This window comes from Paenibacillus sp. FSL H7-0716, assembly GCF_038002705.1.
GTDB lineage: Bacteria > Bacillota > Bacilli > Paenibacillales > Paenibacillaceae > Paenibacillus_AQ > Paenibacillus_AQ odorifer.
This window is the reverse complement of sequence record NZ_JBBODA010000004.1, coordinates 288,357-346,027: the sequence shown is the minus strand read 5'-3', so window position 1 is coordinate 346,027 and position 57,671 is coordinate 288,357. Positions and strand designations below refer to the sequence as shown.

Below are 57,671 nucleotides of genomic sequence, written 5' to 3'. Positions count from 1 at the left end.
CCGCAAATTTTTTGGTGAAGATGATGTCTTCTTCTTTGGAGCTTCTGATGATACGCTCTACAGTAAGACAGCCGACAAACTAAAAGAAATGGACCAACAGGAGCAGCCTTTTTACGCTCAAGTCATTTCAATGTCAGCGCATCACCCTTTTACTATTCCAGAAGAAAAATACCGCATGAAGCTGCCGGAGCGTTATGAAGGTACTTTTGTTGGTGACTATATCCGTTCCCAGAACTATGCGGATGATGCTTTTGGACATTTTGTAGAAGAGCTTAAAGCAAATGGTGTCTGGGACAATAGTGTAATCATGATTTATGGGGATCATATGGGATTGCCGATTTATTCCCTCGATCATGATGATAAAGAATTGATGACTGAAATCTATGGTCATGAATACAGTTATGCGGATATGATGAACATCCCTCTGCTTATTCATGCAGGTGCTGGCGTAGCCTCGCAGACCATTGACGAAGTAGGCGGGGAAGTGGATATCATGCCAACCGCAGCCAGTCTGCTTGGGATTTCATTAGAGAATAACGTATATTTTGGTCAAGATCTACTCAGTCAGACTTATAATTTGCTGCCAGAACGATATTATTTACCTTCTGGTTCATTCATTGCCAGCTCAGGATTGCTTATTCCTGGTAACAGCTTTGAAGACAACACTCAGTACTCTATTTATAACAATGGAACAACGCCGAGTGCCACTGAAGACGAATATAACCGTGCCTTGAGGCTTTTACAGCTTTCCCACAGCTATATCACTCAGTTGCCTGACAAACAACCTAAACAATAAATTACAGGGCGTAGGCAGCCAACGAACAAAAACAGCAGAGCAGCGATTCTCCAATAATGGAGAACCGCTGCTCTGCTGTTTTTATAAAGATATCCATTCCGAAGCTTAGCTGACTAACGCTCCTGGTCCTCGATCATACGGTAATACTCTGCAAAGTTGCGTAGTTCTTCGGGCTTCAGTATGGATAAATGCTCCGCCAGCAGTTCTTTGGACCGGAAATGTCCTTCTTCGAGCACCTGTTGACCTTTTTCGGTGATCGTCACTACAACCGCTCTCCGATCCTTCCCATCCGGCTCACGTTTGATATAACCCAGCACCTCCAAACGGTCCAGCATCACCGTCACCGCACTGGATTTGACCTCCATACATTCTGCCAGCTGTACCACCCGCGACTTCTTTTCTTTCGCTATCATATTTAACAGACCCATCTGTGGCACCGTAAGTCCGAGTTCTTTGTGCAAAGACATTTGAGACATAATCTTACGCTGTACTCTCCACATGGATAGTCCAAGACGATCTATTAACGGATCTATTTGATGTGGCATATTTGTTCAACCCCAATCCGTTTTTAATAACTCAAGCGTACCATTAGAACTGGTCATGATTCAATGGTTTTGTCTGCTAAACCATTGAGAGCATGAGGGAAAGCGTAAACTCCCATGATTCTCCAATTTCCGACACAGAAATACTATATTCCATGTAAGGTTATAAGCATATCAATACGATATAATCGTAGAGGTGAGAGCTATTATCACTGAGAACATAATTTGTCAAGGTTGGTGCGAAGAATGAAATTAGCAACTAAATTAACTTGGATGATGTTCGTCGTCTTACTTCTTGTAGGATCATCCATCGGGTTTTTCGGATACCGTACAGCTTATAAGCAAGTAGACGAAGCTGCAGGTATCGAATTGGTAGGATGCGCTAATATTACAACCGGCCTGATTGACCCCGCAGACATTTCCGCATTGTTGGCAGGCGATCAAAGTAAACTGGAGGCTGTAGAGGATCGAATCGGTTGGATTGTGGCACATAAGGCTATTTTTAAAGAGGCATTCATCTTATCCTTAGACGGAAAAGTACTTGCCGCAGATTCAAGCTTCCAAGCTAGAGGTTATAAAGCAGGCGATACTTTTTATTTTTCAGATGAAGATAAGCAAATGATTACTGAGCATAAGCATTCCTCCTACTCCAAGGTTTATACATACGACGGTACTTCCCTTAAGACAGGTTACGGCCCTATCTATCAGGATCATGATCCATCTAAACCTATAGTTGCGCTGATGGCTATTAATTTCGATGGCTCCATAATTCAAGAACGAACTCAAGATATCATTGTTCAGCCTTTTATTATCGGTGCTTCCATTCTGGTTATAGCTATTGTGGCAGCTTATCTGTTAATCCGCCGAATGATTAGTCCATTAACGAAGCTGTCCAAAGGGGTCAATCTTGTTGCACAGGGCGACCTTACTCATAATCCTATTTTATTCAACAGCAAGGATGAGATTGGTACATTAGCCCGTAATTTCAATGACATGACCCAAAGCTTGCGCTTGCTCATTACCGAGGTCAATGAGACCTCCATGCAGGTAGCCTCGTCGTCCGAAGAGCTCTCCGCCAGTGCGCAGGAAACCAACCGGGCAGGTGAATATAGCGTCAATGTTACGATCGAGCTTGCCGATAGCGCGAATTCACAGCTGCAGAATATGGAGGGTGAATATAAGTCTGTACAAGACCTGTCTCGCTTCATCACAGAGATTGCAGGCAATGCAGATAACGCGATGAATAATGCGGTCAGCAACGCTAATAAAGCTCGTACAGGCCGTGAGGCAATGGATTCTACCACACAGCAGATGAGAGTCGTAAGTGACAGTATTACCGACCTAGCACTCATTATTGAAACCTTGGGTGGTTATTCCAAAGAAATTGAAAATATCGTGAGTACTATTGCCAGCATCGCAGAAGAAACCAATCTCCTGTCCCTGAATGCAGCGATTGAAGCCGCAAGAGCTGGAGAAGAGGGAAGAGGGTTTGCGGTCGTTGCCCATTCCGTACGTAAGCTTGCTGAGCGCTCAGCCCATTCCGCTGCGCAAATTGGCCAACTGGTCAACATCATCGTGAACCAGATGGATCAGGCAGGAGAAACTATGAAACGCTCTACAGAAGAGATGGAGCACGGCAGAGAAATGATTGCCACGGCAGGCCAGTCCTTCTCGGAGATTGAAATGTCTGTCTCGGGAATGGCCTCACAAAGCCAGCAGATCTCAGGAACGGTTCGACAGCTTTCGCTGATCTCCGACCGTCTCGTTACAACCCTTCAGAATATCGTAAATGTCGCTAATCAGACGGCCAGCAGTGCAGAGACATTATCCGCTTCCTCAGAAGAACAGCTTGCCGCAATGGAGGAAGTTGAGTCTGCAGCAGCTTTCCTGTCCTCACTAGCTGAGAAGCTGCAAATTCTGATTGAACGCTTTAAGGTTTCTTAATAGCAAAGGGGCTAGCATCCAAGCAGAGATCTTCTGCTTAGACGCTAGCCCCTTATTCTATGTATTGAGATCATCTGCTACGATACTGCTGTATTCGCTATAAACCACTGGCCCAGCTCATGCACCGGCATTGGCCGACCATAATAATAACCCTGCATCACTCTGCAGCCTAAGGATTGCAGCAGCTCAATCTGCTCTGGTGTCTCCACACCTTCCGCCACGACCTCCATATTAAGATTGGTGGCAATCGCAATGATATTACTGATAATGGCTTTCTTGGAATGCATCTTGCTCTTGCGAATAAACACTTGATCAATCTTGAGTGTGTTGACTGGAATCTCATCTAAATTACCAAGGGATGAAAAGCCTGTCCCAAAGTCATCCAGTGATACCCTTACCCCAAGTGCCCGAAGTCTGGAGAGCTGCGCAACCGTCTCTTCCATGTTATTCATCGCAATGGACTCTGTAATCTCCAATTCAAGGAAATGCGGCTCTAGACCTGAACGTGTGAGTGCTTCTTCTACAACATCGTATAAGCCCCCGCCCTCAAACATCCGTGCTGACATATTAATAGAGACTGCGACATTTGCTATCTCTTCCTTATGCCAAAGCATGTTCTGGCTGCATACATCATGCAGCATCCAATAGGTAATCGGGACAATCAGTCCCGTTTCCTCTGCAATGGGAATGAATTCCGCGGGGGAAATTATCCCATGTTCAGGGTGCCGCCAACGCAGCAGTGCTTCAAGACCCACGGTAACGTTCATATACGAATCCCACTTCGGCTGGTACACAACCATAAACTCGGAGCGTGCCAGCGCTTTACGAAGATCCTTCTCCAGCGACATCCGTCGCAGCTGATGGCGGTTCATCTCCTGATCGAACACACTGAATTTATTCTTACCCGAATCCTTAGAGGTATAAAGAGCTGTATCGGCTGCCTTCATTAAGGCTGAGCGGTCAGTTCCATGCATAGGGGTCATACTGATCCCCACACTTGCAGTAACATATAGCTCATTACCTTGAATGCTGTAGTATTTCTTAAGCTCATATAAAATGTGCTCTGCTTCCTCTTGCGCATCCTCCACAGTACAATCTGGAAGAGCGATCAGGAATTCATCTCCGCCCAAACGAAAGACCTTGCCTTTACTTCCTACAGATCGTCTTAATCTTATAGCGACCTCTCGCAGTAACAAGTCCCCTATATCATGTCCAAGCGTATCATTAATCGACTTAAACCGATCCAGATCCACAAAAAATACGGCACCAGATCTACTCCCGAAAAATTCATCTTTAAAATAGCGCACCAGGCCATGCCTGTTCGGAAGATCAGTTAGTGGATCATAATAAGCCATCCGTTCCAGCACATGCCGGTCCAGAAATACAGCACCACCAGAAATCGCAAGCATAAATAGCGTTACCAAGGATACTCCCATTAAGAGAATAACATCAGTCTCCATAAAAAAAGTTGTATTGCCTAACAGACCGTTATATTCAAAATGAGTCGCCCTTACACTCGTATAATGCAATCCAGTTACCGAAAATCCGATAAAGAGAGCAGAGTATAACTTCCAGCGGTTAAAACCCACATAGTCTTTAAACTTGTGAAATAGAAATAATCCGATAAAAGACGAGAGCATAACGAGGATTACAGCACATGTCTGAGTCCATATCTCATAATGAATCTCCGCTGCGATCTTCATGGAGGACATCCCGATATAATGCATAGCAGAGATCCCGCTGCCCAGTAGAACACCACTAACTATTAAACAACTTTTTCTTAAACGTGGCACAAACGTAATCCGGAATGCCGAATAGCAGCACAATACACCAACCAATAACGATAATACAGCCCTGCCTGGATAATAATTCACGCTAAAAGGAAAACGGCTCGCCATAATCCCTACATAATGTATCGACCATATGCCACTGCCGAGTACACATGCCCCCGATATTAACCATAAGCGACGAACTTTCCCAAACGAGCGAGGGACTTGCGAGATCAGATTCAGCGCGGAATAAGCTGCAGTCGCCGCTAGCGCAAATGATAGTAAAACAATCCAAACGTTATAGTGGATTCCCATTTTATCCATTAGTTAACCTCTTCACCGGTTTTGAATACCGTAATCGCTGCAGCGTATTTCTCAAGTAAAAAATCAGTACACGAATATCAGATAAATGGAAGAGTGCGTAAAGATTATAGGTTATCCCTGAAAAGCAACTTTAGATGTATTCTACCTTGTATTCAGCCGATTGTCTAAGAAAATACTGGAATTTATACCCTTTTTTTATGTCGGCAAAAAATGTCCATATTTGACGCATTCACTCACCCCGGAAAGTTGGATATGTGACCTGTGGTTGATGGGGTTTTGGGGAAGGTTTTTCGCCATAACCATTGATTCAAAACTACCAGAACTAACAGATAGATGTAAATTCCTCCGGTAAATAAAGTGAAGACATAATGAATACCCGCCATCCCCATCAGCAAAAACATAAGCATGAAGGCGACCCCAGTGTAATCCTTTTGTTTCGCTGCCTCATAACGCTCTGAAAAGGGTAAGCTTCGCGGATAAACACGAAAGCAGATGACTGAAAAAATCAGCATGGCGAATAATACCACTACTAAATCAGGTACAATGTGCACACCGAACAACAGAATGAACAATACCGCATCTACAGCAAATAAAGGCAAGACTAGCCGCAGCAGCGCCGCCTTAAGCATCCCACGGTAAATAGGTGTGCTATCGGGTAAAGGAATCAGCCTATAAATCCAAGCTCCTTTATAACTTGTAGAGTATCGTAGCATCTGTATTACAGTCTGCATTAACATCGTGCAGAAATAGATTAACAAGTACACTTTTGAACCTTTAAGGGAACCATCATAACTATTCTGCAATATACCAAATATAAAAATAAAAGGGAATGCGATAGAAAAGCCAAGTGCAGGATAGACCTTCAGCTTAAAATCGCGCTCATTCTTCATCATGGACCAAGTAAACCGAAAGAAAATTCCCTCTGCCGGTTCCTTGCATACTCTGCGAGAGAGCCACTCTGCGATCTGGCCCTTGTCTTTTCCACCGGTGCCTTGCTCCGCCAGCTTTTGCAAATTCCGCTCAAACTGTGGCATCAGCTTAATATAGGCTGCGATCAGTACAAGTGGGGTTATCAAAGCCAGCAATGAAAGAATGAAGTAATAGGGTTCTCTCGCTCCACCAAGCAACAGTTCAAACGGAGCCGCGAACCAAACCGGAAAAATAAAGTACTGCCACCAAGCAGGATGATAAGCAGCGCCAAGCTCAGTGAGGTTGAACAACCGGGAGATGAATTGATAGCCCACCATTATTCCGATCGTCAGAAGGATTTGCGTATAATTTATAATATCCTTGAGCTTCTCCCCATCAAAAAACCGCATGATCATCAGGTAGAGCAGTGCAGTTATTACGAGGATAAAACAGTCTAACAAGACAATTGTCACCGCATACATCAGAAAAAAAGCGATCCCCTGCTTAAATAGGCTAAATACCAAAGATGGACCAGTGATCGACAATGTAACTGTCCCTAAGTAGAGAAGAACGTGGATGCTTTTGGCCATATTTAAGGTGGTACGGTTGACGGGTTTGGAAAAAAGAATATTTTTATCGCGTAAATCAAGCATTACTGAAGAAAAGTCAGAGATCAGGGTTGTGGAGACAAAAAACATAATGATCCCAAAGGTTAAGCTCATTTGCAGCATATAGTGATCGTTGGATAGCGTTAGCGGAATTAATATTAAACCAAACAGTAAATAAATCCACTGTAATCGCAAAGGTGAACCTTCTTTAACGTTCTCCTTTTTCTGCATACCTGCAAGTGCTGTAGGCGTTCTTCTTCCGTCCATGGTCAGTTTGATCTGTAGAATACTCCGCATGGTGTCATAATCGACTCCAAATCTTATAAATGCACCCCGCAGCTTATCCAACAGCCTCAGCACGAAGAAATCAGTCATAAGAGGATACCTCTTGCTCCTGCATGACCGCAACAAATTCACCAGCGATATCACGGTATTTATCAAATCCGGTTAATTGATTGAAAATATCTTCAAGCGTCCCTTCGCGGCCTTTCTCCTTCAGCTCCGCAAAACTTCCGTCCGCCACAATATCTCCGCCATCTATTAAAATGATCCGGCTGCTGATTTTCTCAACCACATCCATGATATGTGAGGAGTAAAAAATGGTCTTCCCCCGTGCCGCCAGCGATGCAAAAATCTCCTTCACTATCATCACGCTATTAGCATCCAAACCACTTAGCGGTTCATCCAGGAATAAAATATCAGGGTCATGCAGCATGCTGGAGATAAGCAGCACCTTTTGCTTCATCCCTTTTGAGAACGAAGAAATCCGCATATCATATGACTTCTCCAAACCTAGCAGTGTAGTTAATTTTTTGGCCTTGTAGTCTGCCTCCGCACGACCTAGCCCATACAGCTCGCCAACAAAGGTTAGATACTCTCTTGCAGTGAGACTATCATATAATTCGGCTACCTCCGGCACATAACCTATACGTTTCTTGTAAGAAACATCCCCATCGGCAATATCCTTACCGAAAATCTCCACTTTACCGTTATATCCTTCTACCAGACCGAGCATAATCTTCACCGTTGTACTCTTGCCTGCCCCGTTAGGGCCGATATAACCAATAATTTGTCCTCTATATACCTTAAGATCAATTCCCTTTAGCACCATTCGGTCTGTATAGTTCATCCATAAACCTGAAATCGCTATGACCGGATCGTCAGCTAAACCCATATCTCAGTCCCCTTTCTAGTAACTAATCAATAATGTGAAATATTACTACTTTATGTAATTACAATAATTGTATCATTTAGTAGAATCCTCTTCCATGATTTAGTCTGCTAATCTTTTGTCTAGTTAAAAAAAGAGTGGCCATTAGGCCACCCACTAGAGATTTATAGCGAAAGGCAGCGCCACCGATGCCACGAAATGGCTGTTGGCACCCCTTTATTTGAGCAAACCGGACTAAGATCAGCGTACGTTTGGTCGGGTAGCATTTTTACGTAAGAGCGCGAGCATGCTATCGGACACAGCTGACCTTATACGCGGCTTTTTCCCATTTTTGGAGTGCTAAAGGACCCCATAGTCGCTATCAGCATGAAAAACACCATAAACGCACCTTTTTCTAAGCGATAGCGTCGCTGGAGTCCGAAACTATGCCCCAAAGGCTGGAAAGTGGAAAATAACGTCATCTGGGTCCGAAAGCCGCGCCGATAATGAATGAGCTGCTGAATCAAGAGGGCAAGCGGGCAAGCGGACAGGGCAAGGGCAACCAGCAAGCTAACAAACAAAAAAACAGAGCAGCGATACTCCAATAAAAGAGGAATCGCTGCTCTGCTGTCTTAGCCAAACCGAGTCGCCGCATTCATAGTTGAACGCTACTTATGTGACGTCCGCTATGTCTTAGTGGCTGATTATTTGGATAGCAAATTGTAAATAACCTGTGCTGCTTCTGCTCTTGTAGTGACTTCTTTTGGATTGAGTTTACCGTTCGCTCCGGTCACTACCCCTCTCTCTACCAGCGCTTGAAGGGCTTCTTGTGCATAACCAGCGATCTGTCCAGCATCACTAAAGCCGGCAAGCGTGGCCGCTGTCTTCTCAGATGGCAGTTCACCTAGCGCTACAAGCGAGCGGTACAAGAGTGTAAATAGCTCCTGCCTAGTGATCTGAATCTCTGGCTGGAATTGATTATCTCCCGAACCCGTTGCTACCCCAAGACGCTTAGCTGTAGCAAGATAATTCGTATAATACGTATTGCCTGCATCTGCAAAATTATCAGCAGCAATGGCATCCGGTGTGATGTCATAAGCCTTGAGCAACAAGACGATGAACTGCCCTCTAGTGATTGCAGCATTAGGACTGTAATGTTCAGCATCCGTACCAGATGTGATACTGCGTGCTGCTAAGAAACCTACTGCATGGCTATACCATGATGCCTCTGGAACATCTGCAAAGCTCACCTGATTATATCCAATAATATATTGGGAGAAATGTGTGGTTACAAAATCTACAGTTCCCTTGGCGGAATTGTAATTTCCACGTACATTGTCCAAACTTCCAGTGCTGTTAATGTGATACACAATAACCGCATCTGACCGTTCTCCCGCTTGCAGCACGTACGGTACGCTGACACGAACACTGCCCCCACCGAAGGTGGAAATCGTACTTTCACCCGCTATAACCGACAAGTCATAAACCGGTCTGTCTCCGAGGACAGCCTTGCCTTCTGCCGTTAATGACACCTTCGCGATTCTAATAATGATGTCTCCGGCATCTGAAGCTGCACTAATGCTCGCCAATGATTTGGCATCAAACGTAATCGTACCCACATTCTCATAATCAATGGTAATCTCCGCCTTCGTTCCGGCGGCTAACTCATTAATTATGCTTCTTGGAAGAGTAAGATCAGCTGTTTGAGTATCCGAAGTAGCTGCAACTTTAATTTCAAGAACAGCCTTCTTCCCATCAACTTCTGCCTTCTTAACGAGACTCACAAATTCAGCAGCCGTTTCTTTTGTGATCGTACCAGTAGTAACTCCTGTGGTTTTATCCGTTTTAGTTGCTGCTGTTGCTGACAGGTTTACGGTATTCCCTGCTGTTTCCGTAGCAACCAGTTGCGGGCTTGCTGATGGTGTTGGTGTAGTCGTGCTCGGTGTAGAATTGCCACCTGTTCCACCTGTTCCAGGATCTGAAATAGGCACATAGGCCGGAACAACAATGTCAGTCACTGGACTTGCCTTATAACCTTCTTTGGCTGCGTATCTCACTTGATACGTGCCCGGTATTAATCCTGTGATTTCTTTATCTGGTGCATACACATAATTAGTTACACTCGATAGCTTATATTCTAAGGCTGTCGTGGTTCCCGTAATTCTTCCATCGTTGTTCGCTGCTGAGGTAGGAGCAACTCCCTGCAACCCAGTTGGAGCTGCTTGTTCCGCAGTGAATGCTGGAACGATTACATCTGCTGCTCTACCCGCGTTAAATCCCTCTTTAGCTGCGTATCTTACCTGATAGATACCCGGCACAAGTCCAACGATCTCTACATCTGATGCGTAGACATAATCGGTAACGGTAGACAGCTTATATTCCAGCGCTTTCGTAGTTCCTATAATTTTACCGTCGTCATTAGCTGCACTGGTTGGTGCTACACCTACTAATCCTGTAGGTGCCGCTTGCTCACCATATGCCGGGACTTCAACTGTAGCATCTTTACCAACGCTGTACCCCTCTTTTGCCGCGTATCGCACATTATAGAAGCCCGGAGTAAGACCAGTGATAGCCGCACCTGTTACAGGCTTATAATCAGTTTCTCCAACGCCTTTATACTCCTGTCCTTCCGCTGAACCCGTAATTTGCCCATCATCATTAGCTTCAGAAGTAGGTGCTACGCCTACCAGTCCTGCCGGGGCTGCTTGTTGATGGGTGTAAGCAGGAACTTCCACACTTACGTCTTCGCCAGCATTATAAGGAATGATTGTGGGTCCAGCTGCGGAGGTTGGCCCTTGATAGCCCGATGTTGCGGCATATCTTACCTTATAAACACCAGGTGCAAGCCCTGTGATGGCTGATCCTGAAACTGGGGTGTAAGCCTCGTCTCCAGCAAGCTTAAATTCCAATGCTGTACTGGTTCCTACAATTTGCCCATCCTTATTGTCGGCCGCAGTTGGTGCTACACCCGTAAGTCCTGCCGGCACAGCTTCGAGTCTGGAGAATATTTTATCCAGCGCTGTTGTAGTGTTATTGTATCTGGCTCCGATTGGGTAATTAGCCTGCACGTAATCCGGTTGGATATTCGTCCAGCTGTACATAAGTTCAACATGCCCTAGAATCGGTGTATTTTTGCCTTCTGCATCCTTGTTGTCCTTGTTATAAGTGAACAGATATGGAACCTGAAGTCTGTCTCCGCTCACGGTGTTTCCAAGTCCATCTACATAACTAATTACAGTTGGTTTAGCAGCTGTATTGTTTTCGGTCTTGATATTGGTCAGATAAGTACGAACCAGATCAACATAAAGCTGCACATACGGATGATTGGTGGTTCTAATCTGAAGCTCATTATTATTATGCGGATTCGCACTGCCCTTAGTGCCGCTGTTGTTATTAGGCTCAGCAACGGTCACACCAGCATCCAGCTTAGTGTCGAAGAAGTAGATCTTATTGATATTATGTTTTTTGGCATATTCGTTGATATATTTAATCACCGCTTGCGTGTTAGGGCACCACGAGCCGCCTAACAAAATCGCATAGTTTCCCTCACTCGCTAAAATTTGCTTCAGCTGATGATAGGTCACATGTTCATAAACAAGCGTGCCATCCGCTTCATTGAAGATCGTAGGTTTGCCCTCATTTTCCCCTTCATAGTTCTTATTAAATGCTGCCTTGATATAAGCCGACTCGTCTATAGTGTCATATCGGGAAGCGGCACCCAGCACCTCACTTACTGATGTTTTATACGCATTAACCTTCGCCGCATCAAGTGTTCCGTTCGTCAGGAACTCATCCCACGAATAGCTCTTATCCAGGTAGGATACGACAGGAGCACTATTTCCCTGTGCATCCTTGTGATCCTTGTTGTATACCAATAAGAATGGAGACTCAAGCTTGTTAGCAGTCACAACTTCCCCGTTTTTATTGGTATAGCTGACATTGTGTTCTGGATCATCTTTGGAAGACAGATTTAAATTCTTCAAATACTTGTTGACCAGATCAACATATTTATAAGCAAATTTATTATTGCTGTCTGCAATCTGAAGGGTGTCCCCATCCAGCTTAGTATCAAAGTTATAAATCGTAGAGATGCCGTATTCCTTGGCTGCCTCGTTGATAAAGCCGATATCGGCCTGTGTATTCTCGCTCCAAGCGCCGCCAACCAGAACAGCGTATGTGCCTTCACTCTCAAAAAGATGAACGATATCTTCATACGTCGCTGTTTTAAATACATGGTTAGCATCATTTAGACGGTCATAGACATGACTGAAATAGTCAAACTGGTTAACGCCGCCTTGGGAAGAGGTTATCGCCTCTGCGGTATCCGGATTAGCATAAGCTCTTCCTGCCTGAGTAGGCAGGATTAGCAGGGAGGCTGCCAGCAGCAGCGTTACAATTTTTTTGAAGGTTAATGGTCGTATCATTATGTGCACCTCGCCTTAAATAGGTTTATAGGATAAATGGGCTGAAAGGAATCCTGAATGAGCCTGCTGCTCATCAAGGACAAACCTCTTCCTCAGCGGCTGGTGCCGGTGCGGGTGCCTGAACCGTTTCCGCTGGAGCAGCTGCTGGTGCACTGACCGTGGATGCAGGTGCAGAAGACGATGTTTTCGGTTGAGAAGACTCAACTACCGGAGCCGGGGTCGCTTTAACTACCTCTGTTGTAGAGAAGGTTATAGCTTTTTTGGAAGGTGTCTCCGTTGCTTTTACTACGGGAGCCGCGGTTTCCTTAGGCTGTTCAGATACAACAGGAGCGGCGGTTGGCTGAACGGCTTTAGCGGTTACGTTTGCTTTTGGAGCAGTCGTAGGCGCAGCAGTTGGCACAGGCGTTGCCGCGCTGGTTTGCGGTTTAACAGATGCAGATACCGTTGTTGCAGCTGTTGCCGTCTTAGCGGTGTCCGCGGCAGGGGATGCAGCTGCTTTAGGCTGAGCTGCACCCGCTTCTGGAGCTGCTGAAGCCACAACCTTCGCCGCAGAATCAACAGCGGCGGCTGGAGCCGCAGTAGCTTCTGCCGTGACTGTCTCTGCTGCTGGAGCCGAAGCTTCCGGCTGGACAGCTTCTGTTACAGGAGCTGCAGTTGATTCTGCCTGAACAACAACTGCGGCCGCAGAAGTAGCTACTGGTAAAGCTGCTGCGGTTACTGCTGTATTACTACTCTCTTGAATGGGTGCTGCCTCTGCTGTTTTTTTGTTAGCGGATACCGCGGCATACGTCAATGCGGAGAAGACGATAGCGGCGGCAACCAAAGAGATCGAAAGCTTTTTCATATGTGTACCATCCTTTTCAAATAAAATAAGAAACCCCTTCACTACATTCTTGTACTTTAAATCCGTAACTCTCCCTTCTCTAAAGTAAAAAAAAAAGAGACTCAACGGGACGCAATTTACGCGTCTTTCGTTGAATCTCCGGCTGTCCAGTCGATTCCAATTGGCTTGTGATTAAGTTCCATATTATTCATGCCATAGTGCCTTGTCAATCAATTTTTATTTTTCACATGGTTTTTATCGGAATTAATTATTTTTAACATATAATTACATTGACTTTACTATAAATTCTATATAGATTGATCTCAATAGGATTAATCACATTAAAAAACTAGGTTTAAGGGGGTATTGATAGTGAACATAGATAACAACTTATTATCCGCCATCGAAACGAACTGGTATGGATTTGTTGCTTCCATATTTGTGTTTGCAATTTTGTTTCTACTGGCACGTAAACGAATTGGATTTGGCACCCGGGTACTCATCGGACTTGGCATCGGACTTATTGCCGGTATATTCTTTCAGTACTTCGATTTAGAGACCAAAGCTATTAGCACATTCGGCAGCATTTATGTCAGCTTGATCCGTATGCTCGTCATTCCTTTAGTATTCGTACTCGTATTAAACAGTATTTCTTCCTTAACCAATCTGGAGTATCTACGCAAAATCGGGATCAAAACCTTCGCCTGGTTCCTCGGAACAACTGGCATCGCTTCTATTATCGGCCTATCCGTTGCGCTGCTGTTCAATCCCGGCCAAGGTATACAACAAGATGTACCCGCAGATTTTGCAGCCCGGGAAATCCCGACCTTCTCCCAGGTTATCCTCGATCTTGTTCCATCTAACCCTGTTAATGAAGCAGCTACGGGTAAGGTTGTGCCTCTACTCATTTTCGCCATCTTCCTAGCAGTAGCTATAATCAAGATTGGCTCCAAGAAACCGGAAGCCGTCAAGCCTGTACGTGATCTTATTGAATCCCTGACACTGATACTGCATCAGGTTGTGAAATTCATTATTCGCCTGACCCCTTATGGCGTATTCGCACTGATTGCCGGAATCACCGCACGTTATGGCTGGGAGACGTTGCAGGAGCTAGGCAGTGTAATAATAACCTCGTACGTAGCAATGATTATACATTTTGTACTTATCTTTGGCGGATTGGTTCTATTAGTAGCGAAGGTGAATCCAATTCGTTTCTTCCGCAAAGTGTATCCAACCATTACCGTTGCCTTCACAACCAGAAGCAGCTACGCAACCCTTCCGGTCAATCTCGAAGTGATTACGAAGCGGCTTCATGTCTCCCCGCGGATCGCGAGCTTTATCGCACCGTTAGGGGCATCTGTGAACTTTAATGCGTGCGGTGGGATTTGGCCAGCTATTGTGGCTGTATTTACCGCCCAAGTATTCGGTATTGATCTGAACTGGACCGACTATATTACACTGGTATTAGTAAGTATTATTTCTTCCATTGGTGTAGCTGGCGTGCCTGGACCTGCCGTAATCTCCACCACGGTAGTCTTAACTGCTCTCGGCCTGCCGCTTGAAGGAATCGCTATCGTTGCAGGTGTTGAGGCGCTCATCGATATGGGCCGTACCGCTGTAAACGCAACTGGAACAGCTGTAACAGCTCTGTTAGTAGCTAATTCCGAAGGTGAATTTGACCGCGAAGCGTTTAATAGCAATGATGACGATGATATTCTCTTGAGCACCGTTTAAAAGCTGAAACTGTAAAAACCTCCGGAAGCTGCGTAAAGCAGAGCGCCCGGAGGTTTTTTTGCATAGATCCTATTGGATTCATCTTCTTATAGCATACTAATTCTTTCCCGCTTTTTAGCAGAAGCTAGACAAGTCTCGATCAATTGCATGCCCAGCACTGCATCCTCGGGTGCAAATAATTTTTTTCCTGTAAATACTGCTGAGGCAAAATCGTCGACCTCCCGTGTATAGGGATTCGCCCCGGTGGCATCAACCCGTCTTACCCCTTCTCCCGTATGCACAAAAAATTCGGCATCCTCATCTCTAGCATTAAAAGGCATAGGCACTTCAATCATTCCATCGGTCCCCAGAATCTCTAACAGCTGGCGGTTATATGCCCACATCCCGCAATCAAAAATCAGGCTTAGCCCCTTCGGAAACTCTACCAGCCCTGAAGCCATCATATCTACATTGTCATGCTCCGGAGAGAACATTGCCTGCACTGTCACGGCTTCCGGCTCAGCTCCGAACAGCAGTCGTGCTGCACTTAGCGGATAACAGCCGATATCATAAAGCGAGCCGCCGCCCCAAGCGGATTTAAAACGAATATTAGAGGTGTCTGTAGCGTCATTATAAGTAAAAGTGCCTCGGATGGAGCGTAATTCGCCAATTTCACCGCTAGCTATAATCTCCTGCAATTCCGCAATCCGAGGATGATGCCGATACATATAAGCTTCTGCCAAATGAACTCCAGCATCATTACAAGCTTTTACCATCTCAGCCGCTTCTTCACTGTTCAGCGCGATCGGTTTCTCACACAAGATATGTTTTCCAGCTTCCGCCGCACGGATTACCCATTCCCGATGGAGGTGATTTGGCAGTGGAATATACACCGCATCAATATCCTTATCCGCCAGTAATTCCTCATAGCTGCCGTAAGCTTTATCTATTCCGAACTCTGCGGCTACAGCGCTGCTTTTTTCTAAACCGCGACTGGCTACCGCTGTAATCATTCCCGTCTCCGAATCCATTATAGCCGGCATCACTGAACCTGTCGCAATCTGCGCGCAGCCCATGATTCCCCAGCGAAGTTTTTGCACCATCGTCGCTAACCTTCTTCCTTATAGATTACTTACTATACTTAAAGCCACCTTATCATAGAATGAAACGTTTCTCTAACAGAAAGAAACCTGCAAGTTGCAAAAAAACAGTGCCAAAAGGAGCTCCAACCCCGATAGACACTGCTTTTTTATAAAATATGAATGTTTATATTAGTGCATTTAACAGCACAGCCGCACCCAGCACAACTATACGCGCAAGGTTCATCAATACGAAGTTTTTGACGGCAAGAATAAAGGTACTCGCCTTCTCCTGTTTCTCTGTGAACAAGGCAATATTTCGGCGCAGCGGGATCAGCGTAAGTAGAATCAACAAAACCAGAATAGGGTTAATCCCTAAGATCAGCAGCACTACAAGATCCAAGTAAGAGACATAGTAGAGATATTTAAAAAGCACAAGCGCATTGCGGCGGCCAATGTACACCGGAAGCGTGTACCTGCGATTCTCCACATCCTCATCAATATCACAAATATTATTAGCGAGCATAATCCCTGCGATCCCCAGAATAGCGGGTACGGAAAACCAGAAAAGGTACAGCACTTCCACGATGTTGATATTCAAGCTGACCCAGCCGTTCTGAAGCAGCAGTGAAACCACATGCTCATCCGTATGGATATAGGCAGAGATAAAAATAATAACAAAGCCCATAAACAAACCCGAGAACAGCTCACCTAACGGCATACGCGAGATGGGAATCGGCCCGAACGAATAAAGTATACCGATCAAAAACGACAGTCCACCCAGCAAAAAGACCAGCAAACCCGTCTGAGTGACAAGCGCAATCCCGCCCCCTGCTGCCAGCGCCAGCAAAATAACAATCGTCGCCACGACGGTGCGCTCTTTTAGCTTAAAATGAACAATCGCATTATGCGTTTCGTAGCCGTAGCCGTGGGTTTTGGAGGCTTTTTTGAAATCGTAATAGTTGTTAATCGCCGTCGTCGCCATATCGAAGCTAAGCAAAGACACGAACATCAATCCAAAACGCAGCACGTAAAAATCCTCAAACCGGTACAGGGCATACAACGTTCCCATTAGAAACGGAATAATACTGGCTACCTTCGTCGGCAGCTCCACAAATCTTAGAAAGCTTTTAATATTCACACCATACACCCTTATCTGTCAAATGAGCCTGCAAGGCATTACTGTTCAGTTGTTGTGATCGTCACTGGCGACCATTCTGCAATAACTGTTTGTCCATGTACAGACACACTGCCTTCAGGACTCAGATCCTTCTCTGTCATAATTCCGAGCGCTACAGTGAAGTTATTGAATTTAAGCGGTATATTTCTCTCGCGGCGTACTTCCTTGCCGTTCAAATAGAATACAGCCTCATCATTGCCACGGTGATAGGTAATACGGTACGTATTGAATTCCCGTGGTTTGAAATCCGTATCTTCTTTAAAGATACAGAAATATTTCGTTCCAGTGCTTTCTGGCACTTGTACACCAGGGAATGGCAAAATACCATATGCACTAGCGTATTTGTCATTTCCCGCGAAGAAATCGAGTGCAGCGCCTGTCGTGAAATCCAGCAGGTTCAACGATACATATCCATCATACAGATCTCCAGGTGCAGTTCCTTGTGTACGGCAACGAATTTGCAGCTCAATGCTAATCTCTCCAGCTTCCGGAATCTCCACTGGCTTAGCTGAATAATACATGTGCTTGGCATTGTCCAGAATTTGCACTTGATGGTTCTCACGAGATAACTTCGCACGTACATACAAGGTATCATTACGAACGATAACTACAGCCTCCGGCTCACGGTAGGCCCAAAATGATCCGTCAGGCAGTGTAAATCCACCCGTCTTCCAGACCTTTCCTTCTTCTAAAATGGAGTGGAAATCCCCAAGAACCATGCGATTGCCTTTAACTTGTTGTTCTTCTGCTATCAATTCCTTGTCCTTCTTTTCCATGAAAGCTCACTCCTTCTGTAGTCCATCTATTAGTATCAGATCAAGCCTTGAATTAATAAAGTTATTGCCATTACTACTCCGCAGCGTACGGAGGCTTTTTGTGAAGCACCCATCAGCGGGATATAAGCTGGCGAAGCATTATGTTGCTTGAGACTACTGTAAATGCGCAGCGGCCAGAAAGCTGTTACCAGCGCCAGCAGTGCGTAAACAGGAAGTACACCCAACAGCACACAGACTATCACCGAAGCGTAGCCAGTGAAAAGGAGTACACGTGAGAATACAAGTGCCTTTTGTTCTCCCCATACTACAACAAGCGTAAGCTTACCCGCCTGCTCATCCGCTTTCCAATGTAGGAAATGGTGATTAAACAACAATAATGTAGTTAAAAATCCGACAGGCAGCGAGAGAATTACAGGCTTCATGCTAAACTGACCGGTTTGTACGAAATAGGAGCCTAATACAGGCATAATCCCAAAAGCAATAAAAATGGCCATCTCACTATAGCCTTTGCCGCGATAGCCATAACGCAGTGGCGGAGCCACATAGAAATAAGCGATTAAAGCACCAACAAGTACAAACCAGAGGATATTCCAACCGCTATATATACTAAGAATCCCACCACAGATAAGGGCAATCGCCAGCATACTCCAGGTCATCCTTGCATAAAAAGACTCCGAGAGGATCCCACCTGTCAGTAGCCCGGAGTTTGTGCTGATTTCACCAGCGGAATTCTTTGCTTCTGTATCGGTTCCGTTGCGGAAGTCCCACAGATCATTCACCATATTGGAGAACAAATGCGCCGAAATCGCCCCTATTAAGGTAAGAATAAATAAAACCGGATGGAATGTCCCTTCCCATACATATGCCCCAACGGTCCCCAAAACAATCGGGATGAGCATAACAGAAAAACTCCAAAACCGGGTCGCCTTGGTAAATAATGTCCATTTGTTCACTTCAAGCTTACCGCCTTTTTCATATGATTTGATAATAATTATCACTGACTATTATACATCAATTTTCGATAGATTGTGAAGATTATCACTGCATATAATGTATATTCTTGACATAATACTTCCGTTTGTTTGGTTAAGTATCTTGATAATGGAAGATAAAAATGTAAACAATTCCTTATTTCACGCAGGACCCCTATTTTACGACAAAAAATGAGTGTTGTTTTATAGGCAAGCACATACCGATATGATATGATAGGCAAGCCTATGAACAGCGTCCCTTACGGGCTGTTTTTAAGAGCGTAAAACTATATATAATAATGGAGGCTTTTACTGTCATGTCAGCGCAATCCCCTAACACCCAATCTGTCAAAATCGTCACTGCCGACCCTAGCGCCATCGGGCTATTCGGACTGGCTATTGTCACATTGGTCGCTTCTTCACAGAAGCTTGAATTTACAACAGGACTTAGCTACGTTATTCCTTGGGCTATCTTCCTGGGAGCATTCGCGCAGCTATTCGCCGCCATTCAGGATGCTAAGCACAACAATACCTTTGGTATGACCGCCTTTGGCGCCTACGCTTTCTTTTGGTTCGGCATGGCTAGCAGCTGGCTGATCAAGCTCGGCGTATTTGGTCCAACGCTTGCTGGGGCTGTAGATCCTAAGCAGCTCGGATTTGTATTTCTGGGTTACTTGATCTTCACACTCTTTATGACGATTGGTGCCGTTGAGGCAAATAGAGTTCTGCTTATCATTTTTGTATTGATAGATTTTCTCTTTATAGGACTAACCTTTGATTCCTTTGGGATCGCTCCAGAATTCTTCCATAAGCTAGCTGCTTGTGCTGAGCTTGGTATTGGTATCGTGTCCCTTTACGGATGTGGAGCATCCGTGCTAAACGCTCATTTCGGCCGCAGCTTCTTGCCGATTGGAGCTCCTCTGGGCATCTTCAAAAAATAGAAATTGTTCTGATCTTAAACTAATACTTTTGCAAGCCGAAAGGATGCTGAGACTATGCATGTCCTGTCCTCTTCTGAATTAGCGGTAACTGCTATTTTCGCCCTTATTCTCGCAGTTATTGCCTACCTGATCATTCGGAATATCCCGAAGATGGTTGGCGATATTGCGGCTTTTCGCAAAAGAACACTGGTTTGGACCCAAGTTTCACTAGTACTAACGGTGCTTCAGTTGAATTTTAAAGCAGGCGATTGGCGCTTTTCTATCGTCCTTGGACTCATCGTGTTATTTACCGGAGCTATTTGGCTGTCCGCCCGTTATTACGACATCAGTCGAAATGCAGGCCCAGAATCTAAAGATCCTGAAGTACATTAGTAAATCTCAAGCTCCCGAAAGGGGGCTTTTTTTTATAATTTCAGAAAGCTTCTTCGCATAGTTCTCCCCATCACAACCATACTAATGACATTCTAATAAAAGTAACGGGAGGATTATCAGGGTGAGCAAAAAAATCAATCTGCTAATGTTCAGTGGGGAATACGACAAAGCGATGGCTGGACTGATCCTAGCGAATGCCGCAAGAGATATCGATGTCGAGGTTACTATGTTTTTTTCATTCTGGGGTCTATTTTTGGTGCGTGATCCAGAGAAAATGACCCTTGAGGACAAGAGTATCTACGAGAAGCTGATGGATGTTATTACACCGAAGGGCCCTGGGCAGCTGCCGCTCTCTCATCTGAACTTTAGCGGGCTGGGACGAATGATGCTGGAGGAAATGATGGAGGAACAAGGCGCACCGAAGCTGATTCATTTTCTAAAAGGGGCTCGTAAAAAAAATATCAAATTCTATGCCTGCAAGCTTTCTGTGGAGATCATGGGCTTTAAGCCCGAGGAACTGCTGCCAGAGGTCGAAATCATCGATGCTGCGGCATATTTAAAAGATGCTTTAGAAAGTGATGTACAGTTATTTATTTAAAGTCTAACTAGGCTTTAACCCAATCCCCCATGCAGGCATATACTGTTGCCATAGAAACTACTGGCACGCCGAAAATACACCCCATTAACTTAGCACTGACGGCGTACGGGCTGGAGGGAATATCCGTGCTAAACATCATCCACGCCTCTTCTGCAGAGACGCCTGCTTCATTACAAGACCATTTTGATACTTTTCGTGGTCACACCATCGGCATTCGGCATCAAATCAACACCCCCTATGGCAGACAGCCGCTTCTGTATGCCGATTGGACCGCAAGCGGGCGCTTATATGAACCGATCGAACGCAAGTTGCAGGAAGCCTTCGGTCCCTATGTCAGCAATCCACATACAGATTCCAACACCACCGGACTAATCATGACGCAGGCGTATAATGAAGCTCGTCAAATCATTAAGAACCATGTTAATGCTGGCCCTCAGGATGTACTGCTCTTCTGCGGCAATGGCACGACAGGAGCCGTGAACAAGCTGCAGCGTATCATGGGATTAAGGCTCCCGGAATGGCTACAGGAACAAAATAACCGTGCACTGGAAGACCGCCCCGTTATCTTCACCAGCCATATGGAGCATCATTCCAATATTCTCCCTTGGCAGGAGGGACTTGGTGACGTCGTTACCATTCCCGCCGGAAAGGACGGAAATATTGACCCTCAACAGCTTGAAGACCAGCTGCGACTGTACCCCAATCGCCGTTTTAAGATCGGTTCATTTACAGCTTGTTCTAATGTGACTGGAATTCAGACGCCTTACGCAAAGCTAGCGGCTACTATGCATCGTCATGGGGGCGTATGCTTTGTGGATTTTGCCGCCAGTGCTCCCTACGAGCCTATCAATATGCACCCACCTTCCCCACTGGAGAAGCTTGATGCGATCTTTTTTTCTCCGCATAAATTTCTGGGTGGGCCGGGCACAAATGGCGTTCTAATCTTTGATGAAACGCTGAGCAATGGACGTATTCCTGACGAACCGGGTGGAGGTACAGTAGCCTGGGTCAACCCTTGGGGAGGACGCCGCTACACTAATGCGATTGAGATGCGGGAAGACGGGGGAACGCCGGGGTTTTTACAGGCTTTTCGCACGGCACTTTGCGTGAAGCTGAAGGAGCAGATGAATGGAAACGGTCAATATATGGTAATTAGAGAACACGAGCTGTGTCAGGAATTAATGGCAGGACTCCGCTGCATTCCGGAATGCTCGCTGCTGGCCGGAGATCACACAGAACGTCATGGAATCGTCTCTTTTACACTGCGCGATATTCATTACAACCTCGCCGTCCAGCTGTTGAATGACCGTTTCGGCATACAAGCTCGAGGCGGTTGCTCTTGTGCAGGTCCATATGGACATTACCTGCTTGGATTAGGGTGGACGCAATCCGCTCAGATTGCCGGAGCGATCATGAACGGCGACCAATCCTTCAGACCAGGGTGGATTCGCATCTCCCTACATCCCATTATGACTAATCAGGAAGTAGAGAGAATTGTATCCGCTGTAAGGAGTATTGCGACCCATGTCCAGCAATGGAAGCAGGACTACCTTTACGATACTTCCACGAACAGCTGGAATCATATCTACGCGCAGCACTCACCCGAGATGAAGCTCCAAGAACTCTTCACCATGTAACAATCTAACTTATCACAAGTTGCCCTTCACCATGTCCAAATCGGCAGCACTGGCATTGGAGATTACTTGTTCTACATTTTTGCAGCCCGGAATTACACTGGTTACTGCGGAATGCTGGAGGCACCAAGCCAAAGCCCACTGCGCCATATCCAGACCTGACGGCACTTCATTAGCAGCAATTTCTGCTACTGCGCGCAGCTGCTTTTGTCTTACATCCTCTTTATGGTTAGCTCGCACATCACCCTGAGCAAAAACCGCATCCGGCTTATACTTGCCGCTCAGATAACCACTGGCTAACGGAACGCGAGCCAACACACCTAATCGATGCTCGATGCACAGCGGAAGAATCTCTTCTTCAGGTTGACGATCCAGCCGATTATATACTACTTGTATGGCCTCTGCTTGCACATCCGCTGCCGCAGAGGTCTGGTGCACCCCCGAGCCTGATGCACTGATCGACACGCCCAAATGACGGATTTTTCCGGCTTGCTTCTGTCTGTCGAGCATACTCCACAGCTTATCATTATCGAATTGCTCATCGGTTCCGGAATGAAATTGATAGAGGTCAATATACTCTGTTTGGAGTGCGCGCAAGGAGTCGTCCAGCTGCTTAAGCACATCCTCAGCACGCCATAGCTGTTCCCGCTGCAAATGCCCCTGAAAATGATGGCCAAATTTCGTAGCTACAACCCAGTCCTCGCGTTTGCGGCGCGCCAGATAATCCCCGATGAATTTCTCCGACAAGTGATCTCCGTAACATTCTGCCGTATCAATCAGATTAATACCCAGCTCTCCAGCCTTATCCAGCATCGCATCGACTTCAGCCTGAGCGAAATCCTTGCCCCACTCTCCGCCAAACTGCCAAGTCCCTAGGCCAATCACCGAGACATTCATTCCTGTACTGCCAAGCTTACGATATTTCATCATCATTTCCTCCTTTATTCTATTTAAATTTAGGGATTCAAGTTAATTCTGACACTATGCTAAGCTATCTTGTTCCCATCCTGTGCCGTTCTAGCAAAACGCGCTTCGATGGCTTTGACTCCCCATAACGACAGCCCGATAAACAACAAAACATAGATAATCTCCCAAGGCTGGCGAATGAAACGTTCCAGATCGTTGCCAATGTATGAAACTGCGAATACCATAATCGCTTTGCCCACCGTGAGCGCAAGAAGATACGAACGGAACCTCATCCCGGCAAGCCCTGCTGCCATATTAATCACAACAAAAGGCCCTACCGGAAATATACTAAGCAGAAAAACATAGCTGAATCCGCTTTGCCGCACCCATGTCATGCTTTTGGCTACTTTGGGCCGTGCTGCCCATTTTCGCAAATAACGATGGGAGGCTACTTTGCGGATAATCCAAAAGGTAGTCACACAGCCTGCAACCAGACCGATCCAAGAATACAAAAAACCTAACCATAAACCATATACGGCCCCATTTAATCCTACGATCGCAATAGTTGGTAGTGGTGGTATAAATGATTTCATAAACGTTAACGCAATGCCCGGAAAGGGCCCAAACGAACGATATTGTTCAAGCAGATGCCGCAGATTATCCTCTGTCAGCCAAGACATAATATCAAGAAAATACATAACCAGCTGATCTCCTCATCCGATTGGAATTCTTAACACTTGGTCTCAATTATACACGAAGTTACGTTCATTCCTACAGTGCCGCCAATATAGAGTGAGCAACCGGGACTAATTAAATGACAGGGAGAAAATTCTTCGTTACTATGGATAAAAATACATATTAGACGGGGGCATAAGGTTATGATCATTCCTTCCGAAACGTTGGATCTACAAACTACCACCGAGCAGGATTTAGCGTTCGTTCTAGCCATTGAGCAAAGTGAGCTTAATCGTGCCTATATCGGACAATGGAGTAAAGAGGAGCACATTACGGCTATCCATGATCCAGATATCCTGCACCTTACAATTTGGGAGAGCTCCGGGAAAAGAGTCGGCTATATCATCGTAACAGGACTTCAAGATATTCATCTTACCGTTTGTATTAAAAGAATCGTCATCCATTCCAAGGGCTTTGGATATGGCAAACTGTCGCTTCGTCTCGTGAGCGACTGGATCTTCCAGCACACCGAGACGCATCGGCTATGGTTGGATGTTAGAGATCACAACCACAGGGCCCGCCATGTCTATGAAAGCTGTGGCTTTACACTGGAAGGGACTCTACGTGATTGTATAAAGGTTGAGGGACATTTTGAATCTCTGCATATCATGTCCATATTACGGAATGAGTATATAGAGCGTGAGCAGCAGCGACAGAAATAGATTAGGGAAATCTTCCCTGATTTTTGATCTTCCAGGTGCCTATAAATGCAAATCAGGGAAAACTTCCCTAATATTCAGCCAGTTTGAGCAAAATCGGCGTATTTCAGTGATTTTTAGGGAGGTTTTCCCTAAAACGTCTATTTCGGGACCCTAATCAGCCACTTTTTAGGGAGGATTTCCCAAAAAAAGTGTATACCGCGATGATAATCGGCTATTTTCATGGAGGTTATTCCCCCCCTTTCAGGAGCACAATAAAAAGCCGAGCAGTAGGCCCTCTATCCTGCACAGGCTCACTACTCAGCTTTCAATTCCATTCCCCTCAAACCTCTCCACTGTAACAACCCGCCTGCTCACCTTCCGCCCTCAGCCCCGCAACCACAAGGGTTGTCACGTACTTACGGGCATCCGCTGTCAGCAGTAACAGCTCTACCGAGCTTTTAGCCGGCTCCCCTCTGACAAACTTTATTCGGGCACCGTCCAAATCCTCTTGGATGCCAGCAATCGTATATCCTTTAAAAAGCAGCCCATCAATCTCCTGCTGTTCTTTGGCATATTCCGCAAAAGCAGACATTAGACTACACCTCCGCTGATTTCCGCCTTAGAAGGAAGAGGAGCCTCGGCTGCAAAACGTTTGCGTTTCAAATATTTTCCCGAACCTGCTTTGCCGACAAATTGTTTGTCACGAATAACAAATTCGCCTCGGCTGAGAACAGAAACAGGCTCTCCCTTCACTTCAAAGCCCTCAAACGCATTATAATCTACGTTCATATGATGCGTATCCGCAGAAAGGGTTCTTTCTACAGAAGGATCAAAAATGACCAGATCAGCGTCACTACCTACCGAGACCGTGCCTTTTTGCGGATACAAGCCAAACAGCTTGGCGCTAGAGGTAGCAATAATATCTACGAATTTGTTCAATGAGATCCGGCCTTTCTGTACACCTTCCGAATATAGAATCGTAAACCGGTCCTCAATAGTCGGCCCACCGTTCGGGATTTTGGAGAAATCGCCTAGCCCCAGATCCTTTTGTCCTTTGAAATCAAACGAGCACTGGTCAGAGCCAATCGTCTGTAAGCTGCCGCTCCATAGCGCATCCCACAATACATCCTGATTCCACTGCTCACGCAGGGGCGGAGACCACACGTATTTAGCACCTTCGAAATCAGGCTTTTCCAGCGCCGTCTGATCCAGCACTAAATACTGTGGACAAGTCTCACCGTATACGCGCAGTCCCTTTTTACGCGCTTCAGCAATCTTCCAAGCGGCTTCCGCACAGGTCACGTGTACAACATACAGCTGAGAATCTGTCAGTTCGGTTAGATAAGCTGCGCGTCCCGTAGCTTCACCCTCCAGCTCCGGCGGGCGGGTCAGCGCATGAAAGATTGGGTCGGTATTGCCTGCGGCCAAGGCCTGCTCAACAAGATATTCAATGACATCTCCATTCTCCGCATGCACCATAACGAGTGCACCTTCTTTTTTCGCGGCTTGAAGGGTCTTAAAAAGTGTGCCGTCATCCGCCTGAAAAGTATTCTTATAAGCCATAAATACTTTGAGCGAGGTAATGCCTTCATTCTCAATGATCTCCGGAAGCTCACCCAGTACTTTATCGTTTAATTCTGAGACCATCAGGTGGAAGCTGTAATCAATCACCGCTTTATCCTGCGACTTATGATGCCATGTATCTACGGCTTGCTGTAGCGGTTGTCCTTTGGTGGTTAAGCAAAAATCAATGACTGTGGTCGTTCCGCCATATGCAGCCGCAATGGTTCCCGTCTCAAAATCATCAGCTGTAACCGTGCCGCCAAAAGGCATATCCAGATGCGTATGAGGATCAATGCCTCCAGGAAAAACATAACACCCCGAGGCATCTATAATTTCCGCACCAGGGACATCCAAATGAAGGCCAATCTCCGTAATAACCCCGTTTTCAATCGCCACATCGCCTGTATAAGTATCTGCTGCGGTAACGATGATGCCATTTTTAATAATCTTTTTCATCCTTACACCACCTCCACTTCCGAATAGGTACCATTCAAACTCCCGATCACTTTCTGCCGCTGGTTCCAGGTCAGTGGGGCTGCCCCGGTATCCACTGGAACCATATCGATCGCACCGTCTGCTGGACAGACAATTGAACAAAGATTACAACCTACACAATCTTCCTCGCGGACCTGTAGAATAGCTTTCCCATCTGCATTAGTTAACATATCAATACACTGATGTGAAGCATCTTCGCAGGCAATATGGCATTTATTACAGTTGATGCAGTTGTTCTCATTAATACGGGCAACGACCTTATAGTTGAGATCCAGATCACCCCAGTTGGAGTAACGGGATACCGATTTACCGATTAACTCTGTTACGGAAGCCAAACCTTTGTCATCCAAATAGTTGTTCAGGCCATCGATCATTTCCTCCACAATCCGGAAGCCATGATGCATGACCGCTGTACATACTTGAATGCCCGTAGCACCCATCAACATGAATTCAACAACATCCTGCCAGGTCGAAATCCCTCCAATACCGGAGATAGGAATGCCTACTCCCCGGTCACGGGCACACTCGGCCACCATACTAAGCGCAATTGGTTTCACAGCCGGCCCGCAGTAACCGCCATGCGCACCCTGACCTCCAACATTCGGAATTGTGTTCCAGCTATGAATATCTACACCAGCAAGACTGTTGATCGTGTTGATCATACTAATCGCGTCCGCTCCACCCTTAACCGCATGGCGGGCAACGACGGTGATATCCGTAATATTAGGCGTCAGCTTCACAATCACCGGGGTTGTCGCAACTTCTTTTACCCAGGTGGTCTGTGCCTGCACCAGATCAGGTTGCTGCCCCGAAGCAGCGCCCATTCCACGCTCAGCCATCCCGTGCGGACAGCCAAAGTTAAGCTCCAGACCGTCTACACCCACATCCTCTACCCGCTTAACAATCTCATGCCATTTATGCTGCGTTGGTTCTACCATCAGGGAGGCTATAATCGCATGATTCGGGAATCTTTTTTTCGTTTCATAGATTTCCTTCAGATTAACTTCAAGCGGACGGTCGGTGATCAGTTCAATATTGTTAAAGCCCGCAACCCGTTGCCCATTGAAATTTACTGCCGCAAAACGCGATGAGGTATTAATGATCGGATCGCCGAGCGTCTTCCACACCGCCCCGCCCCAACCTGCTTCAAAGGCCCGCTGCACTTGATAACCTGTATTCGTAGGCGGCGCGGAGGCCAGCCAGAACGGATTCGGTGATTTGATTCCTGCGAGATTAATACTTAAATCTGCCATTGATGTTCCCTCCCTGTCATGTAAAATCCAATTTGATTTCTACGCTCAGCCCGCAGATCTAACAACGACCTCCTGCTGGCCTGAGAATTGTTTAACAATCGCATGGGCTGCATCTTTTCCCTGCTGTGCCGCTGATACAACCATGGCCTCGCCCTTACCTGAACCAAAAATGATGTCCCCAGCGGCATAAATCTGCGGATCGGAGGTTTGGCAGGTGACCTCATCCACCTTAACAACCCCACGGTCATGCTTAAGACCTAAGGAATCTATCAGATCTAGACGACGCTTTTGGCCAATAGCTATTACAACCGCATCTACAGGAATCAAGAACTCAGAACCCTCGATCGGCATAGGTATTGGACGACCATCTTTGCCCAGCTCCTCCGTCAGCTTCATCTGCACACATTCCAGTGCGGTTACATTCCCAAGCTCATCACCCACGATACGTTTCGGTAAGGTAAGCCAGTTGAACTCCACACCTTCCTGCTTCGCAAATTCATATTCAAAGTCATATGCCGTCATCTCTTCACGGGTCCGGCGGTAGACCATTTTTACATTGGTGGCTCCCAGCCGCACTGAACAAGTCGCTGCATCAATAGCCGTATTCCCTGCACCAATGACAGCAACCCGCTGACCCATCAGCTCTAGCAGAGGAATGCCCGTCTTAGTGGATTCTACGAGCGCAATGGCGTCATAAACTCCAGCCATTTTTTCACCTTCAATCCCTATTGGAGGCACATATCCCATACCCGCTGCCAAAACGATGGCATCATAATCCGACTTCAGCTCATCTACAGAAACATCCACTCCGACTTTTACACCTGTACGTATTTCCACACCCAGCTTCTCTACCTGCTCTACTTCCCAAAGAGATACAGACTGTGGGAGCCGAAACGATACAATCCCATGTGTATCCAGCCCACCCGCTAACGCCTTTGCTTCGTAGATCACAACAGCAAAACCTTCACGGGCGAGCTCCCTAGCTGCAGACAATCCCGCAGGACCACCGCCGATTACGGCTACCTTTTTCCCATTAGGGGTGCCAGCCTTAAATAATTGAACTCCGCTGTTCATCGCCCAATCTGTCGCATAACGCTGCAGCAGTCCGATTTGGATCGGCGCTGAGGCATCATTTAACACGCAGGCTCCTTCACACAGCTCATCTGTAGGACAAACACGAGCACAGCTGGCACCCACAGGATTGGAATCCATAATCGTCTGTGCCGAGCCTTTCAAATTGTCAGTAGCGATCCGTTTGATAAAGGAGGGAATATTAATGCTGGTCGGACACGCTTTTATACAGGGGGCATCGTAGCAATATAGACAGCGATTGGACTCATCCAGGGCACCCTTATGGGTCAGAGGCGGCTCAGCCTCGGCGAAATTGCGCATGAACATATCAGGTGTAAATGCTGTTAACGGAGATGAATGCTCCATCACTAGTCCCTCCTTATGGGTAATTTTTCATATTTGTGTTATATAATATAACATTATTTCAAGTTTTGTCTGAATATTTTGCTTACATCTTTAATTTATTGTAGTAATATAAGCATTAACAGAATTTATCTCTCAACGTTCTTCCTGATTAGGTTATATATACTGACATCCGTTAATCAAACTATAGTCATTTCGAATTTTCGTTGCATTAGACACTTTGTCTAATTTCAAAACTGTATTTTTTACGTGTGAGAATAGGCCGAGAATAACAAGGCATTAGCCGAAGGCCAGAGCGCAGAAGATCGAGGGGGAGTAACTATGGACTGGGAGCTTGTATTAACCATTCGTGACGCTTTAAAAAGACCACTATTCGCAGAAGCCGAGGTGATCGGCGGGAAAAGCGGCCTAAGCCGTGCCATTCGCTGGGTGCATGTGCTGGAAAGTGCCAACTTCGAGACTCTAATTCATGGCGAAGAAATGATTTTGACTACGGGGATTGGCGCAAGTGTTGATCTCCCTTCCTCCTTGGAGTTTATGCAGAACCTGATCGACAAAAATGCAGCTTGCCTATGTATTGAGTTAGGTACGTATTTCAGCACCATCCCGCAAGAGATGATCGACTTAGCCGACAGGCATGACTTTCCGCTAATCATCTTCACCCGCACGGTTCGGTTCGTAGATATCACGTTGGATCTTCACTCGATTATCATTAACCGGCATCACCGGATGCTCCAAGAACTTGAAAAAATCTCACGTGAATTCCACCGCCTGACCTTAACTTCACAAGGAACGCTGAAAGTGCTGCAATTATTGTGCAAAAGCACCCGCACACAAATTGTCTATATGCAGCTGCAAGGAAAACCCTTATTTTTCCCGGCACTTCCGCCGGAAGAGCAGGCTCCATTGCTGAATTTTTTCACCGCCTTCGGCGACGAGCTGGAGGGAATTCAACCTGACGCCGCCCCCTATATCCGGGAATATGGACAGAAGACCATCGCGCTCAAGCCTGTAGGTGCGCTGGATCAGACCTGGGCTTACATTCTGATGGTATGTAATCACAAACCACAGGAGTTCGACTGTCTGCTGCTGGATTCCGCCTCTTTGTCCATTGCACAAGAGCTGCTGCGGACGCGGTATATGGAGGAGCGTAAGCTTTTTTCAGAAAATCTATGGGTCGATGAGCTGATCAATGGCCGCATCGAAGATGATAACCGCTTAAAGGGCCTGATCGGCTCCAATTTTAACGTGGTCAACGAGCTCCCTTACCGTGTATGCCTTATAGAGATCAAGAACCCCAGAGATGTAAAATGGAACAGCTCGGAGAACGAATGGGAGTCCATCACCTTCCATCTTTCGCTCATCCTGCGTTCCATCTTTGAGAAATATTCTTTACGTCCGCTGATCACCCTTAAGAACAATCGCCTCACCGTCATCGCCCTCGACATTCAATCGAAAATGCCTGGCAAAATGCGACTTCAACAAGCACTTGAAGCCCTGCAGAACATCCGCTCCGATGAGAAGCTCAAGGATTTGCAGCTCGTCATTGGAGTCAGCAAATCGCATAAGCGCCTAAAACGAGCCTATTCCGGTTATCAGGAAGCCCTACAGGCATTGTCGTTATACTCCTGTTACCAGAAGTCACTGCTCTTCTATGAAGAGCTGGGTGTATTCCAGTTGCTGTTGAGCTTAAACGACGGAAAAACGTTGCAGAACTTCATTCGCAGTTATCTCGGCCCGCTAATCGACCACGACCAAACCAAAGGCAGCGAGCTGCTGCTTACCCTTCGTGTTTATCTGGATCATGATGGTTCCAAACAAATTGCCGCTCGAAACTTATTCATTGTCAGACAGTCCCTTTATTATCGCCTGGACAAAATAACAGAGCTACTGGGTGAAGACTTCATGCAGCCAGAGAATCGGATCTCCATTCAAGTCGCCCTGCGCGCTTACCAATTTCTATATCCAGACAAAATCACCTTACCTAGCCCCCGTTCAGCACAGATTTAAAAGTATCGATAATAAATTCTATATCTTCATCCGTGGAGGATAACGGCGGGGCGAAGGTAAGCACATTGTTGAACCCAGCTACGGTATCGCCATTTTTACCGATGATAAGCCCCTTGGACTTACATTCGGCAATAATTCCTTTCACAATACTCAGATCTAACGGTTTCTTACTGACCTTGTCTTCAACCAGCTCAATCCCTGTCACCAAACCAAAGCTGCGGACATCACCTACAAGCTTGTGATCAAGCAGCTCAGTAAATTCCGTATTTATTCTTTTACCTAAAAGATCCGCACGTTCCACCAGCTTCTCCTGCTCGATAATTTCCAGATTACGCAGCGCCAGCGCACAGGAAGCAGGATTGCCACCAAATGTATTCACATGACGAAAATACCCATAGTCATCGCTATTATCCTTAAACACCTCATAGATATCCTTACGAACAGCAGTCGCGGATAAAGGAAGATAAGCACTAGTCAGTCCCTTAGCCATCGTTACGATGTCAGGCTTCACATTAAAGTTGTGATGACCAAACTTACGTCCAGAACGTCCGAATCCACAAATCACCTCATCCATAATGAGCAACACACCGTGCTTACGGCAGATTTCCTGCACCCGATCCAAATAAACCTGATGCGGTACAATGACGCCACCACCCGTAATTACAGGCTCCATAATCACCGCAGCTACCGTCTCCACGCCTTCCCAGATAATCATATCCTCTATGGACTGTGCACACTGGAGGTTGAATTCTTCCACAGTCATCCCGGCCGGGCGGCGATAGCTGTCCGGGGGAGCTACATGCAGAAAACCACCCGCCAATGGTTCATATTTATATTTGCGCTGGGCCTGGCCCGTTGCAGATAATGCTCCAAGTGAACTGCCATGATACCCACGATAACGGGCAATAAATTTATGGCGATAATGCTGGCCGATTTGCTGCTGGTACTGGCGGGCCATTTTGAAAGCAGCCTCATTGGCTTCCGATCCACTATTGGAAAAAAAGATCACATAATCATCTCCGAGCCATTCATTCAGCTTCTCCGCCAGCCCAATCGCCGGGAGATGACTTTGTGTCAGAGGAAAATATGGCAGGGTCAGCAATTGATTGTAAGCAGCTTCCGCCAGCTCCTTGCGCCCGTATCCCACATTTACACACCACAAGCCAGACATCCCATCCAAAAATCGATTGCCCTGTATATCCGTAATCCACGACCCACTTGCCGAGGCGGCAATCATAGGCGGATTCTTTTCACTATAAGGCGTAATGTTGTGCCATAAATATTCCTGATCCTTCCTCACCGCAAGCTCACTATCGTTCCCCAGACTCTGCATAACATATTCTCCTCTCAGCAGCTCATTTTCTCTAATAACGGGCAGTGATCATCTTTTTACGCGTATAGAACTCCACCCCATCACGCCCATTGGCATGCAGGTCTCCATAGAACGATTTCTTATAACCCGAGAAAGGAAAAAAGGCCATGGGCGCAGGCACACCCAGATTCACACCCAACATCCCTGCATCAATTTCTTCCCGAAATTCACGGATCGCCTTTGCGCTATCTGTATAAATGCACGCCCCATTCGCGAATGGGGACTGATTCGTTACCCCAATCGCTTCACTCAGACTTTTCACACGAATCACTGACAATACCGGTGCAAAAATCTCATCCTTCCAGATGGTCATTCCCGGCTGTACATGATCAAATATCGTCGGCCCGATAAAATAACCCGCACCACCCGTAGCAGCATCCTTCCGCCCGTCTCTCACAAGCTTGGCTGCCTCAGCTTCACCAGTCTCAATGTAATAAAGAGTCCTCTCCTTATTCGACTGGCGAATTACCGGACCCAAAAACACCCCGTCATCGGCGCCATTACCAATCTTAAGCTCATCTGCAGCCGCAGCCAGACGGTTCACTAGCTCGTCAGCGATATCCTCATGAACCACTACGACCGAGCAAGCCATACACCGCTCACCTGCCGAGCCAAAGGAAGCCGCAATGATATTTTTGACCGCAATGTCCAGCTCCGCATCAGGCAGCACAATCGAGTGATTCTTGGCTCCAGCTAGCGCCTGCACCCGTTTTCCCTGCGCTGTCCCTGTCTTATATACATATTCCGCAACCGGCTGCGAACCGACGAACGAAATCGCCTTCACTTCATCATGCTCCAGCATCCCATTCACAACCTCGTGCGCCCCATGTATCACATTTAGTACACCTGGAGGAAAGCCCGCTTCGGCAAATAACTCTGCCAATCGATTAACAAGCAGCGGCGTCCGTTCAGAAGGCTTCAGCACAAAGGTATTTCCACAAGCGATGGCAAGCGGAAACATCCAACAAGGAACCATCATCGGAAAATTAAACGGGGCAATCCCCCCGATAACCCCCAATGGATAACGGTACATCCCGGATTCAATTCCGGTAGCAATGTCCGGAAGCTGGCTGCCCATCATCAACGTGGGGATGCCTGCGGCAAACTCCACACACTCAATTCCACGCTGCACCTCACCTTGCGCCTCTTCCAGACTTTTTCCATTCTCCAGCGTAATCAGCTCGGCCAGCTCATGCCAATGCTTTACCAGCAGCTGTTGATAATGAAAAAAGTAGCGGGCACGACGCGGCACAGCGACCCTTTTCCACGCTTGAAATGCCGCCGCAGCCGCTTCTACCGCTGCACCCAGCTCTTCCCTACTGGAAATAGGCACATAAGCAATCACTTCACCCGTCGCCGGATTATAAACCTCTTCATCTCGCCCGGACGACGATTCTACCCAAGCTCCATTCACATAATTCTTAACCCTTTCAGCCTGCGTTACTAGGAGAGACATAGCTCGCACCTCTTTCTCTGTTTCAGATGCACTGATGGACTGCTGATTATAATAGATGACCGCCAGATCAGGCGGCCATTCACTATAACATTAAGCTCAGTTAGTTATTTTGCTGCCATTTCTACGATTTCGTTCGTATAAGCCTCATCTACCTTGACCGGTTCTTTAATGACACCAAATTTTAGCGAAATATCAGCAGTTTGCTGGAACGCCGCCGCATCGGTATATCCCATTTTGGCACTGTCAAAGCCTTCAGGCAGAATCAGCTTGGCAACCTCAGTCATCATTGTCAGCTGATGTTCCTTCGTCGTACTGCCGTCTTCCGCTTGCTTCATCACACTGTCCACGGCGGCTGCAGGATCAGCAATTGCATCTTTCCAGCCCTTCAGGGAGGCACGCACAAACTTTGCCGCAGTCTCTTTGTTTTCCGCAAGCCATTCCTTATTAGCAAACAAGTTATCCTCAAGCATTGCAACACCTTCTGTATTCATGTCGATGACATTCAGATCCTCAGCCTTAATGCCTGACTCCAACACCACTTGGTACTCGTTGTAAGTCATTGCTGAGGCCGCATCGATCTGATCACCTAAGAACTGATCCATCGTGAACCCTTGCTTCGTAAAGCTTAGATCCTTATTCGGATCGAACTTATATTTATCGAATAACGCTAATAGTTCAAATTCGTTGCCACCCATCCAGTTGCCGACTTTTTTACCCTTAAGATCAGCGGCTGAGTTAATGCCCGCCGATTTTTTGGAGACCAGGACCAATCCGCTCTTTTGATAGATTTGCGCGATCTGTACCAGTGGCATTCCCTCTTCAAGACTCGGCAGCAAGCTGGCTACCCAACCCACACCGATATCTGCGGAGCCGCCTGCCACCTGCTGTTCCGGAACGATATCAGGCCCACCCGGCAGAATTTCTACATCCAAGCCTTCTTCCTTGTAATATCCTTTATCCTGCGCCACAAAATACCCAGCGAATTGTGCCTGCGGCACCCATTTCAGCTGTAGCTTCACTGTAACTGGATCAGCAGCCGGTTCAGTAGCAGCACTTGCGTCAGGAGCTGCTGATGCTTCAGGGGCAGTCGTAGCTTCAGCTGCCGAGTTATTATTGTTGTCACCGCAACCCGCCATTAAAGAAACACTCAACATCATCACGATTACCAACAAACCACCACGAAATTTGCGTTTTTTCCCGTTCATCAATCGAACTCCCCCTATCGTAATTTAAGTTTGTAACAAGCACAGTATGGACAATCATCGTGGTGCGTTTATGCATACAGCCGTGGGCGGTTTCTCTTTTCCATTCCCACTATGGCCGGATGTAATGAGGGTAAGATTAAGTACGCTGCGAAGGATGCCACTTAATGAATACTTTCTCCAGCCGCTCAACCACTAAATAGAAGAACACGCCTGCAATTGCAGCCAGCACAATACAGGACCAGCCCAGTGGCATTTTGGCAACTTTAATGGAATTGGAGAGCAGATACCCAAGCCCTTTTGAGGAGAAAAAGAATTCCCCAACAATGGCGCCAATCATACTGGCAGTAGCATTAATCTTCAGTGCCGTAAATACATAGGGCAGACTGCTCTGAATCCGCAGATAACGGAACACCGCCGGTTTACCCGCCGCATAAGAATGCATCAGATCCAGTGCCAATGGATCAATCGCCGCCATGCCTTTATAGGCGTTGATCGCCATCGCTGCCATTGTAGTTGCGGTTACTATGGCAATTCGTGAGCCTATCCCATCTCCAAACCACAGATTCATGATGGGCGCGAGGGCAACGATAGGCACAGCATTTAGGGCGGCAACCAGCGTCAAGCTTCCACTCCCCCAGCGCGGCCAAGCTGTCGCTATTAAAGCGATCAGAAAGCCGATAGCAGAACCAACCAACATTCCCAGCACAGCTTCAGCAAGAGTGTATCCGGTATAGGACAACAACAAGCTGAAATTATCTCGCATAGTTTCGGCGATGGCTGTAGGCAGCGGGAGTTGATATTTTTTCAGATCAAAGATCTTATGAAAGAATTGAAATTCCCATAGGGCAAGAAATAACAGACCTGCCAGTACAGGCAGCAGCACCCCTGCGCTAAATATCCTCTTCAGCATTCGTGAGCCGCCTCGACTCGCCGTAGCTTCCGCAGGTTTAGGAACGGCTGCAGCATTCTTTTGTGTAGCCGTTAGCGCCGGCTGAGCCATTTCTTTACCACTAGAGCCTATAAACGAGGTCTCCCGAACGGAATTAGTTTCCATTAGCGGCTGCCTCCTTTCGGACGATATTCAGGCTGCCAAGGCGTTACCAGGCGTTCTATCAGACTGATTAACCAGTAGCTTACGATCCCCAGCAAGGCACCCACAATCACCGTAGACCAGAACATATAGGTGTGAGAGCTTCCATAATAGAGATTGCGCAGCATAATTACACCAATGCCATGCTGGGCACCCATAAGCTCCACCAGAATAGCTCCAGTCACAGCAAGTGGGGCAGCTATCTTAAGTCCACCGAACAAACCCGGCAAAGCCGCTGGGAATCTGAGTTTCCAATAGACCGCCCAAGGTTTGGCCGCGTAAGAATGCATCAATTCGAGCGCTGATGGATCTACACTCCGCAAGCCGCGCAGCATGTTCAGAGCCACCGGGAAAAAGGTGATATATCCCGAAATAATAATCCGCGAGGTCTGCTCATCGCGCACAATCCCGTAGATGATGGGTGCCAACCCCAGAATCGGAATCATCTGCGAGGCAATAGCATAAGGAAAAGTTAATTGCTCTATTGTCTTCGACAAACTCATCAGCACCGCCAATGAGGCACCAGCTACCGCTCCAATCAGGAAGCCAACACCAGCATTACCGAAGGTCGCAGCCCCCTCCTTCAAGAGCGTGCCTCCATACTGCCACAAGGTAGCTAACACCTCATGAACATATGGCAGCTTGGACTGTGCTAACGGCGTCTCCACCACATGGAGCAGCATCCAGGAAGTGCCTTCCCAGACTAGCAGCAGGCCAAAAATCCAGACGAACAACGGCAGCAGACGACCTCGCACAAAGATACTGCCCCCTTTCATCACTACACCCCTTCGAAGCTGTCGCGAATACGTGCGATCAGTTCGAAAAACTCTGGGCTATTTCTCATTTCCGCCGTTCGCGGACGTGGCAGAGGAATTTCGACCACAGCAGACAAGCGACCCGGATGCGGGGAAAGAACAAACACCCGGTCAGAGAGGAATATAGATTCAGGAATACTATGAGTTACAAAAACAATTGTGTTCTGCACTTTACTCCAGACAGACAATAGCTCTTCATTCAATCGCTCACGCGTAAATTCATCCAGCGCAGAGAATGGCTCATCCATGAGCAGAATTTCCGGCTCCATCGATAGCGCTCTGGCAATCGCTACACGCTGTTGCATCCCGCCGCTGAGCTGCCACGGATATTTATCCGCAAAGCTCTGCAGCCCCACCAGATCAAGAAGCTCCATCGCCTTTTCCTCACGGATTGACTTCTTTACCCCCATCAGCTCCAGTGGCAATGTGATGTTATGCTTCACTTTCCGCCAGTCGTATAACACTGGACTTTGAAAAACAATGCCATATTTTTGCGCCAGCCTGGCTTCTCTGGCACTTTTCCCAGCTACCACAATGTTCCCGCCTGTTGGTGCTATGAGATCGGCCATCAGTCTAAGCAGCGTCGTTTTGCCACATCCGGAAGGTCCGAGCAGGGAGACGAACTCCCCTTTAGCAATATCAAGACTCACCTGATGCAGGGCAAGCACTTCCGCAGCTTCTGTCCGATAACGCATTTCAACATTCTCCAGCTGAATCTCAGGAATATTTGTCGCTAGTGATGACATCCTCAGCCCCCCTTTTCAAAATAAGCCATGTTAATAATGTTATATAAACTGACGCTATATAGATAAAATAAAGAAAAATTCTATTTCATGTAGTATTAAGTAACATGTTACACGCTACTGACTGCACTCTCACTAGACAATTAGTAAAATAGCTCCTGTTAAATTGCGTCATTTTGTCTAGGAGACATTTTTTTGACCACAAACCCGAAGTATTTTTTTTATATCCGCAGATATGTGGTAATATTTATCCATATCTTTCCTCGGTAGGTGACAATAGACCCATGGGATCTATAATCTCGAATTATATTGTAATTGTTGCTATATCAGGTGTGCTGAGCGTCTTACTAGCCCTTTTCGCCTACTATAAAAAAACTGATTTCTTAGGAATCAGGGCTTTTGTTATAAGCTCCTTTACCTCTGCTATTTACACCTTCGGTTTCGCCTTAGAGTTATCGGGGAAAACTCTGGAGGAAATCAGCTTCTGGATTAAGTTAGAATATCTGGGGATGCCCTTCATTGCGCCGGCTAGTCTAATCATGGTGATCCATTTCGTTGGGCTGGAGACGCTGTTTAAAAAAGGCCTACGGACGGCGTTATTTATCATTCCATTCATTACAACGCTGCTGGTCTGGACCAATGATTACCATCATCTCTTCTATAAATCCATTTATTTACGGGAAAATACGCCCACCCCACTCGTTGATGTTGTGATGGGACCTTGGTATATCGTTCACGGCAGCTTTACTTTCGGCTGTCTGCTGGCAGCCATTTGCCTCATGATATGGCAGTGGAACCGGATGAAAAGGGTATACCGCAGGCAGATCGTCACAATAATAATCGGGTTAAGCCTTCCAACACTCGGCTCTTTTTTGTATCTGATGGGCTTGACTCCTTACGGAATGGACCCCGTCCCGATCATTATGAGCCTGACCTCCTCCCTATATATTTGGGCTATTTTATCCCGGGGCATGTTAACGGCTGCACCTATTGCTCGTGAGAATCTGTTCGAGAGCATGCGGGAGGGAGTGCTTGTCACCGACCGCTCGGACATGCTCGTCGATTACAATCGGGCAGCCGCGGATATGATAGAGGGGCTCAACTCCTCATCGATTGGCAAGCCGCTAGCACAATTATTTCTTAACGCAGGCAAAGACGCCTTGTCCTATGTGATGGATGCCGAGCCACTATTGCGCGAAGAACGGGAAGTGGCTTGGAACAAAGCAGAGGAGATCTGCTATTATCAAATCCGCTCCTCTCCGGTACAGAAACAAGAGGGGCACATAGCAGGACAGATGATCATGCTGATTGACGTGACTGAACGAATACTGCTTCAGGAGAAGCTGCGTCAATTGGCTACGATGGACAGCCTTACGGGTATCTATAACCGCTCCTATTTTTTGGAGCTTAGTCAAGCATTGCTTGCCCGGGCTGGCAGCCTGCGGAGCTCATTATCTATGATTTTGCTGGATGTGGACTTCTTCAAGAGCATTAATGACCGCTATGGCCATCAATATGGAGATCAAGCTCTACAGCATATTGTCCAAGTGTGCAGCAGGCATCTGCGGGAGGGAGATCTCTTTGGCCGTTATGGTGGCGAGGAATTTGTGATCTGTCTGCCAGAGACGTCGCTGAAGCAAGCTGCATTGCTCTGCGAAAATATCCGCGCGGATATTGAACAAAGCACCTTATATACCGTCATCGGGCCCATTAATGTGACCGCCAGCTTTGGAGTTGTAGAGGCCCTAAATCCAGAGGCCACTCTAGAAGAGCTACTCTCTGAAGCCGACCATGCTCTGTATAGCTCCAAACGGAATGGACGCAACGCTGTGCATCTCTCTCAAAGGTCAGAAATCATTCTTTTCAAGCCTGTTTAATGACAATCATGTCCCTTCCTGCGCATTCAACAACTGGCCTTATTTTTCATAGTCTGTTTTTAAGTTTAATAAGAGTTATCTGAAAAACTAATCAGAGTGTTGAGAGTAAAATTTGCTTGATGGGATATGGAGGCGTAAGAACTAATGAGGAACCATACAATGATGCAGTTTTTTGAATGGCATGTTGCTGCGGACGGGAAACACTGGGATCGCTTAAAAGAAACTGCAGCCGCGCTAAAAGCCGTAGGCATTGATTCAGTTTGGGTACCTCCTGTGACAAAGGCCGTCTCCGCAGAAGATACAGGCTATGGCGTGTATGATCTATACGATCTGGGCGAATATGACCAAAAAGGTACGGTACGCACCAAATATGGCACCAAACAAGCACTGATCAACGCAATTTCGGAATGTCAAAAGAATGGCATCGCCGTCTACGTTGATTTGGTCATGAATCATAAGGCAGGCGCGGATGAAAAGGAAGTATTCCAAGTCATCGAGGTCGACCCCAATGATCGGATGAAAGAAATTTCGAAACCTTTCGAGATTGAGGGTTGGACAAAATTCACCTTCCCTGGCCGCGGGAATGAACACTCTGCCTTTAAGTGGAATCACAATCATTTTAACGGCACTGACTTTGACGCCAAAGAAGAGCGAACCGGCGTATTCCGTATAGTAGGCGAGAATAAAGCGTGGAATCAGAATGTTGACGACGAGTTCGGAAACTATGATTATCTAATGTTCGCTAATATTGATTACAGCCATCCGGAAGTCAAAAAAGAAATGATCCAATGGGGAAAATGGCTGGTGGACACCCTCCACTGCAGCGGCTTCCGCTTGGACGCCATCAAACATATCAACCATGAGTTTGTTAAAGAATTCGCGGTAGAGATGTTTAATAAATGTGAGAAGGACTTCTATATCGTCGGTGAATTCTGGAATTCCGACTTAGAGTCCTGCCGACAATTTCTGAATACCGTCGATTATAAAATTGACCTCTTCGATGTATCCCTTCACTACAAGCTGCATTCAGCTTCCTTGGAGGGCAGAAACTATGATCTGACCAAAATTCTTGATGACACGCTGGTGCAGACCCATCCCACCAATGCTGTAACCTTCGTTGACAATCATGATTCTCAGCCTCACGAAGCCCTGGAATCCTGGGTAGATGATTGGTTCAAGCAAAGTGCTTACGCGCTTATCCTGCTGCGACGGGATGGATATCCTGTGGTCTTTTACGGGGATTATTATGGGATCGAAGGACCAACACCTGTAGCAGGTAAAAAAGATGCGATTGACCCTTTGCTGTATACCCGCTATCACAAAGCTTATGGTGAACAGAAGGATTATTTCGATCATCCTAACACGATTGGCTGGACACGGCTCGGCGTGGAGGATATTGAACACTCCGGTTGTGCGGTTGTGATCAGTAATGGTGAGAATGGCCAGAAGAGAATGTTCGTAGGAGAACATCGCGCCGGTGAAGCATGGGTGGATTTCACCCATAACCATAAAGCCACCATAACCATTGAAAAAGATGGTTGGGCGACCTTCCCGGTCAATGGCGGCAGCGTCTCCGTCTGGGCTCTGCCGGATGCAGAAGCTGACAAGAAGTAAATCACTTGTACCTGATTAAAAAGGTGCCCAACGCCGTTTGGCGTTGGGCACCTTTTTTTAGTTATTCGCTTTATGCTCCGGATGTCGGGATACAAGCCTCACCAGATCCAGTGTTAAGACGGGTAATGTTAGGGACGCTGGATAAGCCAAGTAACGCGGCTCCCACTCTGGATTGAACTTTTCCTTGTAACGACGCAATCTGGCAAAACCGTAACCATGCCCATGCCCACCTCTATTAAACACTTGATGAGCCAGCTTCTCCTCCTTCAGAGTTCCGGGGTCCTGCCCTCCACTGGATGATAGAGGAGTGTTGCCTAGATTAAATCGCCGATATCCCTTGGACTTCGCCCATTCCAGCATACAAACCAATAAATAATCCACTGTCCCGTTTGGCACATTCTTCCCCTGGCGCAACAAATCTACGGACAGAGTCAATCCTTGATCATACCCTGGGATAATAGAAGCAAATGCCAGTATTGTACCTTTGGTGTTCCGCACCACCACAATGGGAGCCAGTTGCAGATAGTCGACCTTAAACCAGCCTAACGAATAACCCTTTTCCGCTCGGCCATTCAACCACTCGTCCGATATCGTTCGCAGTTCTCTCAGCAAACTATCAGCATGCGGCGCTTCTGTAATTTCAACAATCATGCCTTCCCGTTCAAAACGATCGCTTACCCGTTGCAGATCACCATTCTTCAGATCACTGAGTGCAAAGTTATCAAGGCTTATCACTGCCTCTTCACCCAGCTTAAAAAAGCGATAGCCCTGCTCTTGATAGACCGATAAAAAAGCAGGTGAAGCTTGATAGAAGACTACAACCAGACCATACTGATCTGCAGCTTGTCTAAATTCACTGATGGCTTCATTCATTAAGCTTCTCTCTCCCAGCGGATCACCCAGCACAACGAGCTTATCCCTAACTCTGGCGAAAGCAAGCAGCACTTTATCGTTCTGAGCCCAGAAGAAGCCCTTATCACCCAAAAATAACGTATGCGTTAAGGTATTGCCTTGAACTCCATCTAGAAAATGTTTCAGCTTAGCTACATCCAAGGTCCCGAACAGCTCGTTCTCCTTATGATGGGGCCTGAGGTTTACCCACATTATGAGCAGTACCCAAGACAAGACCAATCCTCCCACTGCCGTAAATGCAACATGACTATACCGCTGCAACCATTCAGGCTGTACACCCGGAGGCAGATGCTTCAGAAATCCACGATGTACATAACAGCCCATCAGATAGTAGCTTAGTGCAATTACTGAAGTGAGGGCAAACCACCGGATCGCACTCTGTCTGCTGATTGGCGCACTAATCCGATAAAACCGCGATCTGGATATCCAAAGAATAAGCGCTACTATAAGTAGCAACAGCGCCTCTTCATAATCAAACCCCTTAGTGACTGCGAACAACGATCCAATAAACAGAAGTACGCTAGTCCATACATATGCACTATGAACCCGCAATGTAATGCCCCGCGACAATAAAATCAGCATAAAACCAATAAGGACAGACAGATGATGAGAAAGCTGCATTACCGGAAACGGCAATATTTCCTCCGTAATCTTCAACCTATACAGCAATCCAGGTACTGCTGTAGATAGTAAGAGAATAAGCCCGCTAGCTAGTACCAGCTTGCCAAGAGCCCACATCCCAAGATCGCTCAGAAAGGTATACTGACCCGGCCAGCCCCAGATCTTCTGCCATTTGTTAAGAGAGGGTTCGAACCCTGGAACTGAACGATCTTGATCCTTTTTTCCTTGCAGGCCAATTTCCAGTGCAGCCAGCACCAATCCGATCAACCAAGGAATGACATAATAAAACAATCGAAAGATGACAAGCACCGCCATCGCCTTATCAGTCTGGTAGCCCAGCTGAGTCAGCCCGAGCAAGGCGATAAGGTCAAATGCACCGATACCGCCGGGTGCCATACTCAAGATGCCGGCAATGGCAGCAATCGTAAATATACCAAAGATAGCTATAAAATGGACCTCATCCAAGAGATGGCTGCTGATGGTCCAAAACGTCACGCCAGCAAAGCTCCATTCCAGAAAGGAAGCCCCGACGGAGTTAACGACTGTAAGCCATGGTGTTCTGCCTTTTCCCCGGTTAATCCATTTCGCATAAAGCGATGAGCGCTGCACAAACACAAAAACCGGTAAATAAAGCGCCATACCCCATACTGCAAATACCAGCCAGCGATGTTCTTCCAGCAAAGCCGTGGCCGGGAGTAAACCAAAGATATTCGCCCATGAAAGTAGTGATAACCCGGTAATCATAAGCGGCGACAGAAATACAATGGCGGGCGTTAGCACGGAGGTCGGCACTCCGCTTTTTTTATACAGCAGCGTCCTTAAACCAACTCCAGCCAGACCTGCAAACCCAATCAAGTTATTAAATGTATTAGCAATCCATGCATACCGAAAGGTACTCCACAGCCCTACTTTTAAACGAAAATGTGCCCGAATCAAATAATCATAAGCACTCATCACAGCTACGGAAAGAAGTGCAAAACCAATCATTTGCAAAATAGCAGACGTAGGTACTCGCCTTAGTTCACGCATTATAAGTCCTAAATGAACCTGCTTCAGCTCATGTTGCCCCTCCCAGTATACGAACGCTATGATAGCCACTGGAAAAAGAGCTCTGACCGCCCGGATCCGATAGATAGATAAGATCAGTCTTACAATTTTGAATCTTTCTAATGTCTGTTGCTTTGAATGCATGAGCCCACCTGCCTTTACCGCTGACACACGTTGTGCTAGACAATTTTTACAACTAGTCCATTATAGCAATTCTTGGAATAGAAGACCCGTGATAATCAACACCTACTCTATTAGACTGCCAGCAAATCCCTAACCCCTGCAACAGCTAAAGATTTTTTGGGAAATGAGGATAAGCATAGTTAATATAGTACGAAGCTGGACAGATCAATATGACGGAACTTTATTTTAAGGGTATCTTTCTAGTATTGGCCAACAATGTGATAAAAGAACATTTAAATTGTAGTCTAATCTTAAAAATACATAACAAAAAGGACATCCCTCACGGCAAAGGATGCCCTTTTTGTTATGTAACACGATTTAGTATGGTTTATACACGGATATCAAATCTGCCTTGGCTATCCGTTGTTGCGTTAGCGATCTCTTGCGGGCTTGCCGCAGCAAGTGCATTGTTTGCAGGTTTGGCAGGTGCTTCTGCACTACTGCTTGCTGCGGAAGCACTGCTCTGCGACTTCTGGGAAATCTGTGCCTCGATCTGCTTGATTTGCTGCTCAATTTGTTTCGTTTTCGTTTCTTTGGTCTTCGCGTCATCCGAGCTGGCGTCAATCTTGTCCAATTCGGCTTCCAGCTTCGCTTTTTGTTTCTCGAGCGCGCTGGTATCTGTGGTACTAGACGTCGAGGTAGTATACGATGTAGAACCTGAGACTGCGGATATACTCATAATCATCCCTCCCTTCCTTACCTCCAATATAATCCTTTTGCAGATAAGGAACGTTAAAACCCGCTGAAAGTTTGCTGAAAGTATTGCTCTCTTTCAAGGTTTTAAGGATAAACTGTTAGGAATTAGAATTCCCGCGTCTGACCAACAGAAAATAAGACAGAATAGAGAGAACACCCGTACAGGCAATCACAATTGCCATCGGAAGTGCTGAGTCTACGCCCCCAAGACCCACAAGCGGTGCTACACAGCTACCAAGCAGCAACGGTAAGAGTCCGATTAAGGCCGAAGCACTGCCTGCGGCTTCTCCTTGGTCCTGCATCGCCAGTGAGAAGCTGGTTGCTCCGACAATCCCCACACTGGAGACAACGGCGAACAGACAGATTAGAATAGGGATCAGCCCTCCCCCTACCAGGATCGTAAGCAGCAGCAAGACGCCCCCCGTTGTACAGAGCAGCAACCCGCTAAGCAGCAGCTTCGTTTCACTCACCTTACCAGCTAGTCTGCCGGCAATTTGACCTGTAATAATAATCCCAATCCCGTTCACAGCAAAGATCAAACTGTATATCTGCGGAGTAACCGCAAAAATATTTTGCAAAACAAAAGATGACCCCGAGATATAAGCGAACATAGACGCTGTAACAAAGCCTTGGGACAAGGCATAACCCATAAACTTGCGGTTGCCAAGTAACACCTTAAAGGTAAGCAGAGTACCCTTCAATCCACTCTTGGAGCGCCGCTCCTTCGGCAATGTCTCAGGCAAGCGCAGGAGAATCGTCAAGCAGAAGATAATTCCGGCAGCAAATAATACGAGGAATATCCCCTGCCATGTAGTCACTCTTAAGAGCTGTCCTCCAATGACTGGTGCCAAAATCGGACCCAGACCATTAACAATCATCAATAAAGAGAAAAATTTCGTTAGTTCAGAGCCACTGTACAGATCACGCACAGCCGCCCTAGAGACAACTACACCCACTGAACCAGCAAGACCTTGAATAAACCGCAAAACAATTAAAAGTCCAATCGAAGGGCTAAAAGCACATAGCACTGAGGAAACAGCATAGATGAACATCCCTATAAGCAGTGGACGGCGACGTCCATATACATCACTCAGTGGTCCAGCTACTAACTGACCCGAGGCCAGTCCCAATAAAAAGAAGGTAAGACTTAGCTGCACCAAAGCAGCTGTCGTACCGAAATCGTCGACAAGTGTAGGCAGCGCTGGCAAATACATGTCAATCGACAACGGTCCAATGGTTGTAATGGAGCCCAGAATAACAGCAAGTTGTAATCTCTGCTTCCTTGAGGGTCCATCTACAGCAAGTTTATTAGCATTTTGTATTCCAATCATGATCCTTACGTCAACCTTTCTAAAGCAACCCGGGGGCCTTTTTTTGTATTCTTCATACTAACGTAAAGGAACTCAAATGATCAATCCTTTTATAAGGCCTCATTCGGGGCTAATAACTTAAAAATAACCGCCAAAAGGCGGTTATCCTAATTGTTTTATGCATTTGGAGATGTGCTAAACCCCTGTAGCCAAACTTTGGCAGCATCGGCTTCCGCCATACTCAAGCGGTGACCTTGGTTGCCCCAATGGGTTGTAACCTCAGCGCCTGCTTTCTGCAGAATCCCCTCTAGCTCCTGAGTTTCCGTAGATGCTATTAGCGGATCATTCGTACCTGCCCCAATAAAGATGGACACCCCTTCAAGAGAAGGAAGCTCCACATTGCGTAATGGCACCATCGGATGCAACAGCACTGCCGCGCGGAAAATGTCCTTATAATGAAACAGAAGGCTACCAGCAATGTTTGCACCGTTAGAGTAACCAACCGCTACCAGATTGTTGGCATCAAACCCGTATTTCTCTGCCGCCTCATCCAGAAACTGCTTAATCTCGTGGGTACGGAAAACTAAGTCCGCTTCATCGAACACTCCTTCCGCCAGCCGACGGAAGAATCGTGGCATGCCATTCTCCAGCACATTGCCCCGTATACCTAGCACCGATGAATCTGGAGATAACATCTCAGCCAGCGGCAGCAAATCCTGCTCATTACCACCTGTACCATGAAACAACACTAACGTAGGTTTAGTTATATCTTTACCTTTACGGAATACATGAATCATCCCTGCTTCACCTCAATTTCTCTTACTTGAATAGGCGTTAAGTTTTCTTCGATAGCCGCGCGATGCGGCTCAAACCAGGACGGCAGCATCAACTTTTCACCCAACGCATCTGGGGCTTCATCACGGGCAAAACCTGGAGGATCTGTAGCGATCTCGAACAGGATTCCTCCTCTTTCACGGAAATAGATCGCATTAAAATACTGACGGTCTTGAACGGGTGTAGGTCTATGCCCATGACTCTGTACAAGTCGCGACCATTCCAGTTGCTCTGCATCATCCTTTGCGCGCCACGCGATGTGATGAACGGTCCCTGCACCTCCCGCTCCGAGCGGAACGGGTGATGTCTTCAAATCAATAATATTACCTAGCTCCCCATTGGTTCTATAGCGAGTATATCCATCTCCGTCAGCAATATGTTCCATACCCAGCGTATGAACAAGTGTCTCGGCTGTTTGCAACGGATTGCTGCTATACAGCACAGCCCCGCCAAAACCTTTGATTGCGTATTTAGTAGGAATCCCACCAAAGGACCACTTACTGAGCGGGCCTTCCTCACGTTCCACCAGTTCAATCCGCAGACCGTCGTAATCGGCAAAAGCTAAATAGGGTTCCGAGATCCGACTTCCTTTTGTAACCGAAACTCCGTATTCAGCAAGGCGTTGTTCCCAGAATTTCAGAGCACCGACCGGCACTGCGTAGATCGTTACGCCAACTTGACCACTGCCGATTCTGCCTCTACGCCCTACAGGTGAAGGAAAAAATGTAATAATCGTTCCCGGCGAACCCTGCTCATTTCCAAAGTATAGATGATAGACCTCTGGAGCATCAAAATTAATCGTTTTTTTCACGAGCCGTAGACCCAGAATCCCGGCGTAGAAATCAACATTGCGCTGAGCGTCTCCGACAAAAGCTGTAATATGGTGTATTCCTGCAGTTTGAAGTGTCATTATTATAAACTCCCTTCTTAGTTAAAAAACAATGCATCTAGAGAAATCGAACCTGGTCCCGTAAGCGCCACACCTACCGCAAATACCAGAACCGTGAGCGGAAACTCAATCCCGTCCGAAGTGGACCAGAAACCATTTGGAGCATGAACCTTAACGATTGCCCCCAGCATCGTGGCAGCGATCAACACCGCTGCAACAGGCGTTAACAGTCCTGCCGCGAACATAAATCCGCCCACCAGCTCCATAATCCCTGCTAAAATCGCCATAGTCACACCCGGTTTGATTCCGATGGACTCCATCCAGCCTCCCGTACCCTTCGGACCGTAACCTCCGAACCATCCAAATAGCTTTTGTGCACCATGTCCTATAAACGCAAGTCCAATCACCAATCTCATTAATAACAGTCCTACACTTATCATTTTACATTCCCCTATTCCTTTGATTTAATTATCTTAATGTTAAGATATTGGGTAAAAAAGAGCGCCCGGCGAACCGGAATAACCTATGGGCTGCTCTCCTCTTCCCTCTTCTATCTACAACTCGGAGGCGTTAAACGTATCGCCGCCCTTAATCGTACCCGAGTTAAAACCTTTGTAGAACCAGCGCTTTCTCTGCTCTGAGGTACCGTGAGTGAAACTATCCGGCACTGCATAGCCCTGGGCCTGCTTCTGAATCGTATCATCGCCGACGGCGCTTGCAGCTGCCAGAGCTTCCTCTAAGTCGCCTTCCTCCAGCAGATTCATACCCTGAGCATGATTGGCCCAGACACTGGCGAAATAATCCGCCTGCAGCTCAAAACGAACCTGATATTTGTTGTACTCCTTCTCGCTCAACGTCTGACGAAGGGAATCGAGCTGTTTCGAGGTGCCTAGTAATGTCTGTACATGATGTCCAACCTCATGGGCAATAACATAAGCCATGGCGAAGTCGCCCGGCGCATGAAAGCGTTGCTGCAACTCATCATAAAAGCTCAGATCAATATACAGTTTGGCGTCGCCCGGACAGTAGAAGGGACCAACTGCCGAGGTGGCTGTTCCGCAAGCAGAGTCTACACTCCCACTGTATAGCACTAAGGTGGGGTCCGTATATGTCATTCCCTGCTGCTGAAAAATTTCACCCCAAACCTCCTCTGTGTCGGCAAGAACTACCGATACAAACTCCGCAAGCTCTTGCTCCTCTGCGGTCTGTTCATAAGGGGCCGTTGAACTGGAGCCTGTGGAAGTCAAACTTCCCAGGATATCCCCGGCATTGCCTCCACTGAGTAATGTGATGACCAGGACAAGGATAATTCCTCCGATCCCGCCACCAATCATCTTGCCACCGCCGCTCATGCCTCTGCGGTCCTCCACGTTCGAACTCCCTCTTCTTCCCTGCCATTTCATGGCCAAGCCCCCAGTCGAAATATCAGGTAATCTTAAGTAAATGGCTACCTGGCTTCGTTAAGTTAAATATCTTATTAGTGATATACCCAAAAAAGCAGGGTTTCACTTATACTTACTGGAGTTGGGAGAATGAGGATGGAGCCGAACTACTTCCAACCTTATAGAGGCGCCTAGTTATTCGTCATGTTCGCAGCGCCTACACACCTTTGCCAAGCTTTTTCATTAATTCGATAGCCTGGACTTTCTCTTCCTTATCTAATCCACCCATCAAATCATGAATTGAGGCTACATGACGAGGGAAAATCTCATCAAACAGTTCACGGCCTGCATCCGTAATCTCCGCATAAGTAACGCGGCGATCCTCGCTACAGGGTACACGTTTCAGCAGTCCCTTTTTCTCCAACTTGTCGATATTATAGGTAATACTTCCGCTCGTAACGAGAATCTTCTCCCCGATCTGTTGCAGCGGAATCCGCGTTCTATGGTAAAGTACTTCAAGCACCATGAATTCAGCCGAAGCCAAGCCATAACTCTTCATATCCTTCACCGCATGATCCATTAGGCTCTTATAAGCCTTAGATAAGACTACAAACAATTTCAGTGAGGCGGCTTGTTCTTCGTCAGGTGCACTCTCTGTATTACGCAGATTTACTTGTTTATCACTCATCAATTCCACCTCCACTTCAATCAAACTAGTATTCAATCCATTTATTTGTCTTTACATTAAATATCTTTAAGTTAAGATAACTATACGACTTCCCATCCTCCTTGTCAACCTCATCGCTAAAAAAGTCACTTCCGTCTAGAGACCGGTAAGTTTTCCTATGACACTTTCCAGGGAGTGATAAAAATTACCCCAAGTTTGACCTGACCTATAAAAGGGCGTATTCTTGTCTTTACGAATGACTCTTTAGTAAGCGATTTCAATACCCTAAAGGAGGCAACCTGATGAGTTCGTTCAACCCAACCCCTACCGAAGAAGCTATGGAGGGGCAGGCTGGAGCACGACGCGTGCTGATCGTGACAGCCGTAGACGCGGAGCGTGACGCGGTCCTGCGCGGCCTGCAAGGCAGCGACAGGTTCCATGTTATCGCTGCCGGCGCTGGGCCGGCAGCGGCGGCGGCGGGAACCGCCGCGGCACTCGCAGCCGGTTCTTACGGCTGCGTATTGAGCGTCGGGATCGGCGGCGGATTCCCGGGGCTGGCACCTTTAGGCTCGCTGGTTGTAGCCAGCGAGATGATTGCCGCCGACCTCGGGGCCGAGACGCCGGAGGGCTTCCGCAGCGCTGCCGAGCTCGGCTTCGGCAGCGTGTCCGTGCCGGCTGACCGCGGCGCGGTGCAAGCGGTTTCGGCCGCGCTGGCAGCGGCCGGGTTACCCGTAAGCACGGGCACCGTGCTTACGGTCTCGACGGCGACCGGCACCGCGGAGACGGCCGCCGCCCATCTCGCGCGGCATCCCCATGCCGTCGCGGAAGCAATGGAAGGCCACGGAGTCGCCGTGGCCGCCCAGGCGCTGGGGCTCCCGGTACTGGAGCTCCGCGCCATCTCGAACCCGGTCGGTCCCCGCGACCGGGCCGCTTGGAAGATCGGTGATGCAATGGAAGCATTAACGGCGGCAGCCGCTATATTACTGGAGGTGCTGTAATGACAACTGAGCTTAATATCGCTTTTTCCCCTTGCCCTAACGATACCTTTGTATTTCATGCCTGGGCGCACGGGCTTGTCCCGAATGCACCTAAGCTGAATGTAACCTATGCCGACATTGATATTACCAATACGCTGGCCGCTGACGGAGAAGGACCAGAAGTCCTCAAAATCTCCTACGCTGCGCTGCCTTGGGTTCTGGAGCGGTACAAACTGCTGCCATGTGGCGGCGCTTTAGGTCGCGGCTGCGGCCCGCTGCTGCTTACAGCAAGTGGACCCCATGCGATCAAACGCCCAGAAAAGCTAGCCGGACGCCGGATTGCTGTGCCTAGCGAACGCTCTACGGCTTATTTGCTTTTCCGATTATGGGCAGCACAAAATGTAACTGGAGGCATCGGCGAAATAGTCGTAATGCCTTTCGATGAGATTATGCCTGCCGTACGGGATGGCCATATCGATGCGGGGCTGGTAATTCACGAAGCCCGCTTCACTTACGCCTCGTATGGTCTTAATATGCTGACTGATTTAGGCAGCTGGTGGGAAAGCGATACCGGACTGCCCATTCCACTCGGCGCTATCATTGCCCGCCGTGATTTAGATGCCGATGCTATCACCGGCTGGATTCGCAGCTCTCTTCAGTATGCGTGGGATCATCCTACGGATTCCAGAGACTATGTGCTTAGCCATGCTCAAGAGTTGGCTCCTGAAGTGGCTAAATCCCACATCGATCTCTACGTGAATGACTTCTCGATGAATCTGGGTGATGACGGCTATGCCGCAATCTCTGCCCTGCTTGATCGTGCTGCGGCAGAAGGACTTGTGCCTGCAATCGATCCAGCACTGCTTCGTTAGCATTTACCAGATAGTTTAACAATCCCCGGCCACACCTATAAGGTGTTCTCCGGGGATTTTATTTATTCCGCGTAACCTTCCAGCCAACCATTATTTGGCTTATCGAACCAGTGATTATACAATAGACCTATAAACATGATCTATGAGGGAGGATCACATGATACCTGAAAAAAACAGCAAACAAAACATCGACCGCTTTCTGGGCTTTCAAAATGAATATGACCGCTACCGCCCCGAAGCCCCTGAGATGATTATCAAATTGCTAACAGATTACCTAGGTACCACCCCTTCACTCGTCGCAGATATAGGCTGCGGTACGGGTTTGTCTACTTTTCTCTGGAAGGATGTCGCAGAACGCGTAATCGGTGTCGAGCCTAATCCAGATATGTTGGGAAAAGCAATCGATAAACTTAGCAGATTAGAAGCACCCCAATCAATTACTTTTGTGCAAGGCTACTCCAACCAGCTTCCGCTTGCATCAGATAGTGTAGACATAGTTACCTGCTCGCAATCATTCCACTGGATGGATCCTGAAACTACACTGCAAGAAATCTCCCGGGTCTTAAAAAAAGGCGGAGTATTTGCCGCCTACGATTGCGATTGGCCTTTATCTCTTCAGCAAAATGTAGAAGAACAATACAACCAGCTGATCTCCAAAACAGAAGAATGGCTAGCTTCGCTTTTGCCTAATGAGGAGAGAGCACATAAATGGGACAAAGAAGGCCATTTGTCACGGATCAAAGCTAGTGGGGCCTTCTCTTTTGCCAGAGAAATCGTATTCCACAACCTTGAGTCCTGCGACGCCCAGCGATATATCGGTTTAACCCTAAGTCAAGGGGGAGTGCAAACCGTAATGAAACTAGACGCTACCTTGCTGGAGCAAGATATCGCCGCTTACACCGCCGCGGTTGAACAGCATTTTCAAGGCAGAACATTAGAGGTTCTGATCAGCTACCGAATGAGAATCGGCATCAAATAATCTTCGATCACAACCAAAAAAACGCCCCGCCCCCTCATATGAGGAGTTCGGAGCGTTTTCTTCTTTTTATTTAACTTCTTCCATGAATACCCTTAGGTTCTCTACGATTTCTTTCGATTTTGAATGATGTAAGTAATGTCCGCCTTCAAATGTCATTACTTTTCCATGCACAGAATCCTTGACTTGCCCTTCATGCAGAGGAATCCAGTCTTTCACGGTAGTATTATTCGCTTGTATAAAGAAGATAATGGGAAGATTCTTGTCGAATGTTAAGCCTCTGGAGGCAACAAAGTTAGGATAAATATGTTCCATTTCATTTAAGGTAGTGGAATTGTTCATATTTTTAAGCGAAATCAATTTCATTTGTTTTTTGGTTTCATCATCAAACGGCAGTCCATCATAAGGGTCACCGCTTAATTGCAAGCCCAATCTTATAATCCCTGAATCTTTAAGCAGCTTTAATTTTTTAATTGGGAATTTAACATCCATACCGCCTTGCTCCGGAACACTACTATCAATACCCACAAAAGCACTCACTTCGTTTGGATATTTCTTCGCATATTCCAATCCGTAAATACCTCCAATCGAGTGGCCCATTAGAATGTATTGGTCAATGTTAAGATTCTGAACGGCTTCATGAATTTCACTAACGATATTCTCTGTAGTTCGTTCTTTTTTCGTTTCATCACTGAGTCCATACCCAAACGGTTCAACCGCCACCACTTTGTAGAATGGTGATAACTCATCAATCAACGGCTTGAAATCAAGTGCTGGTGCTCCTGTTCCAAAGCCTGGTATGAGCACGATCGTCTGTTTACCTTCTCCTTGAATCAAAACATTCATATTTTTCCCGTCAACAGGGACTAACTGACCATAGTGCTGTATTTTTTTCTGGTCTGTTTTGTTGCTGATCACATTAACTGTATAGACAACGGCTAGAAAAAGTACGACTACGATCACTATTGCTCCTAGTATTTTGAGCAACAGGTTACGCAGTTTATGTTTTTTCTGTCCATTCCCCGTTTTTTTGTCCGCTTGTTGTGTCACCCTCATCTTCTCCTGTCTTTAATCTGTTTATTAAGCTCTCTTAATGTTTCGCTAATGAGATCATAACTAACAAAGATGTACCCCTCATGACGGCAATATGAACTGAAAATGAACAGGTAAAAAAAATGCTACGGCAGCACAAGACAAGAAAACTTGCCAGTACTGCTGTAGCAATGAAAAATACGGGATGCATCCAAGCCCTCGCAAGGCACCGCCTGGAAGCTAATTACTCTGTCGGCGCTATAATTGGCAGGGTGACAACGATGGTCGTTCCTTGACCGGGTTCGCTTTCCACGCGGATATCCCCTTTATGAAGCGTTACGATCTGTTTAACAATGGCAAGTCCCATCCCGCTGCCACCATATTTACGACTGTGGGATCGATCAGCCTTAAAGAACCGTTCAAATATACGTTGCTGATCCTCAAGTGAAATCCCGATGCCAGTGTCTGTTATCCGAACGGTCACGTTGTTGATATCTTGTTTGAGGCTGACGTTAATTACACTGTTATCCTTAGAAAACTTGATGCTGTTGCCAAGGAGATTGGTCCATACCTGACTTAACAGGTCATAATCAGCCAGTAGGATAATAGGCTTCAGATCAAGGTCGAAGCTGATGTTACGAGCTGACCATTGCGGCTGAATTGCTACGATTACTCTTCTTATCTGTTCGTCCAGATTGAATGTAGTTAGCCGTAGCTGCTGGGACTGCGATTCTAATAAACTCAGCTTCAGCAGGCTGTCACTCATTTTAGACATCCGTTCTGCTTCAGCGATAATAATATCCAGATAACGATTTCGCTCTTGTTCTGCAAGATCTACTCGCTTGAGCGCAATCGCATACCCAGATATTGAGGTGAGCGGAGACTGGACCTCATGCGACACATTGGATACAAACTCCTTACGCATCTGCTCAAGCTGCTGCAGATCGTGCATCATTTCTTCAAAGCTGCGAGCCAAGGTACCTAGCTCACCGGTTTGTTTAATATTCAGCTCGACGTTAAAATCACCAGCTGCTATTCGTCTGGTCGCTTTGGTTAGCTTCTTGATTGGTCTGACTAAGAACATTGCAGCTACCAGAATCAAAAGGCTTCCAGCTATCAATGAATAGAGCAAGAAATTTAATACCAAGTTCCTTCTGGCAGTGACGGAAGGGGGATTAAGCGTCTCCACAAACATCGCTTTGGTGCCGTCTTCCGTTCTCAGCTGTAAGCCTAGGAGAAGCGCAGAAATATTCCTGTTATGAGGTTGATATACTTCTCCTGCGAGAACTTTTTTTATTTCTTCCATAGTTACAGGGACCGGCTTGTGCCCATTAAGCGTTCCGTAAGATTGGAATTTACCCGCTTCATCGAAAATTCGGATGTGGTAGGAATCAAGCTGCTTCATTCCACTTACGAAAGAGTTGGCTCCACGAAATGGGAAGGTCTCGTAAACCCTGACAATATCCTGTCCAAAATGCAATAAGGGAATTCGCGTGTTCTCGTTCAGTTTATCTTCGAATACCCAAGTTGCCACAAACAAAGCAATGATTGTGCCCCCGATTACGGAGGCTAGGAAGGTCAGTACAACGCGTGTATATATGGATCTAATCATTCGTACACCTCAAGCCTGTAGCCAAGTCCACGCACCGTCTCAATACGAAAATCAGGGGTAGTCGCAAACCGTTCACGCAGGCGTTTAATATGCACGTCAATCGTCCGATCATCTCCAGCATAATCAATTCCCCAAATTTGATCGATCAACTGCTCGCGCGTATAGACTTGTCCGGGTGTCCCAGCAAGCTTGTACAGCAATTCGAACTCCTTGAGGGGTAAGGCAAATGACTCCGTGCCTCTCATAACCTTATAGGTCTGCCGATCAAGGATGACGTTACCAATTTGGATCATCTGCGTGGAGCCGATCCGATATCGTTTCAGCAATGACCTAACACGGACCGTCAGCTCCAACGGATCGAAGGGTTTAGTTAAATAATCATCCGTACCTAATTCGAAGCCCTTCACTTTCTCCCAGGTTTCGCCTCTGGCAGTCAATATAAGTAATGGAAGATCGGGATTAGCTCGGCGGAGCTCCTTACAAAGCATCCAACCATCCATATTTGGCATCATTATATCCAACACGACAAGATCGACATTTGTTCCAGCATATACGGCGAGCGCTTCCTTGCCATCCACAGCTTCAACTGTTTCGAATCCGTCATTGCGGAGAAATAAACAGACAAGCTCGCGAATGTTCGCATCGTCGTCAGCAACCAGTATAGTAGGCATTCGTTTCCTCTTTTCCTGTTGTCCATTCTTACTATTATACTATATTATACTTTCGGCTAAACTGTCGTTTGTCTTGAGGCTACACAATGATCAAACCGAAAAAGAGCGTCTAACACGGTTACCCGTATGTAGACGCTCTTAATGTCGAAATTGCTTTAGCTTTAGTCAGCTTACTTCTTATTCATCTTAAACATTAGGAACAGCTCATTATAATGAGCAAGCATCCGTTTGCCAAGGTTATCGTATACTTCAAGCCGGTCCGTAATTTCAGCAGGTGGATAGAAACGGGTATCCTCAGAAGTTTCCTCAGGAAGCAGCTCCAGCGCAGGAATGTTAGGCGTGGAATAACCTACGTATTCTGCATTCTTAGCAGCAACGTCTGGGCGGAGCATGAAGTTGATGAACTGATGCGCTCCATCCACATTTTTCGCTGTCCGAGGAATAACCATGTTATCAAACCACTTGTTCGAGCCTTCTTCCGGCACTACATAATCCAGCTTATCATTCTCGTCCATGATCTCGGAAGCATCGCCGGACCAGACAATCCCAACCGCAGCTTCTTCATTTGCCAGCAGCATCTTGATCTCATCACCGACAATCGCCTTTACGTTAGGAGACAACTTGTTAAGCTTGGTCAGTGCTTCCTGCAGATGTGCCTCATCCTTGTCATTAACGGAATAATGCAGGCTGTTCAAGGCCATGCCCATCACTTCACGGGCTCCGTCCACCAGGAAGATGTTATTATGCAGTCTGCTGTCCCAAAGAGAATCCCAGCTGGTGAAGTCCATGCCTTTAGTCATTTCCGGATTGAAAATAATCCCAACGGTCCCCCAGAAATACGGCACAGAATATTTGTTACCCGGATCAAACGAAAGGTCCATAAAGCGTGAATCAATATTCTTTAGATTCGAAATCTTGCTATGATCCAGCGGGATGAGCAGATCTTCTTCTTTCATCTTGGCAATGGCATAATCCGAAGGGATTACAACATCAAAGGTAGTTCCGCCCTGCTCAACCTTGGTCAACATAGCTTCATTAGAATCGAAGGTTTGATAAATGACTGTTAAGCCGGTCTCTTTTTCAAATTCCTTCAATAGATCGGGATCAACATAGTCGCCCCAGTTATAGATAGTCAATGTGTTTCCACCTGAATATCCCTCTCTCGAATTCATCCAAGAGCCCAAGTACATGAGCGCAAATGCCGTGATAAGGATCGCCAGAAAAGCAT

General features: G+C 46.8%; 48 protein-coding genes (2 of these 48 cut by a window edge). 14 read left to right on the top strand and 34 right to left on the bottom strand.

Translation table 11 applies throughout. The annotated features are described in order from the left end of the window. Nucleotides 1-796 carry the 3' portion of an LTA synthase family protein gene (locus MHH60_RS08085; protein WP_076132629.1) on the top strand. The gene continues 1,070 nt to the left of window position 1, outside the view, so only the last 796 of its 1,866 coding nucleotides appear in the window; its start codon lies beyond the left edge, outside the window; it ends in the stop codon at nucleotides 794-796. Between the two features lie 113 nt (nucleotides 797-909). Here MHH60_RS08085 and MHH60_RS08080 read toward each other — a convergent pair whose 3' ends face one another. Further along, a complete protein-coding gene (locus MHH60_RS08080; protein ID WP_081383619.1) occupies nucleotides 910-1,341 on the bottom strand; it encodes a MarR family winged helix-turn-helix transcriptional regulator in 432 nt (143 codons plus the stop codon). A gap of 243 nt (nucleotides 1,342-1,584) precedes the next feature. Between MHH60_RS08080 and MHH60_RS08075 the strand changes: the two genes are divergently transcribed. Next, complete coding sequence (locus tag MHH60_RS08075; RefSeq protein WP_076132631.1) at nucleotides 1,585-3,282, top strand: methyl-accepting chemotaxis protein; 1,698 nt, start codon at nucleotides 1,585-1,587, stop codon at nucleotides 3,280-3,282. A 77-nt stretch (nucleotides 3,283-3,359) separates the two neighbouring features. Here the strand turns inward: MHH60_RS08075 and MHH60_RS08070 are convergent, their stop codons facing one another. The 5 genes from MHH60_RS08070 to MHH60_RS08050 all read right to left on the bottom strand — a co-directional run bounded on the left by MHH60_RS08070 (nucleotide 3,360) and on the right by MHH60_RS08050 (nucleotide 13,310). Next, complete coding sequence (locus tag MHH60_RS08070; protein ID WP_038573706.1) at nucleotides 3,360-5,375, bottom strand: bifunctional diguanylate cyclase/phosphodiesterase; 2,016 nt, start codon at nucleotides 5,373-5,375, stop codon at nucleotides 3,360-3,362. Nucleotides 5,376-5,608: 233 nt separating this feature from the next. Continuing rightward, nucleotides 5,609-7,267 carry a hypothetical protein gene (locus tag MHH60_RS08065; protein WP_076132633.1) on the bottom strand — a complete coding sequence of 553 codons (1,659 nt, stop codon included), beginning with the start codon at nucleotides 7,265-7,267 and terminating at the stop codon, nucleotides 5,609-5,611. Beyond that, nucleotides 7,260-8,066 (bottom strand): ABC transporter ATP-binding protein, encoded by an 807-nt coding sequence (locus tag MHH60_RS08060; protein ID WP_036682032.1) that lies wholly within the window; start codon nucleotides 8,064-8,066, stop codon nucleotides 7,260-7,262. The genes MHH60_RS08065 and MHH60_RS08060 overlap by 8 nt, the downstream gene beginning before the upstream one ends. Nucleotides 8,067-8,746: 680 nt before the next feature. Further along, the gene (locus MHH60_RS08055; RefSeq protein WP_076132635.1) at nucleotides 8,747-12,466 is read right to left on the bottom strand and encodes an S-layer homology domain-containing protein; all 3,720 of its coding nucleotides are present in this window, start codon (nucleotides 12,464-12,466) and stop codon (nucleotides 8,747-8,749) included. A 73-nt stretch (nucleotides 12,467-12,539) separates the two neighbouring features. Further along, complete coding sequence (locus MHH60_RS08050; RefSeq protein ID WP_076132637.1) at nucleotides 12,540-13,310, bottom strand: hypothetical protein; 771 nt, start codon at nucleotides 13,308-13,310, stop codon at nucleotides 12,540-12,542. A 357-nt stretch (nucleotides 13,311-13,667) separates the two neighbouring features. On the opposite strand from MHH60_RS08050, the gene MHH60_RS08045 reads away from it, so the two are divergent. Beyond that, on the top strand, nucleotides 13,668-15,023 hold the full coding sequence (locus MHH60_RS08045) for a dicarboxylate/amino acid:cation symporter (RefSeq protein WP_036682429.1): 1,356 nt from the start codon (nucleotides 13,668-13,670) through the stop codon (nucleotides 15,021-15,023). Between the two features lie 86 nt (nucleotides 15,024-15,109). Here the strand turns inward: MHH60_RS08045 and MHH60_RS08040 are convergent, their stop codons facing one another. The 4 genes from MHH60_RS08040 to MHH60_RS08025 form a co-directional block, all read right to left on the bottom strand. Then, nucleotides 15,110-16,105 (bottom strand): Gfo/Idh/MocA family protein, encoded by a 996-nt coding sequence (locus MHH60_RS08040; protein ID WP_076132639.1) that lies wholly within the window; start codon nucleotides 16,103-16,105, stop codon nucleotides 15,110-15,112. Nucleotides 16,106-16,268: 163 nt separating this feature from the next. Continuing rightward, a complete protein-coding gene (gene menA, locus MHH60_RS08035) occupies nucleotides 16,269-17,222 on the bottom strand; it encodes a 1,4-dihydroxy-2-naphthoate polyprenyltransferase (protein WP_036682041.1) in 954 nt (317 codons plus the stop codon). Nucleotides 17,223-17,260: 38 nt separating this feature from the next. Next, entirely contained in the window at nucleotides 17,261-18,037 is a 777-nt protein-coding gene (locus tag MHH60_RS08030) for a DUF6081 family protein (RefSeq protein ID WP_076132641.1), read from the bottom strand. Nucleotides 18,038-18,072: 35 nt separating this feature from the next. Beyond that, nucleotides 18,073-18,990: a prenyltransferase gene (locus tag MHH60_RS08025; protein ID WP_036682043.1), complete on the bottom strand. Its 918-nt coding sequence runs from the start codon at nucleotides 18,988-18,990 to the stop codon at nucleotides 18,073-18,075. A gap of 335 nt (nucleotides 18,991-19,325) precedes the next feature. Between MHH60_RS08025 and MHH60_RS08020 the strand changes: the two genes are divergently transcribed. The 4 genes from MHH60_RS08020 (at nucleotide 19,326) to MHH60_RS08005 (ending at nucleotide 22,556) form a co-directional block, all read left to right on the top strand. Further along, nucleotides 19,326-19,949 (top strand): acetate uptake transporter, encoded by a 624-nt coding sequence (locus MHH60_RS08020; RefSeq protein ID WP_076132643.1) that lies wholly within the window; start codon nucleotides 19,326-19,328, stop codon nucleotides 19,947-19,949. A gap of 54 nt (nucleotides 19,950-20,003) precedes the next feature. After that, the gene (locus tag MHH60_RS08015) at nucleotides 20,004-20,321 is read left to right on the top strand and encodes a hypothetical protein (protein ID WP_076124017.1); all 318 of its coding nucleotides are present in this window, start codon (nucleotides 20,004-20,006) and stop codon (nucleotides 20,319-20,321) included. Nucleotides 20,322-20,442: 121 nt separating this feature from the next. Then, nucleotides 20,443-20,919: a DsrE/DsrF/DrsH-like family protein gene (locus MHH60_RS08010; RefSeq protein WP_036682046.1), complete on the top strand. Its 477-nt coding sequence runs from the start codon at nucleotides 20,443-20,445 to the stop codon at nucleotides 20,917-20,919. 119 nt (nucleotides 20,920-21,038) lie between these two features. Further along, a complete protein-coding gene (locus tag MHH60_RS08005; RefSeq protein WP_370511157.1) occupies nucleotides 21,039-22,556 on the top strand; it encodes an aminotransferase class V-fold PLP-dependent enzyme in 1,518 nt (505 codons plus the stop codon). Nucleotides 22,557-22,568: 12 nt separating this feature from the next. On the opposite strand, the gene MHH60_RS08000 is transcribed toward MHH60_RS08005, so the two are convergent. Both MHH60_RS08000 and MHH60_RS07995 read right to left on the bottom strand, forming a co-directional pair. After that, complete coding sequence (locus MHH60_RS08000) at nucleotides 22,569-23,480, bottom strand: aldo/keto reductase (protein ID WP_076132647.1); 912 nt, start codon at nucleotides 23,478-23,480, stop codon at nucleotides 22,569-22,571. Nucleotides 23,481-23,539: 59 nt separating this feature from the next. Beyond that, a complete protein-coding gene (locus MHH60_RS07995; RefSeq protein ID WP_036682051.1) occupies nucleotides 23,540-24,157 on the bottom strand; it encodes a TVP38/TMEM64 family protein in 618 nt (205 codons plus the stop codon). 180 nt (nucleotides 24,158-24,337) lie between these two features. On the opposite strand from MHH60_RS07995, the gene MHH60_RS07990 reads away from it, so the two are divergent. Next, a complete protein-coding gene (locus MHH60_RS07990) occupies nucleotides 24,338-24,856 on the top strand; it encodes a GNAT family N-acetyltransferase (RefSeq protein ID WP_076132649.1) in 519 nt (172 codons plus the stop codon). A gap of 319 nt (nucleotides 24,857-25,175) precedes the next feature. On the opposite strand, the gene MHH60_RS07985 is transcribed toward MHH60_RS07990, so the two are convergent. Genes MHH60_RS07985 through MHH60_RS07970 form a run of 4 tightly spaced genes read right to left on the bottom strand, consistent with a single transcriptional unit; the run spans nucleotide 25,176 to nucleotide 29,583 of the window. Continuing rightward, on the bottom strand, nucleotides 25,176-25,427 hold the full coding sequence (locus tag MHH60_RS07985) for a hypothetical protein (protein ID WP_051491218.1): 252 nt from the start codon (nucleotides 25,425-25,427) through the stop codon (nucleotides 25,176-25,178). Beyond that, nucleotides 25,427-26,854: a dihydropyrimidinase gene (hydA, locus tag MHH60_RS07980; RefSeq protein WP_076132652.1), complete on the bottom strand. Its 1,428-nt coding sequence runs from the start codon at nucleotides 26,852-26,854 to the stop codon at nucleotides 25,427-25,429. Before hydA ends, MHH60_RS07985 begins: the two co-directional genes overlap by 1 nt. 2 nt (nucleotides 26,855-26,856) lie before the next feature. Continuing rightward, on the bottom strand, nucleotides 26,857-28,146 hold the full coding sequence (gene preA, locus MHH60_RS07975) for an NAD-dependent dihydropyrimidine dehydrogenase subunit PreA (protein WP_076099706.1): 1,290 nt from the start codon (nucleotides 28,144-28,146) through the stop codon (nucleotides 26,857-26,859). Nucleotides 28,147-28,191: 45 nt separating this feature from the next. Further along, nucleotides 28,192-29,583, bottom strand: coding sequence for an NAD(P)-dependent oxidoreductase (locus MHH60_RS07970; RefSeq protein ID WP_076132654.1), 1,392 nt, complete (start codon nucleotides 29,581-29,583; stop codon nucleotides 28,192-28,194). Nucleotides 29,584-29,901: 318 nt separating this feature from the next. Between MHH60_RS07970 and MHH60_RS07965 the strand changes: the two genes are divergently transcribed. Next, a complete protein-coding gene (locus MHH60_RS07965; protein WP_076124031.1) occupies nucleotides 29,902-31,590 on the top strand; it encodes a PucR family transcriptional regulator in 1,689 nt (562 codons plus the stop codon). Here MHH60_RS07965 and MHH60_RS07960 read toward each other — a convergent pair. From MHH60_RS07960 to MHH60_RS07935, 6 genes are all read right to left on the bottom strand, one after another. Then, nucleotides 31,565-32,923 carry an aspartate aminotransferase family protein gene (locus tag MHH60_RS07960; RefSeq protein ID WP_076132656.1) on the bottom strand — a complete coding sequence of 453 codons (1,359 nt, stop codon included), beginning with the start codon at nucleotides 32,921-32,923 and terminating at the stop codon, nucleotides 31,565-31,567. The genes MHH60_RS07965 and MHH60_RS07960 overlap by 26 nt on opposite strands. A gap of 31 nt (nucleotides 32,924-32,954) precedes the next feature. Next, nucleotides 32,955-34,418, bottom strand: a complete 1,464-nt coding sequence (locus MHH60_RS07955; protein WP_076132658.1) for a CoA-acylating methylmalonate-semialdehyde dehydrogenase — start codon at nucleotides 34,416-34,418, stop codon at nucleotides 32,955-32,957. 104 nt (nucleotides 34,419-34,522) lie between these two features. Further along, nucleotides 34,523-35,623 (bottom strand): ABC transporter substrate-binding protein, encoded by a 1,101-nt coding sequence (locus tag MHH60_RS07950; protein WP_076132660.1) that lies wholly within the window; start codon nucleotides 35,621-35,623, stop codon nucleotides 34,523-34,525. Between the two features lie 136 nt (nucleotides 35,624-35,759). Further along, on the bottom strand, nucleotides 35,760-36,677 hold the full coding sequence (locus tag MHH60_RS07945; RefSeq protein WP_081388802.1) for an ABC transporter permease: 918 nt from the start codon (nucleotides 36,675-36,677) through the stop codon (nucleotides 35,760-35,762). Beyond that, nucleotides 36,677-37,489, bottom strand: coding sequence for an ABC transporter permease (locus MHH60_RS07940; RefSeq protein ID WP_051491222.1), 813 nt, complete (start codon nucleotides 37,487-37,489; stop codon nucleotides 36,677-36,679). The genes MHH60_RS07945 and MHH60_RS07940 overlap by 1 nt, the downstream gene beginning before the upstream one ends. Before the next feature lie 2 nt (nucleotides 37,490-37,491). Then, complete coding sequence (locus MHH60_RS07935) at nucleotides 37,492-38,274, bottom strand: ABC transporter ATP-binding protein (RefSeq protein ID WP_036682061.1); 783 nt, start codon at nucleotides 38,272-38,274, stop codon at nucleotides 37,492-37,494. 281 nt (nucleotides 38,275-38,555) lie between these two features. On the opposite strand from MHH60_RS07935, the gene MHH60_RS07930 reads away from it, so the two are divergent. After that, nucleotides 38,556-40,148 (top strand): histidine kinase N-terminal 7TM domain-containing diguanylate cyclase, encoded by a 1,593-nt coding sequence (locus MHH60_RS07930; protein WP_076132662.1) that lies wholly within the window; start codon nucleotides 38,556-38,558, stop codon nucleotides 40,146-40,148. Between the two features lie 144 nt (nucleotides 40,149-40,292). Beyond that, nucleotides 40,293-41,762, top strand: a complete 1,470-nt coding sequence (locus MHH60_RS07925; protein ID WP_076132664.1) for an alpha-amylase — start codon at nucleotides 40,293-40,295, stop codon at nucleotides 41,760-41,762. 57 nt (nucleotides 41,763-41,819) lie between these two features. On the opposite strand, the gene mprF is transcribed toward MHH60_RS07925, so the two are convergent. The 8 genes from mprF to MHH60_RS07885 all read right to left on the bottom strand — a co-directional run bounded on the left by mprF (nucleotide 41,820) and on the right by MHH60_RS07885 (nucleotide 50,324). Continuing rightward, a complete protein-coding gene (gene mprF / locus MHH60_RS07920) occupies nucleotides 41,820-44,486 on the bottom strand; it encodes a bifunctional lysylphosphatidylglycerol flippase/synthetase MprF (protein WP_076132666.1) in 2,667 nt (888 codons plus the stop codon). A 367-nt stretch (nucleotides 44,487-44,853) separates the two neighbouring features. After that, nucleotides 44,854-45,204: a FlxA-like family protein gene (locus MHH60_RS07915; protein ID WP_076132668.1), complete on the bottom strand. Its 351-nt coding sequence runs from the start codon at nucleotides 45,202-45,204 to the stop codon at nucleotides 44,854-44,856. 115 nt (nucleotides 45,205-45,319) lie between these two features. Continuing rightward, nucleotides 45,320-46,552, bottom strand: a complete 1,233-nt coding sequence (locus MHH60_RS07910; RefSeq protein ID WP_076132670.1) for a multidrug effflux MFS transporter — start codon at nucleotides 46,550-46,552, stop codon at nucleotides 45,320-45,322. A gap of 155 nt (nucleotides 46,553-46,707) precedes the next feature. Next, on the bottom strand, nucleotides 46,708-47,328 hold the full coding sequence (locus MHH60_RS07905) for an alpha/beta hydrolase (RefSeq protein ID WP_076132672.1): 621 nt from the start codon (nucleotides 47,326-47,328) through the stop codon (nucleotides 46,708-46,710). After that, entirely contained in the window at nucleotides 47,325-48,275 is a 951-nt protein-coding gene (locus tag MHH60_RS07900; RefSeq protein ID WP_076132674.1) for a ring-cleaving dioxygenase, read from the bottom strand. Before MHH60_RS07900 ends, MHH60_RS07905 begins: the two co-directional genes overlap by 4 nt. Nucleotides 48,276-48,292: 17 nt before the next feature. Next, on the bottom strand, nucleotides 48,293-48,694 hold the full coding sequence (locus MHH60_RS07895; protein WP_076132676.1) for a DoxX family protein: 402 nt from the start codon (nucleotides 48,692-48,694) through the stop codon (nucleotides 48,293-48,295). A gap of 114 nt (nucleotides 48,695-48,808) precedes the next feature. Beyond that, nucleotides 48,809-49,657, bottom strand: coding sequence for a KPN_02809 family neutral zinc metallopeptidase (gene ypfJ, locus MHH60_RS07890; RefSeq protein ID WP_076132678.1), 849 nt, complete (start codon nucleotides 49,655-49,657; stop codon nucleotides 48,809-48,811). Nucleotides 49,658-49,853: 196 nt separating this feature from the next. Continuing rightward, the gene (locus MHH60_RS07885) at nucleotides 49,854-50,324 is read right to left on the bottom strand and encodes a MarR family winged helix-turn-helix transcriptional regulator (protein WP_036682080.1); all 471 of its coding nucleotides are present in this window, start codon (nucleotides 50,322-50,324) and stop codon (nucleotides 49,854-49,856) included. Between the two features lie 281 nt (nucleotides 50,325-50,605). Here MHH60_RS07885 and MHH60_RS07880 point away from each other — a divergent pair, with 281 nt between their 5' ends. The 3 genes from MHH60_RS07880 to MHH60_RS07870 all read left to right on the top strand — a co-directional run bounded on the left by MHH60_RS07880 (nucleotide 50,606) and on the right by MHH60_RS07870 (nucleotide 53,131). Then, entirely contained in the window at nucleotides 50,606-51,301 is a 696-nt protein-coding gene (locus MHH60_RS07880) for a futalosine hydrolase (protein ID WP_081388803.1), read from the top strand. Continuing rightward, nucleotides 51,301-52,152: a 1,4-dihydroxy-6-naphthoate synthase gene (locus tag MHH60_RS07875; RefSeq protein WP_076132680.1), complete on the top strand. Its 852-nt coding sequence runs from the start codon at nucleotides 51,301-51,303 to the stop codon at nucleotides 52,150-52,152. The genes MHH60_RS07880 and MHH60_RS07875 overlap by 1 nt, the downstream gene beginning before the upstream one ends. Before the next feature lie 157 nt (nucleotides 52,153-52,309). Then, complete coding sequence (locus tag MHH60_RS07870) at nucleotides 52,310-53,131, top strand: class I SAM-dependent methyltransferase (RefSeq protein ID WP_076132682.1); 822 nt, start codon at nucleotides 52,310-52,312, stop codon at nucleotides 53,129-53,131. 66 nt (nucleotides 53,132-53,197) lie between these two features. Here the strand turns inward: MHH60_RS07870 and MHH60_RS07865 are convergent, their stop codons facing one another. The 4 genes from MHH60_RS07865 to MHH60_RS07850 form a co-directional block, all read right to left on the bottom strand. Then, entirely contained in the window at nucleotides 53,198-54,178 is a 981-nt protein-coding gene (locus MHH60_RS07865; RefSeq protein ID WP_036682085.1) for an alpha/beta hydrolase, read from the bottom strand. Nucleotides 54,179-54,404: 226 nt separating this feature from the next. Further along, nucleotides 54,405-55,772, bottom strand: coding sequence for a sensor histidine kinase (locus tag MHH60_RS07860; RefSeq protein WP_036682088.1), 1,368 nt, complete (start codon nucleotides 55,770-55,772; stop codon nucleotides 54,405-54,407). Continuing rightward, entirely contained in the window at nucleotides 55,769-56,443 is a 675-nt protein-coding gene (locus MHH60_RS07855) for a response regulator transcription factor (protein ID WP_076132684.1), read from the bottom strand. Before MHH60_RS07855 ends, MHH60_RS07860 begins: the two co-directional genes overlap by 4 nt. 170 nt (nucleotides 56,444-56,613) lie before the next feature. Then, on the bottom strand, nucleotides 56,614-57,671 hold the 3' portion of the coding sequence (locus tag MHH60_RS07850) for an ABC transporter substrate-binding protein (RefSeq protein ID WP_076132686.1). The gene runs 16 nt beyond the window's last position; the window shows 1,058 of its 1,074 coding nt (coding positions 17-1,074); its start codon lies off the right edge, out of view; the stop codon is at nucleotides 56,614-56,616.

Bases quoted from the DNA above. Each gene is read 5' to 3' on its own strand.
- MHH60_RS08080 (WP_081383619.1), bottom strand. From the start codon at position 1,341: ATGCCACATCAAATAGATCCGTTAATAGATCGTCTTGGACTATCCATG.
- MHH60_RS08075 (WP_076132631.1), top strand. From the start codon at position 1,585: ATGAAATTAGCAACTAAATTAACTTGGATGATGTTCGTCGTCTTACTT.
- MHH60_RS08070 (WP_038573706.1), bottom strand. From the start codon at position 5,375: ATGGATAAAATGGGAATCCACTATAACGTTTGGATTGTTTTACTATCA.
- MHH60_RS08065 (WP_076132633.1), bottom strand. From the start codon at position 7,267: ATGACTGATTTCTTCGTGCTGAGGCTGTTGGATAAGCTGCGGGGTGCA.
- MHH60_RS08060 (WP_036682032.1), bottom strand. From the start codon at position 8,066: ATGGGTTTAGCTGACGATCCGGTCATAGCGATTTCAGGTTTATGGATG.
- MHH60_RS08055 (WP_076132635.1), bottom strand. From the start codon at position 12,466: ATGATACGACCATTAACCTTCAAAAAAATTGTAACGCTGCTGCTGGCA.
- MHH60_RS08050 (WP_076132637.1), bottom strand. From the start codon at position 13,310: ATGAAAAAGCTTTCGATCTCTTTGGTTGCCGCCGCTATCGTCTTCTCC.
- MHH60_RS08040 (WP_076132639.1), bottom strand. From the start codon at position 16,105: ATGGTGCAAAAACTTCGCTGGGGAATCATGGGCTGCGCGCAGATTGCG.
- MHH60_RS08030 (WP_076132641.1), bottom strand. From the start codon at position 18,037: ATGGAAAAGAAGGACAAGGAATTGATAGCAGAAGAACAACAAGTTAAA.
- MHH60_RS08020 (WP_076132643.1), top strand. From the start codon at position 19,326: ATGTCAGCGCAATCCCCTAACACCCAATCTGTCAAAATCGTCACTGCC.
- MHH60_RS08015 (WP_076124017.1), top strand. From the start codon at position 20,004: ATGCATGTCCTGTCCTCTTCTGAATTAGCGGTAACTGCTATTTTCGCC.
- MHH60_RS08000 (WP_076132647.1), bottom strand. From the start codon at position 23,480: ATGAAATATCGTAAGCTTGGCAGTACAGGAATGAATGTCTCGGTGATT.
- MHH60_RS07995 (WP_036682051.1), bottom strand. From the start codon at position 24,157: ATGTATTTTCTTGATATTATGTCTTGGCTGACAGAGGATAATCTGCGG.
- MHH60_RS07990 (WP_076132649.1), top strand. From the start codon at position 24,338: ATGATCATTCCTTCCGAAACGTTGGATCTACAAACTACCACCGAGCAG.
- MHH60_RS07985 (WP_051491218.1), bottom strand. From the start codon at position 25,427: ATGTCTGCTTTTGCGGAATATGCCAAAGAACAGCAGGAGATTGATGGG.
- hydA (WP_076132652.1), bottom strand. From the start codon at position 26,854: ATGAAAAAGATTATTAAAAATGGCATCATCGTTACCGCAGCAGATACT.
- preA (WP_076099706.1), bottom strand. From the start codon at position 28,146: ATGGCAGATTTAAGTATTAATCTCGCAGGAATCAAATCACCGAATCCG.
- MHH60_RS07970 (WP_076132654.1), bottom strand. From the start codon at position 29,583: ATGGAGCATTCATCTCCGTTAACAGCATTTACACCTGATATGTTCATG.
- MHH60_RS07965 (WP_076124031.1), top strand. From the start codon at position 29,902: ATGGACTGGGAGCTTGTATTAACCATTCGTGACGCTTTAAAAAGACCA.
- MHH60_RS07960 (WP_076132656.1), bottom strand. From the start codon at position 32,923: ATGCAGAGTCTGGGGAACGATAGTGAGCTTGCGGTGAGGAAGGATCAG.
- MHH60_RS07955 (WP_076132658.1), bottom strand. From the start codon at position 34,418: ATGTCTCTCCTAGTAACGCAGGCTGAAAGGGTTAAGAATTATGTGAAT.
- MHH60_RS07950 (WP_076132660.1), bottom strand. From the start codon at position 35,623: ATGAACGGGAAAAAACGCAAATTTCGTGGTGGTTTGTTGGTAATCGTG.
- MHH60_RS07945 (WP_081388802.1), bottom strand. From the start codon at position 36,677: ATGGAAACTAATTCCGTTCGGGAGACCTCGTTTATAGGCTCTAGTGGT.
- MHH60_RS07940 (WP_051491222.1), bottom strand. From the start codon at position 37,489: ATGAAAGGGGGCAGTATCTTTGTGCGAGGTCGTCTGCTGCCGTTGTTC.
- MHH60_RS07935 (WP_036682061.1), bottom strand. From the start codon at position 38,274: ATGTCATCACTAGCGACAAATATTCCTGAGATTCAGCTGGAGAATGTT.
- MHH60_RS07930 (WP_076132662.1), top strand. From the start codon at position 38,556: ATGGGATCTATAATCTCGAATTATATTGTAATTGTTGCTATATCAGGT.
- MHH60_RS07925 (WP_076132664.1), top strand. From the start codon at position 40,293: ATGAGGAACCATACAATGATGCAGTTTTTTGAATGGCATGTTGCTGCG.
- mprF (WP_076132666.1), bottom strand. From the start codon at position 44,486: ATGCATTCAAAGCAACAGACATTAGAAAGATTCAAAATTGTAAGACTG.
- MHH60_RS07915 (WP_076132668.1), bottom strand. From the start codon at position 45,204: ATGAGTATATCCGCAGTCTCAGGTTCTACATCGTATACTACCTCGACG.
- MHH60_RS07910 (WP_076132670.1), bottom strand. From the start codon at position 46,552: ATGATTGGAATACAAAATGCTAATAAACTTGCTGTAGATGGACCCTCA.
- MHH60_RS07905 (WP_076132672.1), bottom strand. From the start codon at position 47,328: ATGATTCATGTATTCCGTAAAGGTAAAGATATAACTAAACCTACGTTA.
- MHH60_RS07900 (WP_076132674.1), bottom strand. From the start codon at position 48,275: ATGACACTTCAAACTGCAGGAATACACCATATTACAGCTTTTGTCGGA.
- MHH60_RS07895 (WP_076132676.1), bottom strand. From the start codon at position 48,694: ATGATAAGTGTAGGACTGTTATTAATGAGATTGGTGATTGGACTTGCG.
- ypfJ (WP_076132678.1), bottom strand. From the start codon at position 49,657: ATGAAATGGCAGGGAAGAAGAGGGAGTTCGAACGTGGAGGACCGCAGA.
- MHH60_RS07885 (WP_036682080.1), bottom strand. From the start codon at position 50,324: ATGAGTGATAAACAAGTAAATCTGCGTAATACAGAGAGTGCACCTGAC.
- MHH60_RS07880 (WP_081388803.1), top strand. From the start codon at position 50,606: ATGAGTTCGTTCAACCCAACCCCTACCGAAGAAGCTATGGAGGGGCAG.
- MHH60_RS07875 (WP_076132680.1), top strand. From the start codon at position 51,301: ATGACAACTGAGCTTAATATCGCTTTTTCCCCTTGCCCTAACGATACC.
- MHH60_RS07870 (WP_076132682.1), top strand. From the start codon at position 52,310: ATGATACCTGAAAAAAACAGCAAACAAAACATCGACCGCTTTCTGGGC.
- MHH60_RS07860 (WP_036682088.1), bottom strand. From the start codon at position 55,772: ATGATTAGATCCATATATACACGCGTTGTACTGACCTTCCTAGCCTCC.
- MHH60_RS07855 (WP_076132684.1), bottom strand. From the start codon at position 56,443: ATGCCTACTATACTGGTTGCTGACGACGATGCGAACATTCGCGAGCTT.